Source organism: Edaphobacter dinghuensis, assembly GCF_014640335.1.
Taxonomy (GTDB): Bacteria; Acidobacteriota; Terriglobia; order Terriglobales; family Acidobacteriaceae; genus Edaphobacter; species Edaphobacter dinghuensis.
Genome location: NZ_BMGT01000005.1, coordinates 57,672 through 112,548, shown reverse-complemented (window position 1 = coordinate 112,548; position 54,877 = coordinate 57,672). Strand labels below are relative to the sequence as shown.

Here is a 54,877-nt window from a genome sequence, read left to right as displayed (position 1 = left end):
TCTCCAACCGACCGCTCGTCGCCAAATGGCTCGGAAAAAATCCACGATTGCCTACCACCACGCCCATCGTCATTCGCTTCGACATCACCTTCTCCATCTCTCTCGTTAAACCCTCAAACGGGCGTTGTTAAAGTTATTTATGCCTTGAGTAGAGCTTCCTGCGAGCTTGCATGGCTCAGGTGCGCAATCTCGCGCAGCTCGCGGAAGGTATCGAGCATGGTTACGGATTCGGATGAGCCTTCACCGAAGTTAAAGTAGTGCGCTCGGTAATGGCGGTAAAGCTTGTCATAAATTACCGCTGCTTCGGGATCAGGGTTATAGGTGCGATATTTGAGACAGAGTTTGTCCTGCGCCTCTTCGACCGTAGTGAAGAGGCCGGCTGCGAGCATGGCAAAGATTCCTGAACCGAGACTGGTGGGAATGCCATCGGGAACAACGACAGGCTTGTTGAGCACGTTCGCGTAGATCTGGTTGAGCGTCGCGTTGTTCTGCGGTATGCCGCCCGCGTTCACCACGCGCTCCACCGGAACGCCATGTTCAGCCATGCGCTCAAGGATGATGCGCGTATGGAAGGCCGTACCTTCGATGGCAGCAAAGAGCTCATCCTGCGCGGTGGTCAGCAGGTTCCAGCCGATGGTGATTCCGGCAAGATCAGCGTTGACCAGAACGGTGCGGTCACCGTTGTCCCATGTAAGCCGAAGTAGCCCGGTCTGACCGGGACGGTTCTTCTCGATGCCCTGGGCCAGCGACTTCACCGTAGTTCCGGCGCGGCGGGCGATGGCCTCGAAGATATCGCCAGTGGCCGAAAGGCCCGCCTCGACACCAGCATAGGCAGGATGGACGCTGCCGGGAACGACTCCGCAAACGCCGGGGATGAGGCTGATATCCGGCTGCATCGCAATGATGCACGTAGACGTGCCGATGACGTTGACGACGTCGCCGGTGCGGCAGCCCGCGCCAATCGCGTCCCAGTGCGCGTCAAACGCGCCAACGGGAATAGGAATGCCTGCACGCAGGCCCAGCTCCGCTGCCCAGTGTTCGGAGAGATGTCCCGCGAGATGGTCGGAGGTGAGGTATTCGCCGGAGAGCTTATTGACAACGCCGTCGAGCAGCGGATCCAGCTTCGAGAGAAACGCCTGCGGAGGAAAGCCGCCCCACTTGGGGTTCCAGAGCCACTTGTGGCCCATCGCGCAGACGCTGCGCTTTGCCTTATGCGGATCGGTAATGCCCGCGAGAGTCGCGGCGACCATGTCGCAGTGCTCGAAGGCACTGGCGAAGTTGGCGCGCTTGTCCGGATTATTGCGAAGCCAGTGCAGCAGTTTGGCGAAGCCCCACTCGTGCGAGTAGACGCCACCGCACCACTCGATGGCCTCGATGCCGTCGCGGTGGCAGGCCTCGGTGATCTCGCGGGCCTCGCGTTTGGCGCGGTGATCGCACCATAGGTAGTACTCGTCGAGCGGCTGAAGGTTCTTATCGACCGGGATAACGCTGGAGCCGGTGGTATCCAGTGCGATGGCTTCGACCTTGTCGCCGGCGACATTACATTTTTCCAACACGTCGCGCATGGCCTTGGCCAGGTTGCGCATGTGGTCTGCGTGAGATTGCGTCGCGAAATCGGGATCTTCGCGTTTACGGTGCAGAGGGTACTCCGCTACTGCCGTTCCGAGCGGGCCGCGCTCGCTATCGAGAAGCGTGACGCGCACGCTGAGGGTTCCGAAATCTACTCCTGCAACAATTGCCATGGTGTTATTGTCCCCGTTCGCGGATTGAATCATGCTTGGTGAGAGAGCGTTGTTTTGAAAGGGCGACGGGCCGGACCAGCTTGACGATCATAGTGTGCATAGAAGAACAATCCATCAATTCAGAGTAGAGCGTTTTGGTGAAATATTAAAGAAAACGTTTACCAAAATAACGCTATATTCATTCCTCTACCAGTGTCAATATGGTTTTTCCATGAGATTGTGAAATTTCCCGGGCGCAAAGATCCTATTCCATTTCGGTTCCCATCCACTGCAATCGCGCAATGGATGGAAACCGGAACATTTGGGTTGGAGAAGCGGAGCTTTAGGCGAGCTGAATCGTAATGCTGGAGACGGAGGCTGGCGGGAGCGTGATGATCAGCCGGTCTCCCTGAACATCGACGGCCTGCTTTTTGAGTTGAACGGCGTTGGGCTGCTCGAACGTGTTGTGAGCGTGCATGTCGGCATCGGTCAGTACCGAAGCCTCCGCAGATGTAATCCTTGCGGAACCGCGCAGCACAATCTCGGTCAGTCTCGCATCTTTCAAGTTAGGATTGGTCGCAGTTACCGTGACGGTTTTACCGCGCATAGAGGCAGACCCGAGCAGTCCCGCGAGGGCCGTTGGTTTGCCCTTGCGCTGGTAGTGGACCTGCGGCGAAGAGAAGTTCACGCGCAGCGACTGAGCCCCCTGATGTGCAGCATACATATCGAAGACGTGAAAGACCGGTGTAGTGATGAACTTATCTTCGTGTGAGAAGAAAAGGGCATTCAAGCAGTTGACCAGTTGCGCGCACGCAGCCATGCCCACCTTTTCCGCATGGCGGTTGAAGATGTCGAGCGTCATGGCCGTCAGCAGGGCATCGCGCAGCGTTACCTGCTGGCCCAGCAGGTGTGTAGGATCGAGTTGCGTGCCGGGCTTGTACCATGGGCCATACTCATCGACGACGAGCTTGATATTGCGACCAGGATCGAACTCCCCCAGCAGCCCCCACTGCGCACGCACGATCTCCTCCATATAGAGTCCCTGCAGAAAAAGCTCGTACCATCCGGTCTCGTCGAAGTCGAGCGCATCGCGCTTGCCCGCGACCCAATCGGTGGTCTCCCCCATGCTCAGGTTCCAGGTGTAGTAATGAACGCTCCATCCGTGAAGTTCGCGTGGCATGTAGTTCTTTCTGCGCAGGGCCTCGAAGAAGCCGTTGGTCCACTCAAGGTTATTGTCGTTGGGGCCTGAGCCGATGAAAGAGAGCGGCACGCCGTAGTGCGGCACCCATGTGGTGAAGCGACGAAACTCCTCGGCATACTCTTCGGGCTCGAAGTTGCCGCCACAACCCCAGCTCTCGTTGCCTACGCCCCAATACTTCACATCGTAGGGAGCAGCGGAACCGTTAGCCGCACGCTGCTTTGCGAGCGTAGTGGAACCAGCGGGAGAGTTGCAGTACTCCACCCAGCGCGAAAAAGCCATCGCTGGCAGACTGCGCAGATTACTGGCGAGGTAAGGCTCGGCGCCGCTGAGATGACAGAAGCGCATAAACTCGTCCGTGCCGAAGGCATTGGTCTCATAAGCCTGCACCGCGTTGCCCTTCAGCCGCGCCGCGTCAGGATCGTCAGCCCAGAAGTTGGTGCGGGTTGGTCGGTCCTTGCGCGGACCAATGCCGTCACGCCAGTCGTAGCTGTCGGCGAAGCAGCCGCCCGGCCAGCGCACGACCGGTACGTGAATCTGTTTCATCAGATCGACGATTTGCTTGCGGATTCCGTGGACGTTGGGAACGGGAGAGTCTTCGCCTACCCAGATACCGTCATAGATGACGCCGCCAAGATGTTCGGTGAACTGGCCATAGATCTCGGGAGCGATGATGCCAACGCTCTCATCGAGCAGAACTTCGACGTGCGCATCGGCGGTTGCGCTCCATGCGGTGCGGGCGGTGAATGCGAATGCGGCTCCGGCGAGTGATGATGTCTGCAGGAATCTTCTACGGTCCACGGGGTCTTCTCCTATGCGGTGAATTCAGCGATGATCTCTGCCATCGACACATCCACTGTAGTGGTGAGTTGGATTAACAGCAAACGTTTCCATAAGATGCGCTCCATTCAAGGAGAAACGGTGATACTCGAGACGATCTTCCGCAAGCTGTTTGGAAACGGTTGTACGACTGCAAATTGAGATCGTTGCGCCAGGCAGGATGGCAATATGGTGCTATCAGGTTACATAATCGTTTTAGGCGCGTAGGCTATCCTGTAAACGCATTCCTGATACTCTCTATGGCCAATCTTGGACAGGGCACGAAGAAGAAGCGTACTACGACGAAGAAGACTCCGGAACGTATGGACATTCGCACCATTGCGCGTCTGGCCAACGTTTCGATTGCAACCGTCTCGCGAACGATCAATCGTGTGCCGACGGTAAACCCGAAGATTGCTAAGCGAGTATGGGAAGTCATTGAAGAGCTGGACTACTTTCCCAACACGCAGGCGCGAGCTCTGGTCTCCGGGCGTAGTTGGATTCTGGGCCTGATCGTCTCCGAGATCACCAATCCATTTTTTCCTGAGCTCATTCAGGGCTTCGAGGACATCGCCGTCGAACACGGATACGAGATCCTCGTGAGTTCAACCAATCATGATCCCAAGCGCATGTCGCACTGCATCCGCCGCATGCTGGAACGTAAGGTAGACGGCGTTGCGGTTATGACCTTCGGTATCGAGGCGCCTCTGCTGGACCAGTTGGCCCAGCGCAAAGTGCCATTGGTCTTTATCGATGTGGGGCCGGATGGTCCCGGCATCAATGTGCTGAAGGTGGACTACCATCACGGCATACGCCAGGGCGTGCAACATCTTGCCGCGCTCGGCCATAGAAATATCGCCTTTGTGCGTGGGCCTGAGGGCCTGCACTCGGCAGAATCGCGACTCGATGCATTCCTGGTGTCGCTGCGGGAGTGTGGCATTGCGCCCAACCCGGCGTGGATTCTGTCGGGAGACCATACGCTCGAAGGCGGTATGGCGGCCATGCAGCAACTGCTGGGAGAGAAGAACATGCCGACTGCGGTTATGTGCTCGAACGATATGACCGCCATCGGCGTGCTGCACACCATGTACCGTGCTGGCTTGCGCGTGCCGGACGATCTTTCGGTCATTGGCTTCGACAACATTCACATCGCCGAGGTGACCATCCCTCCGCTGACGACGGTGCAGATGTCGCGCTTCGATCTGGCAAAGGCTGCGGTGACTGCATTGCGAGCCTGTGCGGAGGGAACGGAGAAGTCCGCGCAGAAGCACGAGTACAACATCCAGACCGACCTTGTGGTCAGGGAATCGACCGGCTTCCCGCGCGGAGCGATGAAGGACCTTCCTAAGAAAGTTCGGGCCAAGAAATAACCGGATGCAAGGATTTAGCCCTCTTGAAAGACAATGGCACCGGAGACATCCGGTGCCATTGTTGTTTCGGTTGCGATTTAATCGGACGCGCGACGTTAGTCTGCAATACCCACATCGGGAACATCGATGCCAAGGGCAGTGGCCAGAGAGATTTGGTGGTCCTGCTCCTGCAGAAGGATATCGCGGATATGTTCGGCAGTGGCGAATTCGCCCAGCTCATCACACTGCTTAACGCGGCGGCGGTATTGGCGAATGGTCTCGTTTTCGTTTTCGAGATCGAAGTGAAGCATGTCTACAGCCTTCTCGGAGGTCTTGACCGGCTTCGGCGTAACGCAGGGCATGCCGCCGAGATAGTCGATCTGGTTGGCGATGGTGATGGCATGCGCCAGCTCTTCCCCGGCGTGTACGGCTAGCTCCGCGGCGATGTTCATGTACTGCGCGCCCTTAAGCACCTGGGAGTAATTGACGTACGCAATGATGGCTTGATACTCGCGGGCAAGGTCTTCGTTAAGGGCATCGATAAGCTGTTTGCGGGTGACGGAAGTTTTGGCAGCGCTGGTTTTTTCTGTCGGCATCTCTTCTCCGGTCTTCTGTGACGGTTCTTGTGGAGTGAGATGCAGGAAATTTCGACGGCGTTTTTTACGGTATAGGAAAAGTGCCGGCCGAGAAGATAGATAAGGCCGCGAGAGTCATTCTCGCGGCCTTGTCTGTGGTCAAGTCTCAGCTTTAAAGAGAAGGGTAGTCCGTATAGCCATGTGAACCGGGAGCGTAGAAGGTATTCGGCTCCGGTCGATTCAGCGGCGAGTGTTTAGCGAAGCGAGCAGGCAGATCGGGGTTTGCGATAAATAGTTTGCCAAAGGCAACAGCGTCGGCTTTGCCCTCGTCGAGCAACTGTTGGCCCGTCTTCTGATCGATGGCTTCATTGGCAACAAAGGTGCCGCCGAAGAGCTGCCTGAGCTGCGGGCCAATGCTGTCGGGGCCAACGTGTTCGCGTGCGGCGATGAAGGCGATCTTGCGGCTTCCCAACTCTCGTGCAACGTAACTGAAGGTTGCAGTAAGGTTGGAGTCGAAGATGCCATGCGAGTCGCCGCGCGGCGCCAGGTGCATCCCCACGCGGCCTGCACCGAAGACGGAGATAGCGGCATCGGCGGCTTCGAGCATCAGGCGGGCACGATTTTCGATAGGGCCGCCGTACTCGTCGTCGCGGTGGTTGGAACCGTCCTGAAGAAACTGGTCGAGTAGATAACCATTGGCTCCGTGCAGCTCCACGCCGTCGAACCCGGCAGCTTGGGCGTTTTGCGCGCCGCGGCGAAACGCCTCGACCACACCTCTTACTTCGCTGAGTTCAAGCGCCCGCGGAGTAGGGAAAGGCCGCTGCGGTCGAAGCAGGCTCACCGTTCCCGACGCTGCAATGGCGCTGGGCGCAACAGGAAGCTGTCCGTTGAGGAAGGCAGGATCGGAGATGCGGCCCACGTGCCAGATCTGCGCGAAGATATGGCCTCCAGCATTGTGTACGGCGGCGGTAACAGGCTTCCACGCCTCGACCTGCTCCTTGGACCAGATGCCGGGAACGTTGGCATAACCGACGCCCATCGGATCGACGGGCGTTCCTTCAGAGATGATCAGGCCGGCACTGGCACGCTGGGTGTAGTACTCGATCATGATCGGCGTGGGAATGTGGTCGGGCGTGCCGCGCAGACGTGTAAGCGGCGCCATAAAGATGCGATTGGGCAGATGCAGGTCGCCGAGTTGAATTGGGTCGAAGAGTGACGGCATTGCTACTCCTTGGCGCCCTTCGGATTACTTATCAAAGGCGCGTGGAAGATTGGATGTGCGAGGCGCAATAACGGTGCTGCAAGGGAAGAAGCAGCGAAGACCACACCATCTCGACCAGAGCCCGAAGGGCGTATGGAGAGACCCCTGTATTTCGGCTCGCAGGAATCTCTCCACAGCCTATGAAAACGCTAGATGGGGAAGGATTTGAGCCAGCTACGGAAGGCCGGGCCGAGGTCCTCGCGCTTGAGTGCGAACTCGACGGTGGCTTTGAGGAAGCCCAGCTTGTCGCCTGCATCGTGACGCTTGCCTTCGTAGCTGAAGCCATAGACTTTTTCGTATTGCAGCAAAGCCTTGATGGCATCGGTGAGTTGAAGCTCGCCGCCCGCACCGGGAGTAATGCCTTCGATCATCTCGAAGATGCGTGGCGTAAGAATATAGCGGCCGATAATGGCGTTCTGTGAAGGCGCCTCTTCCGGCTTGGGTTTCTCGACCATGTTTTTCACCGCGAGCAGGCGAGGATTCTTAGGATCGGGCGTGCAATCGAGGCAGCCATAGGCAGAGATCGCCGCGCCTTCCACAACCTCGGAGCCGAGAATGCTGCACTGGGTCTCGTTGAAGGCTTCAACCATCTGCTTCATGCACGGCGTCGAGGCATCGACGATATCGTCCGGCAGCAGAACAGCGAAGGGCTCGTTGCCGACGATCTCCTTGGCCTGAAGCACCGCGTGGCCAAGGCCGAGAGGTTCCGCCTGTCGAGTGTAGGTGATCTTTGCAAGCTTGGAGACGCTGCGTGCCACTTCGAGCAGCGCAGTCTTGTTCTTGGCTTCGAGTGAGGCCTCAAGTTCGGGGCTGCGATCGAAGTGGTCTTCCATAATGCCTTTACCGCGGCTGGTAACAATAATGATCTCGGTGCAGCCTGCGGCCACGGCCTCTTCAATGCCGTACTGGATCAGCGGCTTGTCGACGAGACAGAGCATCTCTTTGGGCAGCGCCTTGGTTGCGGGCAAAAAGCGCGTGCCCATGCCTGCGGCTGGAAAAACAGCTTTGCGAATCTTCTGAGGAGTCTTTTGGGTCATGGATTCCTTGGATGCAGATTGATTGTGGAAAATGCTAGCAGGCAGGAGTTACAAAAAGGACAATCCATTGAAGGACAGCAAAAAAATAAAACTGATTAAGCCAATTGCCTGTATAAAACGAGCAAATCTATCTCGCAGCTTCAGGCAATTGACTTATCCAGTGTAAATGGGCATCCATCTTCTTTGGCTTAAAGCACCGGTGAGTCATCGTGCAGCATGGCTTTGCGAATGATCTTGATGGGTGCGAAGCCCTGGCGCATGAAGTTATTGTGGAAGGTCTCGAGATTGAAGGCCGCGCCCTCTTTCTTCATCATGTCTGCCCGCAGCTTCATGATCTCGAGCTTGCCCAGCGTGTAGTAAAGATACGTCGGGTCCGAGGTGCCACGCTTCGTCTCGACCACAGCCACGGAGCGCGACTGGTAGCCTTCCTTCACGAAGAAGTCTTCGGCCTGCTCTATCGTCCACTTTCCGCCAGGTTCGCCCTCGCCGGTGTGCAGCTTGATGCTATTGACGAAACGGGCATCACGCAGCAGAGCATCTTGCAACTGGCCCAGACGAACAAGATGCGACTCTCGAATCTGTGCAGGCGTAGCATCGGGACCGGGCGCGTCGTAGCCCTCATCGAGCATCATCTGTTCGGTGTAGTGAGCCCAGCCTTCGATGTTGGTGTTGGCTCCCAGCACCTTGCGAATCTTGCTCGAAAACTCAGGCATCCACAAAAATTGGACATAATGGCCGGGGTAAGCCTCATGCACACTGGTGCTGATGATCGTACCCACGTTGAAGCTCGCCATGTGCTCGGCAACATGTTCGGCTGTCCAGTTCTTCTCCGGCAGCGTCACGTTAAAGTAAGCCTTGGTCGAGTGCGTCTCGAACGGCCCCGGAGGGTCCATCGAAGCGAAGGTCGTGGCGCGCATAAACGGCGGCGTCTCTTCAAGCGTCGGCTGCACTGTGCTTGGAATGGTAATGATGTGATGCGCATTGATAAATGCAATTAGCGAATCGAAGGTGTTGTGAAACGCCGGCAAAAGCTGATCGGGCGCCGGATGAATGGTGGCAAGTTCGGCGAGTACCTGCTGCGGTGTCTTGGTCGGATCGACCTCTTTGGCTACGCGCGCAAACTCGGCCTGATTTTTGTGCAGGTCGGCAAAAGCTATCTGTAGCAAGCGGTCCAGCGGAATGTCGACCATCTCGTCATAGGCAAGCTTCTTGCGGAACGTGTCCGCTCCAAGACGAAAATCACCGTTGGAGCGGGGAAGCAGATCGCTCTTCATCCACGCGCCATAGGATTGAAGCGCCGCAATGACCGCTGCATTGGATTTTGCGAAGTCGGCCTTCGTATCGGGATCGGTAACGCTCGCAAACGCGCTGGGCACATCGTTCTGAAAAAAGCTGACTAGCCCGTCGATCTGTTCAAGCGCGATCTCGGTGTAGATGCGCGGCGGATTCTTGAGGTTCTTGCGCGCCTCCTCAAGCACCTGCGGAATCAGTTTTTCGCGCTCCACCACAGCATGCAGCCGCGTATCCGCGGGAGCATAAGGCCGCTCCATAACGACGAAGATCGAGTTGGTAACTCCCGAGGAATAAGTGTCGGGATTCTTCTCCCATGGGCGAATCACTTCGAGCGTCAGCAGCTGCGAACGAATATTGTTCAGCAGAATCTCGCGGTCTCCGGCCACACTCGCATCGAGCGCAGTGGGATCAATGGCCTCTACCTTCTTCTCGTACTCGTGAAGGGCAGCGATCTCTTTCTGTACTCCGGCAGCAGAGTAGTCCTCAAGCTGCGTATCGTACTGGTGCAATCCGGCACTCGTGCCCGCAGTCGGAGAGAAGTGAAAATACACGTCGCTGAAATATTGATCGGAGACGTATTGAAAGGTCTGGGGAGCACCGTCTGCAGAGATGTGTTGGGCTGGCGATGCAGTAGGCATAAGAAGAAAAGTTCCAATTGTGAGACTGAGTGCGATGAGGCGTTTACGCATATTTTCTGGTCCCTTACTTAAGTATGAACTTAAAATTCGCGATCGTATCAATGTGCATCCAGCGCATCCAGCAGCGCCCGCGTCTCCGCAATAACATCTTCGGCCTTAGCGCTGGTCAACGGCCAGCGCAGAATACCTTGCGGCGTAAACTGCGCTCCCTTCTTCGTGTTGCGGCTGACGAGCTTCATCAACACTCCCGGATCGACGCCTCGTTCCCGCGCCGGGGCCACCCCCGGAGCCGTGGCAGGCGCTCCACCGGACAGCCGTTCGGCAAACTTCAAATGCAGCATCTCAACAAAAGTCTTCGTCTTGCCCACTTCGATCTGAGTACGCTTACGGTCGACCTGAGCAATGCCAAGCAGCTCACATTGCAGACGAATCTCTCCCGCTGCCAGCAGGTTGAACACTGACTCCGGCGGCGTGCCGTAGCGGTCCTGCAACTCCGCACGAACATCGGCAAGCGTAGCAAAGTCCTCCGCACCGGCGATGCGCTTATACATGCGCAGGCGCTGGTTCTCTTCGGGAATGTAATCAGAGTCGATGCGCACGCTGATGCCGAGGTTGAGCACCGTGTTGGCATGCGCAGGCTTGTCCTCCTCGCCCTTCATCTTGCGCACCGCCTCTTCGAGCATCGTCGTGTACATCTCAAAGCCGATGGCCTCGATGTGGCCCGACTGTTCGCCGCCCAGCATGTTACCCGCGCCGCGCAGCTCCAGATCAAGCGCAGCGATCTTGAAGCCCGCACCCAGGTCGGAGAACTCTTTCAACGCCGCCAGCCTGCGCCGCGATATCTCGCTCAACTCCTTCTCTGGCGGAATCAAAAGATACGAGTATGCGCGACGATTGCTGCGGCCCACGCGGCCACGCAGTTGATAAAGCTCGCTCAGCCCATGTCGATCTGCACGATTGATAATGATCGTGTTGGCCAGTGGAATATCCAGCCCATTCTCAATGATGCTGGTAGCGAGCAGCACATCGTACTCATGGTTCATGAAGGCGAGCATCACTCGCTCGAGCTCTGCCTCCGGAAGCTGACCATGACCAATCACAACTCGCGCCTGCGGCACCAGCTCGCGAATCTTCGCCGCAAGCTCATAGATAGACTCAACGCGATTGTGCACAAAATAAATCTGTCCACCGCGTTCCAACTCCATCTCGATCGCAGTACGAACTAGCTTCTCATCGAACTTGGCGACGATCGTCTGAATCGCCATGCGGTCTTTGGGCGGCGTCTCAATCACCGACATATCGCGCAAGCCGATCAACGACATATGCAACGTCCGTGGAATCGGTGTGGCCGACATCGCCAGCACATCGATTGCAGTTCGCATCTGCTTCAGCCGCTCCTTATGCCGCACGCCGAAGCGCTGCTCTTCATCGACGATCAGCAGCCCCAGGTCCTGAAACTTCAGATCTTTCGACAGGATGCGATGTGTGCCGATAAGGATATCGATCTTGCCCTGCTCGACTTTTTCAAGAATGATTTTCTGCTCCTTCGCAGTGCGGAAGCGAGAGATCATCTCGATGGTGACAGGGAAGTTGGCGAAGCGGCGCTTGAAGGTCTCGTAGTGCTGAAAGCTCAGCACGGTCGTCGGCGTCAGCACCGCAACCTGCTTCGAGTCCTGCACTGCCTTGAACGCTGCGCGCATGGCAACTTCTGTCTTGCCATAGCCCACATCGCCGCACAGTAGCCGGTCCATCGGCTGCACCGACTCCATATCGCTCTTAATATCGGTAATGGCGTTCAACTGGTCATCAGTCTCGTTGAAGTCGAAGGCGTCCTCGAACTCGCGCTGCATGTTCGTGTCTGGCGAAAAAGGTGTGCCCTGAATCGACTCGCGTTGCGCATACAACTTCAGCAGCTCGGCAGCCATGTCGGCCATTGCCTTTTTGACCCGAGCCTTGGTCTTCTGCCATCCCTGCGTGCCCAGCTTGTTGAGTTGCGGTGCAGGCCCTGTATCGGTACTGCGGTACTTCTGAATCAGGTCGAGTCGCGTCAGCGGAACATACAGCTTCGCCTCGTCGGCAAACTCCAGAATCATCAGCTCCAGTGGCGGCGCATCGTTCTCTTCAATCACGCGCAGCCCGCAATACTGCGCGATGCCATGCTCGACGTGCACAACATAATCGCCAACAGCAAGATCGCGGAAGTCGGAGATAAACGCCGCAGCCTTCGACTTGCCGCGCCGTGCCGTCCGTACCGTCACGTCAGCGTCGTCCGATAAATCCTGCGCGCCAAAGATGACAACCTGCCGCGCAGTAGTCCTGTCGAGATCAAGTATCTGCACACCTGCCGCAATGGTCGTCTTCACGATCACCGGTGTGCGCAGATCTCCTGCCAGATAGCTCGACTCCGAATAAACCGTCGAGCTGCCATGTTGCTCGTTGCGCGAGCCAAGCCGATAGGGAATTTGATACTCCTGCAACAGTCCCGCGAGCCGCTCCACCTCTCCCTGGTTAGGAGCAGTCAGCAGGATGCGCGCATCCTGCTTCATCAACACATTCAGTTGATCGATCAGCGCTGGAATGCTGCCATGAAATCGCTGCGTGGGGCGAGTGGTGAAGTCCACCTCCGACAAATCGCTACGATCGGCATCCAACACATCCACCGCGCCAAGCTGATCTAATTCGCAGCCACAGAACCGGCGCAACCTGTCATCAAGATCCCACGGGGAAAGATAGATATCTTCGGGCCGAACCAGATTGCCGATGCCCGAGCGGTCATGCCGCTGCTCGACTTTGTTCCACCAGCGCTCGCCTTGATTCTTGACCATTGCAGGCTCTTCGATAAAGACACGTGGCGCAGGGCCGCTTGCCGCCAACAAATCCAAAACCGTATGAGTGGCACCCGCAACTGGCGCAAAAAACTCCCAGCCGGGAAAAACGGTAGCCTCACCGGTGCGTGTGGCAATATGCGTCTGCAACTCGACCGGCTCTTCGCCCCCTTCAATCGTCGCACCGGCTATGCCGCTGCGAGTAAGCCGCGCATTGATCGCGGTAAGAATCTTTTCGGTGACAGGAATTTCCGTAAGCGGAAGCAGAAGCGCCTCATCGAGCGAACTGCTGCTGCGCTGTGTCTCCGCGTCGAAGGTGCGGATCGACTCGATCTCATCGCCAAAGAAGTCGATGCGCACCGGGCGTTCCATCTCAGGCGAGAAGGCGTCAATGATGCCGCCGCGCAACGTAACCTGTCCTGGCATCTCCACCACATCGACGCGGGTATAGCCGACCGAAAGTAGATGCTCGATCAGCATGTCCGGCATATACTCTTCGCCAACCTTCAGGTGCAGTGCCAGTGCCTTATAGAAGTCACGCGCAAATAACTTCATGCAGGCGGCTTCAACCGGTGCAATCACCAACCGAATCGTTCCTGTGGCGATCTTCCACAGTGTCGCCGCGCGTGTCTCCTGAATCTCAGGGTGCGGAGAAAGATTTTCAAACGGCAGAACGTCGTGAGCAGGTAGCCGCAAAACCTGTGCCGGGTCCATCGCTCCCGTCAACTCGCAGGCCGAGAGCACTGCGGCATGCAGAGCCTCCGCCGCCTTGTTGTCGGAAACCACAATGACACATGGAGCATTGGCTGCCCGAACGAACAGCGGCAGGTAAAGCGCACGCGCCGTCGAGGTCAACCCGGACACACGTCTGCGCCCCGTGCCCCCGCTCAGATGGCGGCGTACACGCTCAAATGCCTCAGAGTGCTCAAGGTCCGCAAGCAGCTCGCGGACGAAGGGAAGAACCATGCTGTGTTGATTCTAGTGGAAGCAGCTGTTTTCAGGCGTTGGAGGAGTGGAGTAATATCTTGCACCCGCAGGCAAGATAACCTGCAAGGCTGCCCGATCCTGGAAGGGCTGCGGTGCTTCGGACAGCTGAATCTCCGGAGGATGAGCATGAACACTCTACGAAAGCCGGCAATTTGGGTGCTTTTAGCGGTGATGCTTCCCTGGGTTACGGGCTGCACCCGGCACAGCAAAAGTGAGCACTATTACCTGGTCGCGACCAACATCAACCTGCCTTACTGGAAGACGGCTGCTGATGGATTTCAGGCAGCTGCGACTCAATATGGAGTCACCGCCGAGGTCTGGGGACCAACCTCGTTCGATCCACAGGATGAGGTAAAAGAGTTCCACACCGTCGCCGCTCGTAAGCCTGCGGGAATCCTCGTCTCCGTCGCCAACGCCGAATTGATGCAGCCCGAGATCGATGCAGCTGTCGCCGCGGGCATTCCAGTCATTACCATCGACTCCGACGCACCGGCCAGCCATCGGCTCTACTTTATCGGGACAAATAATCTGCAGGCAGGCAGACTAGGCGGCGCGCGCGTGGCGGCGCAACTCAACGGCAAAGGCAATGTCGTCTTCTTTACCATCGCCAACCAGCCGAACCTCGAAGAGCGACTGAAGGGCTACAAAGACGTCTTCGCAAGCTATCCGGGAATCAAGATTGTCGATGTCTTCGACATGAAGGGTGACTCCGGGCTAGCTATGGACAAGGCGCAGGAGTATCTCGGCAAAACCGGAAAAGACAAGATTGACGCTATGATTTGTCTCGAGGCCTCTGCAGGCAAGGACGTAGGCGAGGCCTACAAGCGCGCCAACTCCAAAGACCGCTTGCTGGTCGCGATGGACGTGGATCAAGCGACACTCAATCTGGTGCAGAGCGGTGTGATCGACTCGACCATCTCGCAAAAACCCTACACCATGGCGTTCTTAGGGCTGAAAGGACTCGATGATGTCCATCACTACCCGGTCAAGCCGCTGGCGGGCGACTATGGCCTCGATCCCAATTCGCCATTCCCGGCCTTCATCGACACAGGCGTCGCTCTGATAGACAAGACCAACGTGCAGTCTCTATTGATCAAGTCATCCCGTCAGCAATGAAACCACCCCGAGGCCCCTGCGACCGCAGTTGCAAGGGCCTCAGACGATAGATACAGCAGAACTGAGTTATGTCGTGACGACAATCTTGCCGATCTGCTGGTTCGACTCCATATAGCGATGGGCTTCGACAATCTGCGAGAGCGGAAACACTTTGTCGATGCACGGTTTAAAGTCGCCATTCGCAAGGTGGTCGAAGACATATTGCCGGGCCTTAGCCATCCACTCCGGATTCTCGACAACTTCAAACAGCGTGTATCCCCGAATGGTGAGTTGTTTGGCAAGGGCCGTGAACAGCGGGTACGGTGTGGGATCGGTAGCGAGCGCGCCGTATTCAATGATGATTCCGCTATGTGTCGTGGCCGCTGCAAGCGCCTCCAGGCCTTTGCCGCCAATCGGATCGAAGACAATCCGCGCACCCTTACCGCCCGTAATCTCTTGCACTCGCTTCACCAGGTCCTCTTCGTCGGTGACAATCACGTGGTCGGCCCCAAGCGCCTGTAGCTCCGCCTTTTTGGCTGACGTGCGTGTCGTCGCAATGCTGATGCCTCCCTCGGCCTTCACCATCTCAATGGCAGCAATTCCCACGCTGCTGCTCGCAGCGGTGATCAAAACATAGTCGCCGCGGGTAAGGTTGGCGATGCGAATCAGCGCGCCGTACGCCGTCATGTACTGCATCCAGATCGATGTTCCTTCTTCCGGCGAAAGTTTGGCGGGATATTCAGCAACCGCGTATATGGGTACAACAGCAGCCTCTCCATAGACACCGTATTTACCAATGATGAAGGCAGGAATCGTGCTCACAGTCTTGCCCAGCCACGAGCGATCGACACCTTCCCCAATAGCCTCGACTGTGCCCGAAGCCTCATATCCCAAAACGGATGGAGGTGTGGGATCGACCAAATATTTCCCTTCGCGGAACATGACCTCCGCCCGGTTAAGCCCAATAGCCTTGATTCGCAGGCGAACCTCGCCCGCACCGGGCTCCGGCAACGGAAGCTCCTCGATTTGCAGAACTTCAGGGCCACCGGTCTGGTGGAAACGAACGACCTTTGCAGTTTGTTTGGACATAAGTCAACCTCTCTCGTTTAACGTCATCACAGACGCATGAACATGTGATGCTCTAATCGTTTGACGGGTATCAAACAATCTTGCTGACACCGATACCTCAGAGAAGCGCTTGTTAGAATCAACTTATTAAACTATGTCTACCGCTACAGCGCTCTCGCCCGAGGTTCTCGCCAAGTATCAGCCCGTCATTGGGTTGGAGGTTCATGTCCAGCTTTTGACCGCGTCCAAGGCCTTCTGCGGCTGCGTTAATCAATACGGTGGCGATCCAAACACGCACGTCTGCCCTACCTGTCTCGGCCTTCCCGGCGCTCTGCCCGTGCTTAATCGCAAGGCGGTAGAGTTTGCCGTGCTTGCGGCAAAGGCCATCAACTGCGAGATTCGCGAGACCAGCATCTTCTCCCGCAAAAACTACTTCTATCCCGACTCGCCCAAGGGCTATCAGATCTCTCAGTTCGACAAGCCCATCGCCGAGCATGGCTGGATCGACGTTCCCGACGCAACCGGCGCATCCAAGCGCATCGGCGTCACCCGTCTGCACATGGAAGAGGACGCCGGTAAGAGCGTTCACGACGGCTTCGCCGATTCCGTGTCGAAGACCTACATCGACCTCAATCGCTGCGGCACGCCACTAGTAGAGATCGTCAGCGAGCCCGACCTGCGCACCGCCGACGAGGTCTTCGAGTACCTCACCAAGCTGAAAGAGATCCTTCTCTACACCGGCGTCAGCGACTGCAACATGGAAGAAGGCTCTCTCCGCTGCGATGCCAACGTAAGCGTCATGCTTAAAGGCGCGAAAGAATTCGGCACCAAGGCCGAGGTTAAAAACGTCAACAGCTTCCGCTACATCCGCGCGGCGGTGGAGTACGAGATCGAGCGCCAGATCGGCGTCCTCGAAGACGGCGGCCGCGTCGTGCAGGAGTCGCGCCTCTGGAACAACGCCGAAGGCCGGACCTTCTCCATGCGCTCCAAGGAGCAGGCACACGACTACCGTTACTTTCCTGAGCCCGACCTCCCGCCGCTGGTCGTAGGCGCGGAGTGGCAGGCCGAAATCCTCAAAAATCTTCCCGAGCTGCCAGAGGCCCGTCGCGCCCGCATGATCGCCGAGTACGAGATCTCCGCGCAGGACGCCGCAACGCTGACAGCCACCCGCTCCTTCGCCGACAGCTTCGAGTCCGCAGCAAAGAAGGCAAAGAACCCAAAACGTGTAGCCTCCCTGCTGACCAGCGAACTGACGATGCGCCTGCGCCTCGCAAACCTCGAACTCGATCAGTCTCCCGTATCGATGGCCGGAATCGTCATGGCCGCCGACCTTGCCGAGTCAGGCGAGCTTTCGAGCAAGATGCTCAAGCAGCTTCTCGACACCTGCTTCGAAAAGAACGAAGACTTCCCCACAGTCTACGAACGCGAGAAGCCGCAGCAAATTTCAGACGCGTCTGCCATCGAAAAGATGATTGACGAAGTCATTGCCGCAAATCCAAAACAGGTCGAGCAGTATCGCGGCGGTAAGAAGACGGTCTCCGCCTTCTTCGTAGGCCAGGTCATGCGCCTCTCCAAGGGGCAGGCCAACCCGGCACTACTAAACGAACTGGTAGTAAAAAAACTCGACAGCTAAATCATCGCTTCAAGGCGCCCACTGCGCCGTGAGAATCTCTCTCATCTAGACCATAAGGTGCGCCTCAACCGCACGTCATCTCGACCGGAGCGGCGCACAGTTTCATCGTGCGCCGCGGAGTGGAGAGACCCCTGTATTTTGTCTTTGTTCTCCTGCCCCTGCTTGACACCCGCCCATCAATTGGCTAAACAGGTGTGAGAAAAAGCAGCTATGGCAAACCTGTTGCGATGCAGATGGAGTTCGGTTCGCAAGCTGTTGCTGTTCGCGGCTGGTTGGATGGCGGTTGCTTCGCCGCTCACATTCGCGCAGGCAGGCGCGACCCCAGATGCGGCTCCTGCTGCAACAACTGCAAGCAAGGCATATGTCCCGACGCTGACGTTTGATGTGGCTTCCATCCGGCAGAGCCCGGTGGCAGATTCTTATATGGTCAGTGCGTTCTTTGCACCCCATACCGGCTCTTTCCGTGCGACAAACTTCAACTACATGAATCTCCTTGCCATGGCATACGGCATCCGGTGGGATCAAATATCCGGCGTGCCGGACTCCAGAACAACGTTCAATATTCAGGCAAAGTCAGACGACGTTGCCGATGAACGTCTGGCAGGGTTGAATAAAGATCAGGAAAAGCTTGAACACCAGCATATGCTTCAAGCGTTGCTTGCTGACCGCTTCAAGCTGAAGGTCCACTGGGAGACGCGAGAAGCTCCGGCCTACGATCTGCTGGTGTCGAAGAAAGGGTCGAAGATGCAGGTATCAAAGGGCGAACCGCCAAGTGCCGAGGAGAGGAAAGCATGGGGCGACAAACCCATACCCCGCCTCTACCAGCGAGGCGATAGCCGGGTCGGCTTCGATTTTATTGCTCACGGAGCTTCGATGAGCGATATCACCGATATGCTGGCCGGACAGTTTGGCCATCCCATCGTCGATAAGACCGGGCTTACTGGTAAATACGACTTCATCCTGCGATATCACGGCGCACAGTTAGACGATAGGAAGGCCGATGATATGGACCCCGTCCCGACGCTCGATACCGCAATTCAGGACCAGTTAGGCCTCAAACTGAAGCCCACGAAGGCGCCGGAAAAGATTCTAGTGATCGATCACATCGAAAAACCCTCGGAGAATTAGTGGATGGGATTTTTCTGAGGTTTAATAGGCGGATGCCCATGCCTGTCCTTCAAAAGCCTGGCCGTATCTTCAGCATCATCGTGCTGGCCGCTTTGATCGGCTGCAGAAGCGATGCGCCCTACGTTGTGCCGGAGGAGCCGATGCCTGCCAATACCGTGATGCTCGCCGAGATGATGCGTGAGCTCTCAGCTAACCCCGGATTTACCGAAGCCATCCTCGCGGAACTGGATAAGAGCGGAAAGCAGGGTCCCGCACTAATGACTCCGGCCCTGATGCATCGCTTGCGCGAGTTGATTCTGGGCAAGGACTGGCAGGGGCTTGATCGCTTTCCCGGCTGGACCATGCAAGAGATCAACCCCACCGTGCGCGTCGCCGGACACATCGCCGGAAAGAACGAGGCCCTTGCAGACCTCGCCGCGCGGCATCCCGGCAGCCCGAAGAGCAGCATGTCCACCGCGCAGGCAAAGCAGTTCATCGACCTCGGCACTTACACGCTCGAACACGCGGAGACGATCGATCTCGACAAGCCTTCGTCGTTGCCTGGCTTCCATCGCGAAGGTCTGGTCAGCAGCCTCGGTGCGGGCGTGCTTCGCGGCGACGATGCCAACACAAAGCTCTCTCCGCTTCATGCAGAAAGTCAGCGCATGGCCGACGCGCTCAACCGCCTGAGCCTCAACGCGCTCGACGATACACCCCAGGCCACCGCAGAGCTGGATGGAAAGAAAGCCACAACGCCCGAGGCGCTTGCGCAGGCGCTAATTGACTCCGGCCACACCGTCATCGTGTGGGACGCTCGCTACTTCGCGAACTTCGGCCACTTCCACTACAAGGGCCAGGACGTCATGATGCCTTTCTGGGTGAGCTCGCAGATTAAAATCCCCGGCACGAAACGAACGCTGCTCATCCCGGTCAGCCATGCCGAATATGAGTGGCAGATTCGCGGGCCGAAGATCAACGCCGACGTAAGCTGGTACTTCGGCGTCGACGGCAAGGCCGAGTTCCGCACCATGGACACGCTCGATCAACCGTGGGTTCTCGGCCGTCACGCGCACGAGTATCGCGACGCCGACGCTGTCGAAATTACTCGCCTCACAGGCAGGATGTCGGTCGCCTACATGCATCAGCACCAGGCGCGGCCAACGCTCTCCTTTGGTGGCTACTACGCGCTCGGCGTCTGCCAGGACAGCGTCGCCGCCATCGAAAAGAAGATGACCGGCAACGCGACGCTGTTTCCCAACACCGCGGATGGCGCACTCTTCGACGATCCTCGCGACGCCGAGATCAATGCACTCCTCGAAGCCATCCCAAAGGACCGCAACGGAAAACCACCAGAGCCCGAGCGAATCTTCGGCTCTCTGCCGACGACCAATCTGAATGCAATCACGATCCCCGGTCTCACTGCCGATCTCATAGCCGTGCAGACCGCATGGCACGACGGCACGCTCGAGCGCACGCAATCGTGGACGAGAAAGATGCTCGGAAGACTGGCCGGTATATCTGCGGCTGTCTTACTGCTCGGAGTCGTGATCGTGAGACGCAGGCGATCACGATAGTGCTGCGTGCAAACTCACACTGCACGATGCAACGTAGGAAAGCAATTTCAGAGTCCTAAAGTCAGGGAGGATTCTTATGGCAACCAAAAAGGCAGCAAAGAAGTCATCGAAGAAAACAACCCACAAGAAGACAGCCGGCAAAAAGAGCGCAACGAAAAAAGCTGCAACGAAAAAAAGCGCAAGCAAGAAGACCTCTGCAAAGAAGAGCACTTCAGCCCGCAAGTACGGAAAGGCCGCAGGCAAGAGCGTCGAGCGCGAGATGAAAGCGATGAAGCAGGGCAAGCTCAAGAGCGGCCGCAGCGGCAAGAAGGTCACTAGCCGCAAGCAGGCCATCGCCATCGGCCTATCGGAGGCACGCAGAGCCGGTGCAAAGGTCCCGAAGAAGAAGAGTTAAAACACGCAAGAGTTGAATCCGCAACCCGAGCACCGCAATCCAAACGGCATGCCAGATTCAATCCTAAGAAAGCCGCTGCTGAGCGCGGTGCTCGGAACCGCCACCGTCACGCGCGTCGAAGTTCGCGAGATAGTCTTTCAACCGGGACAACAGACCGGCCGTCATCTCCATCCATGTCCCGTCGTGGGATACATCGCCGAAGGCGAAGCCTTATTTCAAAAAGAAGGTGACACCGATATCCAAAGACTGCCAGCCGGTTCGGCATTCTATGAACCGGCGAACGCTGTCGTCTCACGCTTCGACAACGCTTCCACGACCCAGCCCATGAAGTTCATTGCCTACTACCTGCTGAACGGAGAGCAGGAGCTCATCCACATATTGCCGCAGGCGTAGCGTCCCGCGCTATTTCTTGTCGGAGCTCGCTGTCGATGCCGGTGCAGAAGCCGCGGGCGCAGCCGTCGCCGCAGGTGCGGCCGTCTTCGTCTCCGAGCTGCTCGTCGAAGAGCTGCTCTTGCTCTCGGCGGCCTTTGGCTTGGCATTGCCATAGCCATCGGCATACCATCCGCCACCCTTGAAGCTGACGGCAGGCGCGGAGAGAACTCGCTCAAGATGTCCGTTGCAGTACGGGCATACCGTGATCTCGGGGTCGGAGAACTTCTGTATCTTCTCGGTGCGGCGATGGCAGGCAGTGCATTCGTATTCGTAGAGCGGCATTGCGGAGTCGTTTCCTATCTGTCCAGATACAACTCTATTTTACAGTGTTGGCCGCGCCCTTCTTCCGTTCGGGTGGTCTATCGCGTAGCGTCGGCAGAGACTCTGCTCCGCTTGCGCCAAACTGCCTTTACTTTCGTACGCCAGCGCTCATCCAGCCCCACCAGCATCCACTCCACGCGTGGCGACAGATAGTGCAGCACCGTCTCCGTCGCCGGATGCACTCGCAGCGCCGGTGCCACCAGGTAAAGCTTCGGTGCGAGCGGCGATAGCTGCACTCCGCCAAAGTATCCATGGCGCTGAAATTCTCCCAGCCCGGTGATCTGATCAGGGTTCTGCAGATGATGCCAGCGCACCCGCACCCAGTAGTCCAGTCCCTGCAAGGCAAGGTGCAGGTCCTCATCGGCCTTCAGCTCAATCACGGCCAGTCTGCCATCGTCTGTCACGCCCAACAGATCGAGCATGCCGCGATCGGCCGCAGCGAACGCCGGGACCTGCGTATAAACATGTGCGGCGTTCAGGTGTGCATCGAGCGGCTCGACATCGCGCCGCAAAATACTCTCCAGCCAACGCTCCGGCTGCATCCTGTACAGCGGATCGCGAATGTCGCCGCCTGCGTCGCGTCGCGCGAACAAGCGTTCTACCAGCCTCTGCAACTCCGCCTCATTCTCGTCGGTCAGCGGAGTTTCATTCGCGCCCGCACCAAAGGAGATCTCCTGCGCTCTATTGAAGGAACTGCCCGCATACCCTGCGCGAACCCGTGCAAACTCCAAGCCATGCAGTAGAAATGCCATCTCGGTTCCGCTGCGAATCTTCTGCTCCACCGTCTCGCGCATCACCTCCGGCACCAGCATCATCACGCGTTCTGCCGCACTCGCAAACCGCTCTCGTGCAGCGGCGATATCGGGAGCATGCACCAGTCGCGTCGTCAGGTTGCCTTGATCGGTCGCATCGCGAAGCTCTAACGACTCTGTCTCCTGCTCCAGCTCCCACAACTCCCACTGAGCAGCCTCAGGGTTGAGCCACGCCAGTCGCGACAGCGTCAGCATTGTCATTCCGCGCGGAACAATCAGCCGCAATCCCTGATAGAGCCGACGCCCGCTCCCCGATTCCCGGCAATGATGCAGCCACAAAATTCCCAGCGTAAGAATCCCGTCAACAGTTGCCTGCGTCTCTTCTTGATTGACCGCAATCACGGCCCACGCCTTCTGTCCCTGCACCAGCGATCCCCGCGCATACGCTGGTCCAAAGCTCTTTTCGAGATCCATCGCTGTGCGAAAGCCCTCCGGCTTCCAACCCTCGAAGCTTTGTTCGAGCACACGCTCCAGCACACGCAGATACTTCACCCGCGTAGCCTCGCGTGTCGAAGGCGTTCTCCGGTCCTTGTCCGCTGCGAGCTCCAGCGTCTGCGGCTTCGTCTGCCCAAAGCGATGCGTGCTCAGGCGCAGCACGCCATTTCGCAGCACCGTTCCACCCACTCGCCGAACCAGGTTGCGGTCCTCGCTCCAAAGATGCAGGGTGCATCGCCCATGCTCTGTCGTCAGCGAATACTTTGCCGCGCGCATATCGAAGAGCACTTTTCCGTCTTCGCGCACGACTGCCTGGGGATGTTCGGCAAGAAAGCCCTCCAGCGCTGTGGCGATCTGCTCTACGGTTTGCTCTGGCTCTGCCGCAGTCGTGCGCGACGATCTCATGCCGCCATCTACCACTCTTCCTTTGCGCGCAGATGGGTAATATGCGCGACGTGATGCATCGAGTGCCACGCATACGTCAGCACCACCACATCCAGCGTGACCGGCCCATTCTCGGGATGATTGAAGCCGCGCGCCCACTGCTCCTCGCTCAACGACTGCAACAGCATCACCCAGCGCGCATGCAGGCTCTCCACCAGCTCCAGCGACCACTCCACCGGAGCCGCCGCATCGCGCAGCCTCGCCCACGCCTTTTCGTCATAGGGTTTGATCGTCGGCCAATCCTCGGTCAGCGCCATCCGCATGCGGATAAACGCATTCATGTGGCTGTCGGCAACATGATGCACCACCTGCCGCACCGTCCATCCGCCCTCGCGATACGGTGTGCTCAGTTGCGCGGTATCCAGGCCATCAACGGCGTTGCGCAACATCTCAGGCAGCTCTGCCAGCGTCGCAATCGCGCGAAGCCGATCATCGGCAGTGATGATCGCAGGCTTGTTGAATCTCCCAATCGGATATCGCGGATCATGTTCAGACATGGCTCGCTCCTTAAAATTCATTGAATTGCAAGGTAGCATATGCCTTCGTATCTTCAGTTAAGGCATTTTCAACGTCTTACTTTTACATGCGTCTTCTGATCACGAGTCTCGTCCTCTCCACCCTCGCTGCCGTTGCCGGTGCACAGCAGCCCTCGGGCCCTCATCATCAGCCGCTGCATGCTAAGCACTCTTATCTCGGCTTCGATCTCAACGACTATCCAGGCGACTCCTCTCTCCCCGCTCTGCGGCAGCAATTTTCCTTCGCTGGATACTGGCTCAACAATCCACCCGGTGACCGGCAGAATACTTGGCAGGGCAAGCGCGATGCGCTGCTGCACAATGGCTTCGGATTTCTTGTGCTCTTCAACGGCAGGCTCGACGACGAGCTTACAAAGGCGCAGAAGTCCGGCACCGCGCCCGCTGCTCTCGGAAAAAGTGATGCCGCTGCCGCCATCGCCGCAGCGCATCGCGAACACTTTTCGCCCAACACAATCATCTTTCTCGATCAGGAAGAAGGCGGCCGTCTCCTGCCGGAACAGGCGGGCTATCTCTTCGTGTGGACCGAGGCCGTGGCTCGCTCTGGCTATCGTCCCGGCGTCTACGCTAGCGGCCAGCCTGTCAACGAGGGGCACGGACACACGATTACAACAGCCGAGGACATTCGTAGCCACGTTGCCGCACAGCACCTGCACCCGATCGCTCTCTGGGTTGCGCAGGACGCATGTCCGCCGTCGAACGGCTGCGTCGTGCAGGCCCCCTCGCTTGCTGCCAGCGGAACTCCGGATGCGATGGTTTGGCAGTATGCCCAGTCTCCGCGGCGCAAATCCATCACTACGGTCTGCGCCCAGACTTATGCCAAGGATGGCAACTGTCACGTTCCCGGCATCGAAACTCTCCCCCTGGACCTGAATGCGGCAGACTCGTCAGATCCCTCTCGAGGGCGATGAAACCACTTAAAGGCTGTTTTACCGGTTACACAATCTTCGATGTAACCGTTATAGTAGGGCTTTAGTGGTTACATAGGGTTTCGCCGCCGTTTGCGACCCCTTCCGGCGAAGCCTACAATCGGAACAAGATGACTATCTCCTCCGTAGATCACAAGCGCTATTTCGTTGAAAAGCTGGGTATCTCCGAACGTCTGATGGAACGCTGTCTGGGCGAGGCGCTTTCCGCCGGAGGAGAGTACGCAGACCTTTATTTTGAGTCAGTTACGTCGACCTCGCTCGGCATCGACGAGTCGTTGGTCAAGTCCGCCAGCCAGGGCATCAGCGTAGGCTGCGGCATCCGCGTTTTAAGCGGCGAGCGCACCGGCTTCGCCTACACCGACGACCTCTCAAGCGACCGCCTCCTCAAAGCCGCCCGCACCGCTGCTTTGATCGCCAGCGGCCCGGCAAAGGAACTGGCGCATGGCTTTACCCATACGCAGACTCCGACGCTTTATCCCGTCGCCGGAGCTACCTCCGACGCCGAAATCTCGGAGAAGCTCAAGCTGATTGAGCGGGCTGATAAGGCTGCTCGTGCGTATGACTCGCGCATCGTGCAGGTTCGTGCCGGTTTCAATGATGAGTTGCGCCGCATCCTCGTCGCTGCCTCCGACGGCACGTTTGCCAGCGATACGCAGCCTCTGGCTCGCTTGAATGTCTTTGTCATTGCGAAGGACGGCCCGAATACTGCTCGTGGCACCAGCGGCGGCGGCGGGCGCGTTGCGCTCGATTTCTTTGAGGGCAAGAAGAGCCCGGAACACTTTGCTCGTGAAGCTGCTCGGACGGCGATGTTGCAACTGGGAGCGGTCGATGCTCCGGCTGGCGAGATGGAAGTAGTGCTTGGCCCCGGCTGGCCCGGCGTTCTGCTGCACGAGGCTGTTGGGCATGGACTTGAAGCAGACTTCAATCGCAAGAAGACCTCGGCGTTTGCCGGGCTTATTGGTCAGCAGGTTGCTTCGAGCAAGGTCACGGTGGTCGATAACGGGACGATGCCCAACCGTCGCGGATCTTTGAATGTCGATGATGAAGGCACGCCGACGCAGGAGAACGTGCTGATCGAGAATGGCATTCTGAAGGGCTATCTGACTGACAAGCTCAGTGCTCGGCTGATGGGCACGGCGAGCACCGGCAGCGGACGGCGCGAGAGCTATCAGGCGATTACCATGCCGCGCATGACGAACACCTACATGCTCAACGGTGACGATATGCCTGAGGACATTATCAAGAGCGTGAAGCGTGGGCTGTATGCCGTGAACTTTGGTGGCGGGCAGGTGGATATTACTAACGGCAAGTTTGTCTTCTCGGCCAGCGAGGCTTACCTGATCGAAGACGGCAAGGTGACGCAGCCGGTGAAGGGCGCGACGCTGATCGGCAATGGTCCCGAGGCACTGAAGTACGTGTCGATGGTGGGGAATGATCTTGCGCTCGATGAAGGCATCGGAACCTGCGGCAAGAATGGCCAAAGCGTTCCTGTTGGCGTTGGCATGCCTACCGTGAAGCTTGATCGCATGACGGTCGGCGGTACCGGGCAGTAGTTATTCAGTAATTTTGCTTATTTTTTATATCTCATGGAATCGAACCCATGCGCACCGCACCAGGCAACAGATCGAGGTGAACCATGGCAGTCGAACGTGAAAAGTTTTATGAGTGTGAAGTAAAGCGCAGGCGCGTAAAAGCCACGGGCGGTTACGAGCCGTTCTGGAAGGTCAAGCTGATTGCCGATGCTTTGAACGATAACGATACGGAGTTTCGCTGCAAGAGCTGCGGTGGTCCGCTGAAGGTGTTTCATCGCAATACGGAGAATGCACCGCCACCGCACGTCGAGCATAAGCTGAAGAGCGACTCGGAGTACTGCGCTGTGGGAATGTATTTTCTGAAAGCTACGGATGGCCGCGAGCCGCGACCGTCACAATCTCCTGTTCAATGAGGTATTGAATCTTGCCACAGCTTGAGTCACACGTCTCCGGTTCCGAATTGAAACAATTAGCCTCTGATGTTCTCGCCAAGGCTCTCAAGGCTGGCGCGACTGATGCCGAAGCCGTCGTCTATGAGGGCGATGAGTTTTCGGCGCTGGTGCGGCTGGGGCAGGTGGAGACACTGAAGGAGTCCGGCTCGCGGGCTATTGGGTTGCGCGTGTTTGTCGGGCAGCGGACGGCGAGCACGTCTTCGTCAGATTTTTCGGCGGAGTCGATTGCGCGACTGGTGGATGGTGCGATTGCGCTGGCGAAGATTACCAGCGAGGATCCGTTTGCCGGTCTGCCCGAGGCGCATGAGTTCGGCAAGATCGAAGAGGATCAGCATCTCTACTTTGAGGACGTCAACGAGATGCCTCCGGCGGAACGAATCGAGACGGCGCGGCGCGTGGAAGCTGCGGCGATGGGCTATGACACCCGCATCCAGAACTCGGGCGGCGGTGACTTCGATACGGCGACCTCGCACAAGATCATGGTTAACTCGCGTGGGTTTGTGGGCGAGTATCGCCGCTCGTACTGCGGCTTTTCTGCGATGCCGATTGCGGTGGATGAGAAGGGCGGGATGCAGCGCAACTACTGGTACTCGGCTGCGCGGACGACGCGTAAGCTCGAGTCGCCGGAGGAGATTGGCCACGAGGCGGCGCGGCGGACGCTGGCGCGGCTTGGAGCGCGGCAGGTGAAGACGCAGAAGGCTCCTGTAGTGTTTTCGCCGGAGATTGCGCGGTTGATCATTGGCAATATCTTTGAAGCGGCGAATGGCGATTCGATCTATCGCAACGCCAGCTTCTTTTGCGATCAGCTTGGGCAGCAGGTGGCGGGAGAGAACATTACTGTCGTCGATGACGGCACGATGATCTTTGATGGTATCGGCGGCTTTGGCACGTCTCCGTTTGATGGCGAAGGTTTGCCTACGCGGCGAACGGTGCTGGTGGCGAATGGCATTCTGAAGAACTATGTGCTGAACACCTATACCGCGAAGAAGCTGGGGATGAAGTCGACCGGCAATGCATCGCGTGGGCTGGCGGGGAATCCGGGGATTGGCGCGGGAAACTTTTATCTTGAGCCGGGTACGCTTACTCCGCAGGAGTTGATTGGCGATGTGAAGAGTGGGCTTTATGTCACAGAGACGATGGGCTTCGGCGTGAACCTTGTGACGGGAGATTATTCGCAGGGCGCCAGCGGCATGTGGATCGAGAATGGCGAGCTGGCTTATCCGGTGGAAGAGATCACCATCGCGGGCAATCTGAAGGACATGTACAAGAACATTGTCGCGATTGGGAATGATCTGGTGTTTCGCGGATCGAGTGCGGCGCCTACTATTCGCGTTGAAGGGATGATGATCGCCGGGGCTTGATTCCGCTAGGACTCTTCTTCTGGCTCGAGCTCCCTCCGCACCCACGGATATCCTGGCCTTTCGCGTTCAGCACACCAACCTAAGGGCAGGTCTGCCAGTTCTTTTAGGCTCGCATCCTTGTCAATTTGATGATGCAAGCAGGAGAGCACCGGGCCGCCACCGTCAGACATGCTATCGGCGAGGAATTGCCATGCCCCATCCGAGAGATCATGCGAAACATAGATAACCGCTTCTGTCCCGGCGTGAACCGTATTTGACAAGAAGACTTGCGTATGCGGCGGATCGGGAAACTTCCAATCGAAGAAGCTGCTTTTCGGATCCGCCGAAGACCAGAAGTCTTCCTCGGTTTTGGTCATCGGTGCGTCAACCTGCATAAGTGGCTGTAGAAAATATGTCTCAAAACTCGGCTCTCCCGGAAAGACATTTTTACGGTCCGGATAGACAGCTTGTAGAACAGGGAAATATTCGCCATCGTAATACCATGTTGCCCAACCCATCAGGTGCTTTACCCACTTAGGATCAACAGGACGGAACTCGCACTCGACCTCGCCAATCATCTCGCGATGACGTCCCTGAGTGAGATCGATACCGTTTCTGAGTGCCTTTGCGGCCTCGTTGAGAAGAACGTGTGCTGTCTTATTGAGAAGTCCTACTACGATAATCTCGGGTCTTCTGCATGTATCGTAAACGCCAATCGTGTACGACCATCCCGGACCTGCTCCGCTTTTTTCCACTTGAATAACTTCGCAGCCATACTTTTCGATATTCGAAATAGTCTTCTCATCTTGCGTGCTTAGGTTGCTTGCTCGCAATCGACGGCTACGATCCGTCTCAAAGTTACGAATTGATGTGCTCATATATGGGCCTTATTAAGAACATACTAACTATGCACGAGGCTACAATCCGGGTGTGGGATTGCGTTTTCATTTCGATACGGTTGTTGACTTTGCGCCGGAGCGGGCAGAGGAGATTTTGCGGGCGGTGCCTGCGCTGCCGGGTGTGTTTGCGCTGTGCGGCGCGCGCGAGGGCGATGAGCCTTATCTGACGCGCACGGCCGATCTGCGGCGGAGGATGAGGCGGCTGCTCGATCCGCCGGAGTCGCAGTCGAAGCGGCTGAACCTACGGGACAAGGTGGCGCGGATTGAGTACTGCGTCACGGGCTCTGACTTCGAGTCGTCGCTGGTGCTGTATGACGCGGCGGTGGCGTTGTTTGGGTATGCCGAGGCGCGGCGCAGGTTGAAGCTGCATACTCCTTATTTTTTGCGGTTGACGATGGAGAATGCGCATCCGCGGGTGTATGCGACGAACCGGTTGTCGAAGCGCGGGCTCGGGGAGATGTATGGGCCGTTTCCTTCGCGGTCGGTTGCGGAGCGGTACTGCGATGCGGTGCTCGATTTGTTCAAGCTGCGGCGGTGCTGGGAGGATCTGGAGCCTTATCCGGAGCATCCGGGGTGCGTGTATGGGGAGATGAAGAAGTGCATGGAGCCGTGCAAGCAGGCCTGCACGCCTGAGGAGTATGCGGCGGAGGCGGTGGCGGTGAAGGCATTCTTCGACACGCGCGGTGAGAGCAGGCTGGCGGCGATCGAGCAGGAACGTGAACAGGCTTCGGCGGAGATGGAGTTTGAGAGGGCGGCAGCGCTGCATGCTCAGTGGCAGAAGGTGAAGGCTGCTGCGGCGCAGGCGGATGAGATCGTGCAGCCGGTTCCGAAGCTGCGGGCGGTGATTGTGCAGACGGCGGTGGTGGAGAAGGAGTTGCCGGATCAGGCGGCTTTGTTTTTGTTGCAGGGCGGATGTCTAGCAGGGCCGGAGCGGCTTTCTACGCTGGGGGTAAGGGCGGTGAAGGAGCAGACGAGCGTGGGCAGCTCGCTGTTTGCGCAGCCGCTGATGTTGCAGGCGGTTCCTCTGGAGGGCGAGGTGGGTTTGCCTGTGGATTCGCCTGAGGTGAGGGCTGCGGCAGTGTTGGGGGTGCTTGAGGCTAAGGTGGGGAAGGCCAGTGATCTGGCTCTGCTGAGCGATCATCTTTCGCTGTTCAAACGCTGGTATTACAGGCCGGAGAAGCAGCGGACGGGCGAAGTCTTTCTGCCGAATGCGGATGGAGGATGGCCGGTGCGACGGATTTTGCGGGGAGCGGCGAGAGCGGCGCTGGGCGAGCCGAAGAAGATGGCCGAGACGCAGCGCGAGGCGGCGAAGGGGGCGAAGACGAAGATTCTGCATGAGGGCAGGGAAGGTGTGGAGCGGGTGGTTGTGATGGCGGAGAAGAGGGAGAAGGTCGAATAGCGGAGGCTGGAGAGTTGAGTGGAAACCCATGTCCCAGAATCGGGACATGGGGCGCGCGCACCCGGCTTCATTGCAAATACAAAATACAGGGATCTCTCCACTTCGCTTTGCTCCGGTCGAGATGACGTATGTTTGAGGTTCGGTCGAGATGACTTGCATTTGTGGGCGATAGCGTAGGGCGCTGGTAAACTGGCGGCAGGAGCGATTTCCTTTTGATTGAACTGGCATTTTCGATACTTGCGTCTGACTTTGCGCATCTGGCCGACGAAGTGGCGGCGGCGGAGCGGGGTGGCGGGACCATCGTCCATGTGGATGTGATGGATGGGCATTTTGTGCCGAATATTACATTTGGGCCGCCCATGGTGCAGTCGCTGCGGCCAGTGACCAAGCTGCCGCTCGATTGCCATCTGATGGTGGAGAATCCGGATGCGTTCATTCCGGCCTTTGCCGAGGCGGGCGCGGACATGGTGAGCGTGCAGCAGGAGGTCTGCCGGCATCTGCACCGGACGCTGCAACTGATTGAGCAGAATGGCATGAAGCCGGGAGTGGTGATCAATCCGGCGACGCCGGTGGATACGCTGATCGAAGTGCTGCCGATGGTGCACTATGTACTGGTGATGAGCGTGAACCCGGGGTTTGGCGGGCAGAAGTTTCTGCCGCTGGCGCTCGAGAAGATTGCCTATCTGGCGGCGTTACGCAAGGAGATGGGGCTTGGGTTCCGCATCGAGGTCGATGGCGGCGTTGCTCACGATACGGTGGGTGCTGTGGTCGAAGCAGGAGCAGACATGCTGGTGGCTGGATCGGCTATCTTTAGTCCCGGAAAGACGGAGCAGAATGCGCGGGAGTTTTTGAAGGTTGCGCGTGCGGGTGTGCCGAAAAGTACGCCCAAAAAGAAGAAGTAAGGGCTGACTGGCTGTGATTGAAATCGGCAGCAGGTAAAAAAGCGAAATACAGGGGTCTCTCCACTGTGCTTCGCTACGGTCGAGATGACGTGCTTTATTGCTGCTACGGTCGAGATGGCGTAGTTTTGAGAGTCTGGCCGGGATGCAGTTTGTGGACAGCTTCGGCCGCACAAGGCTGACGGGAAAGACTAGAATAGGATGCAGCCTGTGCGCTGATGCGCGAGGCTTATGGGGTACACCGCAGGATGAGTGAGCGTTCCTTTTTTCCAAGTTTGAAAGCCAGCGCGCTGGCCGGGGTGGCGGTAGCGGTATTGCTGACGTCTTCAATGGTTGCAGGAGCACAGGTGACGGGCTCGTCGCAGACGACGACCGACGCCAATGGGCAGCAGCAGGAGAGCGTAACCCTGTCAGCTTCCGGCAAGAAGCACAAGAAGGAAGACAAGGTCGTCGAGTCGAAGGACACCAAGAAGCAGATGCGCAAAGATAAGGCGCTGACCCCGATTGCGGAGCAGGACGCGAAGCTTCCGGATAAGGAGTTGTACGACAAGGCGGTTCTTGCCACCAAGAAGGGACACTTCGACGTCGCGCGACTCGACCTGCAGACGCTCCTCAATACCTATCCCGACTCGCAGTTTCAGATGCGCGCCAAGCTGGCGATTGCCGACAGCTGGTACAAAGAAGGCGGCACGGCTGCGCTGATGCAGGCCGAGAGCGAGTACAAGGACTTCATTACCTTCTTCCCCAACGCACCTGAGGCCGCCGAGGCGCAGATGCGCGTAGGTGACATCTACTTCCGCCAGATGGACAAGCCCGACCGCGACTATACCAAGGCCACCCATGCCGAGGAAGAGTACCGGCTGATGCTGCAGCAGTTCCCGGAGTCGTCGCTGGTGCCGCAGGCCAAGCAGCGCCTGCGCGAGGTGCAGGAGGTGCTGGCAGAGCGTGAGGCAGAGATTGGCGACTTTTATGCGTCGCGTGCCGCGTGGCCTGCGACGATTGCTCGCTATCAGACTGTGGTGGACACCTATCCCGAGTACAGCCACATGGACGATGTGCTGGTGGGACTGGGCGATGCCTACGAGGCAGAGGCGAAGTATGTCCGCTCGATCCGGCTGCCCGAGGCTGCGAAGGCCCGGCTGGAGCATATCTATGACGATGCCGCGGCGAATGCATATCGCAGGGTGGTGCTCGAGCACTCGGCTTCGCCGCACGTAGAGGATGCGCGCGACCGGCTGGCAGCGATGGACCTGCCGATTCCGAAGCCTACGCCGGAGCAGGTGGCGGCGAGCGAAGCGCTGGAGAACAGCCGCTCGGGCTACAACCTGAAGGAGCGCGCCAAGCTGCTGGTGATGCATACGCCGGACACGGTGATGGCGGCCCATATCGGCGACCCGTCGCTGACCGATCCCAAGCCGACCCTGGCTCCGGATGTTACGCGCAAGATTATTTCGGACTTCAATACCTCGATGCATCCAGAGACTGCGGCGAAGGAGCCGGCCAAGACCGAGCCTGCGGCGACGGCGGATGCTGCGCCGGCAGATGAGGCTGCTGCTCCTGCTACGCCGACGACGCCGGCTGCACCACTGGCGTTCCACGATGTTCCTACGGCTGCTCCGGGTTCGGACAACGGCTCTGCGGTGCAGACGAGCGTTCCGGGCGCGACCAGCAATACTTCGTCGGGAACAGCATCGGATTCGATGGGCGTCGAGATCGTCTCGCCGTCGTCGGCTCCGAAGGCGAGCGACGCGAATGGAGGTTTGAAGGCGGTCGGCCCGACGAACAATACGCCTCTGCCTGCTGTTGAGAAGGCCGGAGACGCTCCCGATGCGGTCAATGAGATCAAACCGGGAAGCCAGCCAGCGGCCCAGGCGCCGAACCCGAAGGGCAAGAAGACCAAGCCCGCGTTCGACAAGTCGGATGAGTCGTCGAGCAAGCACAAGAAGAAGAAGGGCTTGGATAAGCTCAATCCGTTCTAAACTTTAGTGAGAATCAATTGCGAAAAGCCCTGGAGAACTCCGGGGCTTTTTTGCGGAACTGGACCGTTCCGCATGATTATTTGACAGGCTTTTATATCGGCATATACGGTTGGGCTGCAACGTAACCGCTTACTATGGATGAGATTGACGGAAAGTAGAGTGTTTCTGCGATGAGTTTTCTTCGTGACGTAAAAACGGTTGTGACCGATAGTCATTTTCTGGTGCCATTTTTTGTGCTGATCGCCGGGATCGCCCTGTTGGTCGTGCTGCATTAGTTAAAATCTGAGCTCGTTTTAAAACCTGTATCGAAGACGTTGGATGGAATGGGGATACGTTTGTGGGAAGTGCGGTAACGAAGAGCCCAAAAAAAGGTACGGGGATGTCGCTGCATGGCTTAGGTGTGGTCTGCGGGCTGACGGCCGGGGTTTGGCTGGGCGCGGCGGAGGCTCCGACGAAGCTGGTGAATGCGGGATTCTCCCCGTTTGCGATCTCGCTGTGCATGGTGGCGGGGGTGTTTACGGCGCGGTGGACGTTTCCGACGCTGTTGAAGGGGACGAGTTACGTCTTTGCCGATTTGTTTGAGAAGAAGCACCTGATCGTGTGGGCGCTGCTGGCCGGGGCGCTGTGGGCGGTGGCGAATACGCTGACGGTGTTTGCGATTCGCGATGTGGGCCTGGCGGTGGCGTTTCCGCTGTGGAATACGAACTCGCTGATTGGGCTGCTGTGGGGGCGGTTGCTGTTTCGTGAGCTGGAGGGAGCGAGTGGAAAGAATATCGGCAAGGTAGTGTTGGGGACGGTGGCCATTGTGGCTGCGGCGGTGATGCTGGGCTTCAGTACGCTGCATGGCGGGACGGCCACGGGACACAATGCGGTGGGCGGGATATTGGCCGCTGCTGGCGCGAGTTTGATGTGGGGGACGATGTATGTTCCTTATCGCAAGGCGTATTTGAGCGGGATGAATCCGCTGTCGTTTGTGACGGCGTTTACGGTGGGGGAGTTGAGCACGGTGTTTGCACTGACGGTGGCGCTGGATGGAGGGCTGCATTCGCCTTCGTTCCAGTTGTTCCATCTGCGGGGAATGGTGTTCTGGCTGTTTCTGGGCGGGTTTGTTTGGGTCATCGGCGACCTGTTTCAGCAGTTTGCGACGAAGTATGTCGGGATTGGGCGCGGGATTCCGCTGTCGAATACGAACCAGCTTTGGGGGCTGGCATGGGGTGCGCTGGTGTTTGGGGAGCTGGCAGCAGCGGACCATCAGCATAAGCTGCTGGTGGTGACGGGGTCGGTGGTGATGATTCTGGGGGCGCTGGCGATCAGTACGGCGGTGGCGTCGTCGAAGGAGCAGACGTCGACGAACGAGGCGGTGCTGCGGGAGTGCGAGCGCTATGGGCTGGACTATAACCAGACGATGATGGCGATGGCCGGTGACGAGTTCAACACGCGCAACGAGAGGCGGCGCTGGTGGGACTATGCAATTATTGCTGCGGCGACGGGCGTGTTTATCTGGCTGGGAGTGCGGGCGGTGGTGCCTCCGCTGGCGATGGATGTTCGCTGGATTGCAGTTTTGGGCGGCGTGCTGCTGCTAAGCCTGATTGCGGGGACGTGGAGCTTGTGGAGGAGGACGCGGTTTTCGTAGGTTGGTGTACGCAGAGTTTGGGTATGCTTCAGGTGTGGAGAAGTTTCAGGAGCGAACATGGCTGTAAGACTGAAAGATATTGCGCGTGATTTGGGTGTGTCGGTTGTTACCGTGTCGAAGGTGTTGCGGGGCAACGCCGATATCGGAGAAGAGACGCGGCGGCGCGTGCTGAAGCGCATGAAAGAACTGAACTATCAGCCCAACATGATGGCGCGGGGGCTGGCCAGCGGGCGCACCTATACCGTGGGGCTGGTGGTGCCGGACCTGGTGCATCCGTTCTTTGCAGAGTTTGCCAAATCGCTGAGCGGAGTTCTGCGGACGAGCAAGCGAGCCCTGATTCTGGCTTCGTCGGAGGAAGACCCTGAGGTGGAGCAGCAGGAGATTCGCACGCTGTTGAGCCGGGGGATCGATGTGCTGCTGATTGCTTCGTGCCAGGCTAGCCTGCGTAATTTTTATGAGCTGGGGGATGTGAGGACGCCTTACCTGTTGTTCGACCGGAACTTTCCTCATCTGGCGGCGCACTTTGTCGGGACGGACGATGTGAAGGTGGGCGAGATGGCTACGCGCCACCTGATCGATATTGGACGGAAGCGTATCGCGCATATTGGCGGAAAGAACACCAGCCCTTCGTTTGATCGCTTGCGGGGTTATCGGAGTGCGATGGCGGAGCATCGGCTGATTGTGCCGGAGAGTTATGTGCTGGTGCGGGAGCGGGTGGAGGAGGCTGGCGATACCGCCGGTTTTCAGGCGATGCAGGAGCTGCTGCGGCTCGATCCTCGTCCGGATGCGGTGTTCTGCTACAACGATCTGACCGCCATTGGAGCGATAGAAGCGACATTGCAGGCCGGTCTGCGCGTGCCCGAGGACATTGCATTTATCGGCTGCGGAAATCTGCGCTATGCGGATTACCTGCGCGTTCCGTTAAGCTCTATCGACCATGGGACGGCGGAGCTGGGACGGGTTGCGGGAGAGTTTGCGCTGGATCTGTCGGCCAAGCCGGAACAGTCGCCCAGGAGCGTTCTGCTGGAGTCGACGCTGGTGGTGCGGGAGTCTTCGGTGAAGGGCTCGTCCCGACGGTGATCTTTTTGCCTCGGCGCTGATCTTTTCTTTGAGATCGGTGTGTGATGCCGGTCGATTATCTGACGCCGTTCGCCGGGTTCCACGAGCCTTGCTCTTTGCGGACATAGATGATCTGACCGATGTGATAGGCGTTGTGCGTGCTGATGTTAGCGATGGTCGGCGCCCAGGCTTCGAGCTTCTTCTCGTCAGCGGATTCGACGGCCTTCTCCCATGCGGTGAGCACCTCGTCTAATTGCCGAACCGTGGTTGCCCATTGTTTTGCGTCGAAGGCGTTGAAGGTCTCGTCATTATTGCTGCTGAACTTTGCCAGCGGCTTGCCCTCGAACTTCTCCAGGTTGCGCGTGTCCCAGAAGACGAGATGGGTTGCTAATTGTCCGACGGAGTGATTGCCTTTGCCGTCGGTCCATTTGGCCTGCTCTGCCGTTAAGCCAGCTACAGCGACGTTTGCAGGGACAAACCACTCTTCCTGGTTATGCGTGGTTTGAAGCTGATGGAGAAGAATGCTTCGCAGGGTGGGCGCGGTCTTTGTGGGGGTCTGCGCGGACGCCTGAAACGGTAACGAGAAGAGAAGGAGAAAGAGAAGCGGCTTCATGGGATGAGCCTCCGCGTTCCTGTGGAAATAATCCGAAGAACGCCTCAAAGTTTACTAAACAGGCGGGTTCTCGGGAGCGAAAAATAAATCTGATATTCCTACTTGCCAGTGCATGGGTTCGGCGCTACTATAGTTAGCGGTAACGCGAACCACGGATTTTTCGCGCCGAAGGGAAGATCTCCTATGGCAGCAACGACAGCAGTTTCTACCGACGCCCCGCTGAAGGACATGGATGAGTGGGATGACTTTTTAACCGGGCGCTATAAAGAAGGCAAGAGCGAAGACGATTTTCGCCAGTATGACGAGCATGCGACTCCCGGTGTCGCTGAGTTCTATCGTCTGAACCATCAGCACCAGAGCTTCGACTATGTGATGGCGAAGGAGAAGGAGTACTTCGGCCTGAACAAGGGCGAGAAGAGCATCTGGGAGGCTGCGGAGTTTCTGAATACGCTGGTCGATGATAGCGATCCCGATACGGACCTGACCCAGATTGAGCATCTGCTGCAGACGTCAGAGGCGATTCGCAAGGACGGGCATCCGCGCTGGTTTGTGCTGACCGGATTTATTCATGATCTGGGCAAGGTGCTGTGCCTGTGGGGCGAGCCGCAGTGGGGCGTGGTGGGCGATACGTTCCCGGTAGGCTGCGCTTACTCCGACCAGATTGTGTTTCCGCAGTACTTCAAGGCGAACCCGGATTTCAACAACCCTCTGTATCAGACGAAGTACGGCATCTACGAGCCGAACTGCGGGCTGAGCAACGTGCATATGTCGTTTGGGCACGACGGCTATATCGGCGAGGTGATGAAGAATTACATGCCGGAGGAGTCGCTGTACATGCTGCGGTATCACTCGTTTTACGCGGCGCACCGGCATGGCGCGTATCGCCACCTGATGAGCGACCACGACGTGAAGATGTTCGAGTGGGTGAACAAGTTCAACGTGTATGACCTGTATTCGAAGGGGCACACGAAGCCGAATCTGAAGGAGCTGAAGCCGTACTACGACGATCTGTTCGCCGAGTTTTTCCCGGCCAAGATTGCCTGGTAGCGGACGGCCCTCCACGAATTTCACTGAGCAGCCCCGAGATTGCGAGAGCTTTTTCGGGGCTATTTTTTTTGATCTTTGCAAGGCGCAAGCCGGATTGGAAGAGGCGATGTCGAAGCGTTTGATTGGCGGTACGGCTGGTTTGAAGGGGCGGAACATCTTCATCTCTCCGAGCAACAGCTCGATGCGGGAGATGAGCTACGGGCGGATTCGTCTGGATGCGAGCAATAGCCGCGTGAGCTTTACCAACGATGGTCAGGAGACGGGGCTGGTCTGCCTGAGCGGTGCGGCGACGGTCACGGTTGGGGAGGAGCGCTTTGAGTTGCAGGCTAAGGACGCTCTTTATGTTTCCAAGGGATTGCCGATGACGGTCGAGACTGCTTCTGAGGTTGACCTGGTGGAGTGCTCTGCGGTGGTGGAGGATGAGTACCCGGTGCAGTTTGTCCCTTATGCCAGCGTGAAGGCGAACGAGAAGCTGCATTTTGTCGCGGGCAATGAGAGCTCGAAGCGCGAGATCAACATTATGCTCGGCACCAATGTGCAGGCGGGGCGGCTGGTGGTGGGGGTGACGAGCTCGCTGCCGGGCAACTGGACGAGCTGGCCTCCGCATGAGCATGCGGCGATGCTGGAGGAGATCTATGTCTTCTTCGACATGCCGGAGCCTGCGTTCGGGCTGCAACTCGTGTACACGGACGAGATCTCTGCCGCCGAGGTGGAGGTGGTGCGCGACGGGGATGCGGTGTTGTTGCCGGAGGGATATCACCCGAATGTAGCCATTCCCGGTAGCGAGCTGAACTTTGTGTGGATGATGGCAGCGCATCGCGAGGTGGTGGATCGTCAGTGGGGCGTGGTGACGGTGGATGCTCGATTTGCCTAATTTAAGATAGGCATCTGGTGAGCCGTGGCCGGGGGCAACGCATGTTTATAGCGGCGTCATTGGCTGTTTACCTCATATTCACGAAAAAACAGCATGATGGGAGCTATGCGCTTCTGCGCCGATTTTTCGGTCGGTTCAGTTTTCGCTAAATAAGTTCATTTTTCTGTTTAAGTTATTTGTTTTTAGCGTTTTATATCCATTTACCAGAAATTTACGTTATCGGTTCCGTTAGCGAATTTTTATTGACAGCCGTTTCTTCGCTTGCGTAATGTCCGTTGCGGTTGAACAAGGCAGCACGTTGTGAAGCGTAAACGCGGAAATGATGCCGCGGCGCCGGTAGCACTTTTTATTGAAGTTCATTTTTTTCCGAGAAGGCAGGACAGATGATGCAACACATAGGAATGGCAGGACCGAGTGGTTCGGGAAGAGGATCGGCTGGAAGATGGTCGGCGACGCAAACATGGGGATGGCTGAGGTTGGCGCTGGCCATCCTGCTGCTATTGCCCGCGCTTCAGTGCTATGGGCAGTTTGAGTCGGCTTCAGTGCTCGGTTACGTCAGGGACACCACGAGCGCAGCGATACCGAACAGTAAGGTGACGCTGACGAACGTTGCGACCGGCATTCAGCAGACGGCGACGACGGATGCTGAGGGGCGTTATGAGTTTTCGAGCGTGCAGATCGGATCGTACAAGGTTGTTGCCGAGGCGCAGGGCTTTGAGGGAGCGCAGACGCAGGCCTTTACCGTGACGACGAATGCTCGTCAGCGCGTGGACATGACGCTGAAGGCGGGATCGGTTGCCGAGACGGTGACGGTATCGGCGGCGCCGACGGCGCTTGAGACGGAGACCAGCTCTCGCGGCCAGGTGATTGGGACGCGCGAGGTGGAGAACTTGCCGCTCAATGGCCGGTCGTATGCCGACCTTGTTCTGCTGGCTCCGGGCGTGCGTAAGTCCGCCCTTGAGAATCAGACGGCATCGAGCCGCGAGGGTTCGTTCAATGTGAACGGCCAGCGTTCTGCCTTCAACAACTTTCTTCTTGATGGTTTGGACAACAATAACTACGGCACATCGAACCAGGGCTTCGCGAACGAGAATATTCCGCCGTCGCCGGATGCGGTGAGCGAGTTTCGCGTGGAGACGAACAACTACTCGGCAGAGTATGGCCGCGCTTCGGGCGCTGTCATCAATGTGTCGACACGGCGCGGTAGCAACCAGTTTCATGGCAAGGGCTATGACTATCTTCGCAACACGGACCTGAACGCCATTGGGCCGTTTCAGCCAGCGGGTGGGGTGAAGCAGACCTTCATTCGCAATCAGTTTGGCGGAACGTTCGGCGGTCCGATCAAAAAGGACCACACTTTCTTCTTTGTGGATTACGAAGGTTTGCGGCAGATCTTCCGTAACCAGGTGACGACGGTTACGCTGCCGAATGCGGAGCAGCGCCAGGGTATCTTCCTGTTCCACTATAAAGATCCGTCGATTGCGCCGACGCCGATTGTGCTGCAGAACCCGATTACGGGAACGGTCTTTACCAATGGCAATGTTTCTGCGGAGGCGACTCCTTTTGCTAAGGCGGTGCTTGCTGCGCTGCCGGCGAACAATGCTACTTCTGTAACCGGCGGCGGCCCCGGCGCTGTTGCCTATGACACGATTGCCAACAACTACATTGCTTCTCCGCGTGGCACCATTCAGGATGACAAGGGAGATGCACGTGTCGACGAGACGTTCAATCAGAAGTGGAGCATGTTTGCCCGCTACAGCGAGCATCGCGGCACGATCTTCGATCCGCCGACGGTGCTGGGCCGCGCTGGTGGAAATGGCAACTCGAACGTTCACCTGCTCAATCGCCAGATCGCAGGTGGCACGACATGGGTGATTTCGCCTACGAAGCTGCTCGATATTCGTTTTGCCTACACCAAGAACGAGGGCGCAAAGACGCCTTATGGACAAGGCGATCCGTCGCTGCTGGCGGAAAACGGCATCACCAATGGCGTGCCGACCGATAAGAGCATTGTGCGTGATCTGAATGCGCAGTCGGTATCGGGCTTTACGCAGTTTGGTGCGCAGTCTTCGAGCCCTCAGTTCCAGAACCCGACGATCTACAACCCGAAGGGCAACTTTACCTGGGTTCGTGGACGGCACTCGATGAAGTTCGGCTATGAGTACCAGGCGGTCAATACTCAGGTCAATGACTTCAACCCGAGCTATGGACAGGACAACTATGCGGCGGGATATGCGGCTGTGCCGGTTTGCAACCCTGCAAAGCCGGTGACTCCTTGTGTAGCATCGAATCCGTCTGATCCGGCGCAAGGCAGCAATGCGACGGCGCAGCTCTCGCAGGCCGCGGACCTTGCTGACTTTCTCTTCGGCAATCAGTCTTCATATTCGCTGACGAACTACACCGTGGTGAACCTGCGGCAGCGGTTCAACTTTATGTATGTGCAGGACGACATCAAGGTTTCGCCAACGCTGACGGTCAATGCTGGTCTGCGGTATGAGATTGCGACTCCGCAGTGGGAGCGCGATAACAAGCTGGCGAACTTCGACCCGACGACGAACACGCTGATCCAGGCGAAGAATGGCAGCATCTATGACCGTGCGCTGGTACATGTTCCGATGAAGAACTGGGGACCGCGCTTCGGCTTTGCCTGGAGCGAGTCACCAAAGACGGTTGTTCGCGGCGGCTATGGCATCAGCTACACGCAGTACAACCGCGCCGGCGGCGAAAATAACCTGACCTATAACGGGCCGAACGTCGTCAACGCTTCGATCAATAATCCAACTCCGACTACCGCCGACCGTTGCGTCAACGACACGCAGGACCAGACGGCCTGCTTCCGTCAGATGCAACAGGGCTATGCGGTTGGACTGACGAGCCCCTCGAACTTCGATCCAAAGAAGGTGACGTCACGCTATATTCCGAAGAACTTTGAGACTGGTTATGTGCAGAGCTACTTCTTCGGATTCCAGCGCGAGCTGCCGTGGGGCATGGTGATGGACATCGCCTATGTCGGTAATAAGGGCACGCACCTTCAGGTGCTCGCCGACTACAACCAAGCGGCGCCCTGCCTCAATGCAGGAGGAGCAAACTGCGCGACGTATCAGTCGCGTCGCCCGGTACCGACGTTTGGCGATATCGAGATCGCGTACGGTGGCAACTCTTCAACCTATAACTCTTTGCAGGCCAAGCTTGAGAAGCGCGTCGGTGCGCTCTATCTGTTGAACTCGTTTACGTGGGGCCGTGCTTTTGACCTCGCTTCGGGACATCTGGAGACCAGCAACGGCGATAACTCTCGTGTGAACTTCGCCAATCCGCGCAACGACTACGGTCCGTCGGGCTATGACCAGCCGATCAACAATACGCTTTCGATTGTGTATGACCTGCCGTATGGACATGGCCGTAAGTTTGGAGCTAACTCGAACTTCCTGGTCAATGCGGTTCTTGGTGGGTGGCAGACTACTGTCATCAACACGTCGACCAGCGGCCTGCCGTTCAATCTGAACTACAACAGCTCTGCCAATAATCCGCTGTACACGTCGGACCTGGTGACTCTGCGCCCACAGTTGACTCTGCCGGGTGCGAAGATCAAGAACCCAGGTTCGAAGCAGACCAAGACGGCTACAGCATTGAAGGGTTATCTGGACGGAACGTATTTGGCAGTTCCATCTGTGGCACTGGGAAACACCAATGCGTATGGCAATATCTCGCGTAATAAGTTTCGCTCCTTTGCTTACTTCGATACAGACCTCGGTCTTCACAAGGCGTTCAACCTCTGGAGCGAAACCTCCAAGCTGGACTTCCGCGCCGAGGCCTTCAACGTACTCAACCAAGTGGACTACCAGGCTCCCGACAGCACAATCACCGATGGAGCTTTCGGCAGCATCACCAGCGCTTACCCTGCACGACAGCTACAGCTTGCGGCGAAGATCACCTTCTAGCAGGCCGGTTGTCTATGGCTGAAAATAATTCGGCACCGCTCTGGAGAGGGCGGTGCCGAACCTAACTGAAGGCATTTGTGCCTAAAGAATGGAGTAAGACTTGAAGATAGATCGCCGCGCATTTGGGATGATGGGAGCATCGGCGCTGGGTACACTTTGGACGCAGCGAGGGTGGAGTGAAGTCGCGCAGGCAGCATCTCCTTCGAGGTTTCACTTTGCGGTAGTTGCGGACCCGCACATCATCGACGAGTTTTATGTGAAGGGATCAGAGAATGGCGTGGAGGATAATGAAAGCATTCTTCACACGTCGGAGCGTCTTATCTCGGCGCGGGATCTGATCAATTCGCTTCATCCCAAGATTGAACAGGTTTTTGTGGCAGGGGATTGCTTTCATAACTATCCATCGGCAGACTACGATTTTTATTTTAAGAACAAGACGCGCATCGACAATGCGAAAGAGATCTTTGACGGCTTTCAGATGCCCGTGCACCTGGGCTTCGGCAACCATGACTATGACGTTCCGCGAGTCTCGCGCGAGATGTCGCATCGGTTGTTTGCGGAGAAGCTGAAGGCGAAGCCGTATTCTTCGGTCGACTACAAAGGTTTCCGGTTTGTGCATCTGAATAATTTTTTAGGAGCCAGATGGGACCGGAACTCGCCTCAGTTCGACAAGCGACTTGGCTCGCTTGGGGAAGAGCAGTTGAATTGGTTTGAAGCGCTTCTGAATGATCGCAGGCCTACGGTTGTTTTTATTCACTATCCGTTATGGCTAGTTGATGCAACGGAGGTCCGCGACTACGGCCTACATCCGCTGCTTCGAAAACATAGCGACACCATACAGATGGTGATTGCAGGACATTGGCATAAGTGGGTGGACTTCGCTCATACCTATGGGCCGCAGCATTATGTTACGGCGGCTACTCGCTATGATCCCAACGCTTACATGTTGTTTGAGGCGGACAGCCGCAGCCAGAAGCTGCGATGGATGAATGCGGATCTTGTGGAGTGGTCAACACACTATAGCAAGCCTTACCGGGTTGGATAGCTAATGCAGTTCGGGACAAACATGATCTTTAAAAAGACAATTCGAATCTCCTGCGCCATCGCGATATTTGTTATGGGTGGGGCGGTGCTGGCGCAACAGACAACTACTGCTCAACAAGACCAGCGCGTTCATCTGAATCAGATTCAGGTAATTGGTTCGCACAATAGCTACCATGCGGGGTTTCCGCCAAGCGCGAGGAATCTGATGGAGATGAAGAGTCCCGAGGGATTGCATGGGCTCGACTATCATCATGCTCCGCTGGCCAATCAGTTATCGGGCGGTGTGCGGCAGATAGAGATTGATGTGTACGCCGACACGAAGGGCGGTCGATATGCGCATCCTGCCATTCTGGGCATGGTAGCGAAGGCTGGATTGCCGGCGGACCCGGAGTTCGATCCACATCATGTGATGGACAAGCCGGGATTTAAGGTGCTGCACATGCAGGACATCGATGTGCGCAGCACGTGCATGACGCTGACTGCCTGTCTCACCGATGTTCGTGGCTGGTCGAAGCAGCATCCGCAGCATTTGCCGATTTTTATTTTGATTGAGACGAAGGAAGGCAGGGACCGGAATCTTCCAAATGCTGTGACGCCTGAGCCGTTTACTGCTCCTGTGTTCGATGCGTTAGATAAGGAGATTCGATCTGTCTTCGCGGCCAATGAGATGATTACACCGGATGATGTGCGCGGTAGCGCAGCGACGCTGGTGGAGGCTATTCATGCTGGGAGATGGCCTACGCTGGCGCAGGCTCGCGGTAGAGTGATCTTTTTGCTCGACCAGAGGCATGTGGAGCCGATCTACACGAAGGGGCATCCTTCGCTGCGTGGGCGGGTGCTCTTTACCAATGCAGAGCCGGGTGCTCCCGATGCGGCGTTCACGGAAGAGAATGACGGGTCGCGTGAAGAGATCGATGCGCTGGTGAAGCAGGGGTATCTGGTACGGACACGCTCTGATGAGAACACCGATCAGGCGCGCACGAACGATACGACGCGACGTGATCTCGCACTTTCGAGCGGTGCGCAGATGATCAGCACTGACTATCCCGCGTCGGAGCCTTCGCAGTGGACCAGTTATGTCGTTAAATTTCCGGATGGCCTTGTCGCGAGATGTAATCCGGTGACGAAGCCTGTTGGTTGTGTCGATAAACTTTTGGCGCCTCCCGCCAGTGTTCGCTGACAGGAGGCTTTGCCTTATCGTTTAGAGAAGTTCAGGTAGACAGGGTTTCCGACGATGAGCAGCGCACCGCTTTGGGAGCGAATGTTGACTCGGAGCCAATGTCTTTTGCCATCGCTTTGATAGTCGAAGGTCCTTGTCTCCTCGTTCTGCTTTGCCACGGATGGATCGAGTAATGTGGTTGACTCGCCATCGAGAATGATCTCTGGGTGATCGTCTGCGAGGGCGGTCATCTTGAGTGTGAAGTGTATCTGCTCTCCTGCAGGAGATTGAATCTCGTCTCCCATGGATGCAGTGCTTGTAGCCGTTTTTGCTGTGAACTCGATGGCCCTGTCTTTTGAACCCTGGGCATCGACGAAGACGTGTCCTGCACGGATTGCATCGAGGATAGCGTTTTCGGATAAGTTTGCGGCGTAGATGACGGTTGTGGGATGACCGATGGCGGAATAGGTTCGCGCTTTGAGATCGGAGTCGTGATTATCGCTTCCGCCTAGCGCGGTCAGGCGGAAGCCGTTGTTGAGTTGCTGCTGCCAGAACGGGATTCCGGAGTGTGGGCCGTCAGCATCGCCGCCGTTGATTACTTCGATGGCTGTGACTCGGCTGAAGTCGGTATCGGGAACGGTCCAACCGCAGCCCATGCAGGACTCGCCGGATGGTATGCCGGGGTGATTGATGGAGAGGATGCCGTGCAGGCTTTGAACTTCATTGAGCAGGCGGTTGAAGTTTGGCACGTGCGGGCTTGTGAGCCGGAAGTCGATGAAATCGGTGGGGCCGTAGACGTTGGCGTGTCCTTGAAAGGTGGTGATCTCGCGAGCGGGGATCAGGAGCAGATGATCGAAGTATGGCTGCAACTCGCGCATGTCGTTGTACTGCGAGATGGTGTTGTGATCGCTGATGGCGATGAAGTCGAGGCCTCTTTCGGCTGCGGTCTCGACGGTCTTATAGAGAGGGCAGGGAACCTTCTTTCCGGATTGGCTGAGGCATGAGCCATCGCTGTGAGCGTCGTGCATGTGCAGATCGCCGCGAAACCACGCGGGGCCGCTACGCAGGGGAACCGAGCTGAAGGTGGAGACCTCCGGCCTGTCGCCAGCATGTGAGAAATGAATTTTGGCTTCGTACTCGGAGCGAACACCTTCCCTGATATTAGGAACTCCGAGTATCAGCTTCCATCTTCCGGGGACGATGGGGCCGGGGAGATAGGAGGGAGTAGCATCGGTTGCCGATACGGTGAAGATCGACTTGTTGCCTCCGCTCCATCCGCGAAAGCGCTCGCTGTCGAAGAGGCCGAGGTCAATGGCAGTGTGTTGTTCGCGCTCTGTATAGGAGAACTCGACGGTTACGCGAGTGACGCCCTTAGGCACTTCAAAGGGAATCTCGACGTAGCTCTGGCGGTTCGCATAGGTGATCGTTCCGTGTAGATCGAGATCGCTGGTAGATTTTTGTGCGCGGCACGTTACCGTACCGAAACTAGTAAGCAGGCACAAGAACAGGGCTATGAAGGTAGTTCGCGTTATGGGATGAGTGGAGTGCTTTAGAAGATGGGAGAGCGGTGAAGAGGAATGTTGATGCTTACACTGGTTGTCAGCATCGATGAAGGAGAACAATGTCATGGGAGCTATTATGGCAGGCATAACAGCTCAAATCCCATGAAAATAGGGGCTATTTCTTAGCTTCGAAAGATCAAGTTACATGGAGACGGGGGAATAAAATCTGCTGGCGATGATTTGAGCCTGCGGGGAGTTGGAGCCGAAGCTTCTGGTTTCGATCAGAATTTCGAAGGGCTTCAAGGTACCGTTGCCGGCGTTGGCCTTTTCGAGGATGGGCCGCATCGCTTCGTGATCGAAGAGGGTATCTTCGGCGGCCTGGGTTCCTGCCATTGTCAGACCTTCCACGATCAAGACCCAGCCGGAGTTGTTGAGGTTAGGAAGCAGTGCGATGACTGCGTAGGTCTGATGCGATGGAGCCAGCGCGTCGTTGGTATAGACCGGAAGTTCTCCCGAGGCAGGATGCTGATTGATGATGGTGGAGTCGTTCGGGTGAGGGCGATACTCAAACTCGAAGTTCATGCTCTTCTGAAAGAGCTCGACCCAGGGATTGGAGAAGCTCGATCCGAGAAGGATGGCGTTGCCGTTCTTCAGGTCGTCCATCTGAAGCTCGCGCGCGTAGCGGACAATAAAGCGGTCGGGCTTGGCTTCGGGAAGGCGGGAAAATCGGAGGACAGCATTGAGGTCGGTGACGCTGGTGTAGCGCTGCTTGTCGAGATCCGCCATATTGGCGGCGTCGGTCTGGCGGGGAAGATTGAGCGTGAGGTAATCGCGGTTAATGTATTCCGAAAGATGAACCGAGTGGCCGGTCAGGTTCTGGAACATGACGATTCCATCGTCGGAGGGGACCAGAAATGTCTGATGGGTCTTATTGAAGAGCTGTGCCCAGAGAGGATGGAGCGGATCGGGTGGAGTCTTGGGGATGCGTTGAATGAACCACCATGCGATTGCTCCAGAGACAAGCAGAACTAAGAGCGCGGCGAGAATCAGCAGCAGGCGGTAGCTGCGCTTTTCAACGATGGGAGCTGCAACCGGAGCGGCGGCAGGTGGTTGCAGCGTTGCAGAAAACTGAGGCTCGACGATCGTCGTTTCTTTGGGGATTGTTCCAGTAGCCTGTGCCGGGTTAAAGGCGGGAACGTACTTGCCAAGAGGAATGCTGAGACGCAGCTCCTCCGATCTTCCTTCTGTTTCAAAGTAATGATCGAGGCGCTGGCGAAGCTGGCGAGCGTAGTTACGGACGATGTTATCTTCGCTGGGGTTGTAGCTGGATCTTCTTCCAAAGACGTGGACGCCTATCTTATGCTCGGAGATCTCGTCCATGCGCCCGGTAAGAGCGCGTTCGCAGATATAGAGAAGGAAGCCGGAGAGGAGTGAGGATTTTGTGAAGGTCCCGCTTGCTGCAATACGTTGAGTAAGCTGCCATCGCGGATCATCTTCGAGCTGCAGATGCTGCGAGCCTGACTCCTTTGCAATGCCAGAATCAATGACTGAATCTTTGGAAGGCATCTCCGATGAGTGCGTTCGGGACGCCTGCTGATCCATTATCTTCACACGCGAAGGGTAACAAATTTCTCTTAATAAATCATTAACTCCTCAGTAATCTTTACTCTCGTTAAGAGAAAGGCATCATCTGTCGTTGTAGTTGTTCCAAGTCATTGAAAAAGAAGAACAACTCACAGGTGGTGGAAGGTGTAAACACCGGGTAAAACCCCTTACGATTCCTCCCTAAAGGTGAGAAAAAAGACCAAACGTTTGAAACGTTTTTTATTTGGCCGAAGACTCGGCTTAGAAGCGATATGTCCTTGGTCAGATCTGGTAAAACTTTCGCCATTTTGGGTTGTAAGGTCTCAGTGAGAAAAAGCGCAAAAGTCATTCAAAAGAATGATCCGTGCACGCTGCTTCGCAGCGTCTCTGCAATGTGATGATGTTCAACCCAGCAGGTAATGCTGCTGCTCGAATTGGAATAAATGCAAGATTTTTTAGGGGGTTTGTGATGTTACGCAAATATTTCAGCAAAGGTGCAATCCTGGCGCTGTGTGCTTTGTGGATTGCGATGTTCACCTCGAGCTCGCTGATGGCGCAGGTGGATACAGGTGGAGTTACAGGAACGGTAACCGATTCGACTGGCGCAGCCGTTCCTGATGCTCAGGTCACACTAACGAATCCGTCGACCGGTATCGTGCAGAGCACACGCTCTACGTCGACCGGCACTTATTCCTTTTCAGCCGTAAGGGCGGGCAACTATAACCTGAAGGGTGAGGCGCCGGGTTTTCAGATCTTCACGGCGAATGGGGTCGAGGTTCACATCCAGAACATTTTGACCATCGACCTGCACCTGTCGACGGGCGCTGTTGCCCAGCAGGTGACCGTCACTGCCGCAGCTCCTCTGCTGCAGGCGGAAAATGGAGCGGTAGGGCAGACGATTACGTCGCAGACCGTCAATGACCTTCCGCTACAGTCCAGAAACTGGGCATCGCTCTCGCAGCTTTCGGCTGGTGTTACCACGGCACCGCCGGGCAATCCCAGCGCCGATTCGGGAAGCACCTCGAGCGCTTACTTTGTTGTAGACGGTGCCAACGTCTGGCAGAACGACTTCCGTCTGAACGGTATCAATGACAACATCGAGATGTACGGAGGCTCGTACACCAACAGCAATGCGACGATTACGCCTCCACCTGATGCTATTCAGGAGTTCAAGCTGCAGAGCGTCAACTACAGCGCTGAGTTTGGACACTCCACCGGCGGCGTGGTGAATGCCACGACCAAGTCGGGCACTAACCAGTTTCATGGGGATGTGTGGGAGTATGTTCGCAACGACGTCTTCAATGCGAACCTCTTCTTTAATAAGCTCAATCATGTAGCCAGGCCGGAGTATCGCCAGAACATCTTTGGCGCCACCATTGGCGGCCCGATCGTTCGCGACAAGACCTTCTTCTTCTTTGCATACCAGGGACAGCGATATGTTACCCCCACGCCGGCCACAAGCACTGTGCCGACGACGTCGATGGTCAACAGCGGCTTCACTAACCTTCAGGACCTGATCACTTACAACACTGGTACGGGAACGGATGCTCTGGGCCGAATTATTCCGCATGGCACGGTTCTCGATCCGGCAACGACGCGTACGATCCCAGCTTCGGGTGTCGATCCGGTGACCGGTCTGCATGGAACGCCGGGCAGCTATGTGCGCGACCCGTTCTATACGGGAAGCCTTGCCGGGATGACGAACTTTACGGGCGCGACCTCGCAGCTCAACATCCTTCCGGCCAGTCGTCTTGATCCCAATGCGGTCAAGCTGCTTGGAGTCTATCCGGCGCAGAACCAGAGCGGCCTTAACAATAACTTCTTCTATGATCCGAAGACCACGCTCAATATCAGCACATACGATGTGCGCATCGACGAGAACATCAACCAGAAGAACATCGTGAACGGCACTTTTGACAGGAGCTTGTATGCCGCGGCGGTTCCTTCATCGCTGCCTGGGTTGGCGGTAGGTCAGACCGGAGGCCGTAACGACAGCCTTCCGGCCTATGCCTTTGCTGTCGGGTATACGCATATCTTTACCGAGACGCTGTCGAACGATATGCACGTCGGCATGATGCACGCGGATAAGCTGCAGCAGTCGGTCTATGGAAATACCTTTGGGATCCCCGCGCAGTATGGCATTCAGGGGATTCCCCAGGTTGCCAACAACGGCGGTCTTCCTCCGACCAGCATCAACGGACTGACCCACATCGGCGTTGGAAACTACACCCCGACGATTCAGTATGTGTACAGCATTGAAGGTGCGGACAGCGTGACTAAGGTCTATCGCAACCATGTCTTCAAGGCAGGCATACAGGTCGACGACATTGAAGGAAATATCTCTCAGCCGCCGCAAGGCAGAGGAAATATGACCTTCAGCGGCCAATACACCGATATTCCGAACAAGAACAGCAGCTTCACCGGACTTGGCGATCTTCTGCTGACTCCGATGATCTCTTCGGTTGGCGGTGTCAATAATGTTGGTGGACTGAGCACCTTCGGCGGATCGAATGTTGCCGCTACTAACGATCATCGCTGGTACACCGGTGCTTACTTCCAGGACGACTGGAAGATAACTCCGACCCTTACCCTGAACCTTGGAGTTCGTTGGGATTACTTCACGCCTTATGCAGAGGTCTCCGGAAGGCAGGCTAATTTTGTTGCGGCCGGCGGCAACGGCAACACGGGAACGTACTATATCCCGAAGCAAGGATGCAATGTGGCGCGCTCTTCCTCCTTTGATGCCCTGCTGGCAAGCAGCAACATCAAGCTGGATTGCGTCTCCGGCCTCTCACTGGGGCAGGCACAGAAGACCAACTTCGCTCCCAGAGTTGGATTTGCTTACCGCATGACGCCGACGCAGGTTCTGCGCGGCGGATACGGCATTGCCTATGGTGCGTTGGGTAACCTCGGCTACGGCGGAACGCTCGGCACGAACTATCCCTTCGTCTATACGTCCACCTTCAACAGCCCCGATAGCCAGCATCCACTCATCCCAGTTACAAATGGTTCAACAGCGACGATGGAGAACGCGTTCACGCAGATCAACATTGGCGATCCTACGGTCAACACCGGCCAGGGCTTGAATCTGTATGGGCGGCAGTACAACTTCCAGACTCCATATATTCAGTCTGTCAACCTGGCGTTCCAGAACCAGCTTACGAACCACGACTCTCTCGAGATCGGATACGTAGGCTCGATGGGACGGCACCTGGATAACCTTGGATACTTCAACTCTCCAAGCCAGTTGCTTCCTCCCAGCGCCAACGCTCAGAACTATGTGCCGTTCCCGAGCTTTGCCCGCAATGCAACGTATGAGACGACGAATGCGGCCAGCAGCTATAACGCTCTGCAGACGACCTATGAGCATCAGATGAACTCCGGTCTGAGCATTCTTGCCAATTACAGCTGGAGCAAGTGCATGACCGATCAACATACGCAGGCCTCACAGAACCAGCAGTATAGGGCTGAGTGGCTGCCGGGGTTTGGCATCAAGGGAGACTACGGTCTCTGCGATACCGATGCCACCAATGTGGTTCATGCCTCCGGGTCGTACAAACTGCCCTTCGGTCATGGCCGTGCATTCCTGGGCAACTCCAACAAGGCAACCGACCTGGCGATTGGCGGATGGGTCGTCAACATGATCTATACCTACCAGACGGGCCAGCCATTTACCGTAACGTGCCCCACGGCGACCTCTGAGTTTGGCTGCTTTGCCAACGTTGTCAAGGGAACGAACATCTATGCCGGGCCGCATAACTTCAGGCAGTGGCTGAATCCAGCGGCGTTTGCTCAACCGCCTTCAGTCACGGCGATTGGACAAGCGGATTACTCTCCTCTGGGCGGAGGCCCGCAGCAGGCTCGTGGACCTAATTACAAGAACCTCGATGCCTCGTTGTTGAAGAACTTCGCCTTTACGGAGAGAGTTGGACTGCAATTCCGTGCGGAGGCCTTCAACCTGACGAACACGACACCGTTCGGGCAGCCGGGCAGCCTTAACTTCACTGGCAGCAACTTCAGCTCGATCACAGGCGCACGCAACGGCGGCAATGCATCTCGCCGCCTGCAGCTTGCGATGAAGTTGTCGTTCTAACCTGAACTCAACTGACGTATTAATTCCAAAGGCCCATCCATTGTGGATGGGCCTTTGCTTTTACTTCCAGGCGCGAGACCACTTTGGCCCGGCGGTATCGTCGGTGCGAAGGCGAGCGTCGATGCCCGCGGTCAGCTCGATCAGTCTGCCGAAGAGCCAGATGAGATCGGAGAGCCGGTTGAGGTAAGCAATGATCGTGGGATTTACCTCGACCCCATTTTCTGCGAGGCGAACGGCGTTGCGTTCGGCGCGGCGGCAGACCGTGCGAGCGATCTCGTAGGCGGCGGACTCAGTGTGCGCTCCGGGCAAAGACCAGTCGGAGAGAATGCCTTCGGTCGCTTCGATCTGGTGGACGAGGTTGGTGAGAGCGTCGACATCCTCGAGCGAGATGACAGGAGCATTTTTCTGATTTTCTGGAGGAGTGGCCAGAGCGCCGCCGACACGGAAGAGCGTGCGTTGAATCTCTTCGGTCCAGGTGCAGATCTCTTTGTGATGGCAGATACTGCGGGCAAAGCCGAGCGTCGCATTCAACTCATCGACCGAGCCGTATGCTTCGACGCGCAGGTCTGCCTTTGAGACGCGTACACCGCCGGCTAGTCCTGTCTGTCCGCTGTCTCCGTGGGTCGTTGCTATGCTCATGGGTTGCCTCCATCGTGCTTTGCTGCAAGATTTATACGAGTTGCTGCGCTGCGGCACGTGCATCTCGTATCAGGTCGGGTAAACCGACGCCGCGATATCCGTTTCCCAAGAGATATAGTCCGTTGAGATTTCGTATGTGCTCGTCGAGTTCTTTCATCCGTTCAAGATGACCGACGGCATATTGGGGAAGGCTCTTGGGCCAGCGTCGTACTACGGTTACCTGAGGCTCGGGTAAGGGGCCGAGGATGTGTGCAAGTTCGAGCCGTGCCACGGAGGATACCTCGTCGTTGCCGCAGCGGATCAACCGTTCTGCGGCGTCGGCGCCAAAGAAGGCGCGTATCAGCTTTCCATTTGGTGGTACGCGGTTAGCGAACTTCTGGTCGACAAAGGTGCAGGCCAGCAGGCGGCTTCCTGACCCTTCGGGGACGAGAAAGCCAAAGCCGGGAGGAGTGGAGAAGCCAGTTGCATCGGGGAACCCGAAGGCGACAACCACGGCGGAGCTTGCGTCCATCGCTATGAGCTGCGCGGCGCGCGTGTCGATTGATTGCATCAGCTCTCGCGCGATGTGAACGGGCGCAGCCATGAGGATGACATCGAAGTGCTCCTGAGTTGAAGACGTCTCTACCTTCCAGCCATCGTGCTCGTGTGAGAGCGCGCGGATGGTTGTTCCCAGGCGGAGCCAGTCTTTGGGAATCGTTGCGACCATTCTGTCTACAAGCGTTCCCAATCCACTTTGCAGTGTGGTGAATATCGCAGCCTGTCGGCTTTTGCTGGCGGTGCTGTTGGCCTGCATAGCTGCGATCAGACTGCCGTGTTCGCGCTCCATGGCAACGAAAGGAGCCATGACGGCGCGCACGCTCAATTGCGTTACGTCTCCGCCGAAGACACCGCGTAGCAGCGGAGCGCCGATGGTGTCGAGCACTTCGTCGCCGAAGTGCCGCCGGACAAACGCTGCGACGCTCTCATCGTGCTGCGGCGCGCTGGCCTTGAGTTCGGTTGCTCGGCTGATTTCGGCGTGAAAATCTTGTTTGGCCTCTGGGCTGAATAACTCCGACTGGTCAAGGGCGTGGAGGTTGGCGGGAACCATCATCCGCATTCCATCCGGCATCGCCTGAAGGAGGCCGTCCATCAGAACGTATGTCTTGCGCGTGGCATCGTTGGAAGAGATGATCTCATCGCCCAAGCCAAGCTGTTCTGCAAGCTCGCGAGCCCACGGCTTTTCCGTCACCCAGGCGTCGGGGCCGCATTCGATGACAAAGCCGCCTTCGCGCACTGTCTCAACAATGCCGCCAAGTCGGGGAGAGGCTTCGAAGAGCACGGCTTCTACCGCGGCTCCTTTGCTTGCCAGACACGATAGCTCGTAGGCTGCTGTTAATCCTGCTATGCCGCCACCGATGATTGCTATCCGCTTCATCCACTCTCTCCCAAATGCTCTGACTTTTATTAGCCTAGAGCATTTTCATCGAGAATTTTTGTGGGTGGGCGAAAAGCGAAATACAGGGGGCTCTCCACTTTGCCCTTCGGCTTCGGTCGAGATGACGTGATTTGGTTGAAGCAATGCTTAAACCTGCGCTGGAACGATCGCCTCATCGACCACGGCTTTATATTGACCTGTTGCGATCTGGGTTAGGGCGTTGATCAGAACATCGGAGTCGTTCAGGCTCTCGGCCCGCCACAGCTTCAGGCCAAGCTCGCGTGCCTTCTCTGTGAAGGCGATGTCGATGTCGTACAGAATTTCGACGTGGTCGCAGAGGAAGCCTATCGGTTGCATGACGACTCCGACATGCCCCTCGTCCTTGATGGACTTGAGCGTCTCTTCTACGGTTGGCCCGATCCATGGCCCGCCACTTACGCCCTGGCTCTGAAAGGCGAAGTACCAGTCTTTCTCTCCGAATCCCACAGGGGCCATGTGTTGCGCTACGAGCTCGGCGGTGCGTTTTGCCTCGACTGCGTAGGTATCCGGCGGCTCTTGCTGAGAGGCTCCATTATCCGAGGCTTCCTTAGTCATTACAGTTCGGCAGGGAACACTGTGCGCTGTAAACAGGACGGGGACGCGGCGTTTCGATTGCGCGCAGGCCAGCGCCCATACCGGCCACAGGCGTTCTGCAAATGCCTGTGCGAGAAGCGGATGTTCGGCCCAGCCAGCGACGAAATCTACCTCGAGACCATCGGCGGCGGCCAGAACTGCTTTTCGATAGAGGCCGACGCTGGTGCGGGAGTTCTGTGGAGCGAGGCAGATCGCCTTGATGTGGGTGACTCCATCGAGCCGCATCTGCGCGATCGCATCGGCGATATAGGGATGCCAATTCCGCATTCCGACGTAAACTCGAGTATTGGAATCGCCATTGCGATCGAGGGAACGCTCCAGCAGATGCGCTTGAATGAGCGTCCATTTTGTCAGTGGAGGGGCTTCGGCTCCCGGCGTTTCGCCCAGACCAATCTGGCGATAACGATGCTGCAGCTCTTCGACAACTTCCTGCGGGAGCGGTCTGCCACCGGTCACCTTGCTGAGATAGGCGGCCATCTCGCCGAGCACGTCGGGAGTGCCGTGCGCGAGCAGCAGAACGGCGCTGCGCCCTGCCTCTCCGCTCATAGCGCGCCGTACTCCTTTACCCACTCGACGACTTTGATGACATTTTCGACGGGGGTTCCGGGGACGATGCCGTGGCCGAGGTTGAAGATATGACCGGGACGTCCGGCTGCTGCGGCCAA

At 57.2% G+C, this 54,877-nt stretch carries 41 protein-coding genes (1 of these 41 running past the window's edge); 22 read left to right on the top strand and 19 right to left on the bottom strand.

Annotation, left to right across the window (positions count from 1 at the left end; translation table 11 throughout):
* Window positions 1–137 precede the first annotated feature (137 nt).
* A complete protein-coding gene (locus IEW09_RS18600; protein ID WP_188555762.1) occupies window positions 138–1,742 on the bottom strand; it encodes a ribulokinase in 1,605 nt (534 codons plus the stop codon).
* Window positions 1,743–2,064: 322 nt separating this feature from the next.
* Window positions 2,065–3,720, bottom strand: a complete 1,656-nt coding sequence (locus tag IEW09_RS18595; RefSeq protein WP_188555761.1) for an alpha-N-arabinofuranosidase — start codon at window positions 3,718–3,720, stop codon at window positions 2,065–2,067.
* A gap of 278 nt (window positions 3,721–3,998) precedes the next feature.
* Here IEW09_RS18595 and IEW09_RS18590 point away from each other — a divergent pair, with 278 nt between their 5' ends.
* The gene (locus tag IEW09_RS18590) at window positions 3,999–5,108 is read left to right on the top strand and encodes a LacI family DNA-binding transcriptional regulator (protein ID WP_373282837.1); all 1,110 of its coding nucleotides are present in this window, start codon (window positions 3,999–4,001) and stop codon (window positions 5,106–5,108) included.
* Window positions 5,109–5,203: 95 nt separating this feature from the next.
* Here IEW09_RS18590 and IEW09_RS18585 read toward each other — a convergent pair whose 3' ends face one another.
* From IEW09_RS18585 to mfd, 5 genes are all read right to left on the bottom strand, one after another.
* Entirely contained in the window at window positions 5,204–5,683 is a 480-nt protein-coding gene (locus IEW09_RS18585; protein ID WP_188555760.1) for a ferritin-like domain-containing protein, read from the bottom strand.
* Window positions 5,684–5,834: 151 nt separating this feature from the next.
* Window positions 5,835–6,884: an alkene reductase gene (locus IEW09_RS18580; RefSeq protein WP_188555759.1), complete on the bottom strand. Its 1,050-nt coding sequence runs from the start codon at window positions 6,882–6,884 to the stop codon at window positions 5,835–5,837.
* A 188-nt stretch (window positions 6,885–7,072) separates the two neighbouring features.
* Complete coding sequence (gene galU, locus IEW09_RS18575; protein ID WP_188555758.1) at window positions 7,073–7,960, bottom strand: UTP--glucose-1-phosphate uridylyltransferase GalU; 888 nt, start codon at window positions 7,958–7,960, stop codon at window positions 7,073–7,075.
* Window positions 7,961–8,148: 188 nt separating this feature from the next.
* Window positions 8,149–9,942 carry a DUF885 domain-containing protein gene (locus tag IEW09_RS18570; protein ID WP_188555757.1) on the bottom strand — a complete coding sequence of 598 codons (1,794 nt, stop codon included), beginning with the start codon at window positions 9,940–9,942 and terminating at the stop codon, window positions 8,149–8,151.
* A gap of 47 nt (window positions 9,943–9,989) precedes the next feature.
* Window positions 9,990–13,682 (bottom strand): transcription-repair coupling factor, encoded by a 3,693-nt coding sequence (gene mfd, locus IEW09_RS18565; RefSeq protein ID WP_188555756.1) that lies wholly within the window; start codon window positions 13,680–13,682, stop codon window positions 9,990–9,992.
* A 147-nt stretch (window positions 13,683–13,829) separates the two neighbouring features.
* Between mfd and IEW09_RS18560 the strand changes: the two genes are divergently transcribed.
* Window positions 13,830–14,819 carry a substrate-binding domain-containing protein gene (locus IEW09_RS18560; RefSeq protein WP_188555755.1) on the top strand — a complete coding sequence of 330 codons (990 nt, stop codon included), beginning with the start codon at window positions 13,830–13,832 and terminating at the stop codon, window positions 14,817–14,819.
* A gap of 66 nt (window positions 14,820–14,885) precedes the next feature.
* Here IEW09_RS18560 and IEW09_RS18555 read toward each other — a convergent pair whose 3' ends face one another.
* Window positions 14,886–15,887 carry a zinc-dependent alcohol dehydrogenase family protein gene (locus tag IEW09_RS18555; protein ID WP_188555754.1) on the bottom strand — a complete coding sequence of 334 codons (1,002 nt, stop codon included), beginning with the start codon at window positions 15,885–15,887 and terminating at the stop codon, window positions 14,886–14,888.
* A gap of 133 nt (window positions 15,888–16,020) precedes the next feature.
* On the opposite strand from IEW09_RS18555, the gene gatB reads away from it, so the two are divergent.
* The 5 genes from gatB (at window position 16,021) to IEW09_RS18530 (ending at window position 20,967) form a co-directional block, all read left to right on the top strand.
* On the top strand, window positions 16,021–17,499 hold the full coding sequence (gene gatB, locus IEW09_RS18550; RefSeq protein WP_188555753.1) for an Asp-tRNA(Asn)/Glu-tRNA(Gln) amidotransferase subunit GatB: 1,479 nt from the start codon (window positions 16,021–16,023) through the stop codon (window positions 17,497–17,499).
* Between the two features lie 210 nt (window positions 17,500–17,709).
* On the top strand, window positions 17,710–18,627 hold the full coding sequence (locus IEW09_RS18545; protein ID WP_188555752.1) for a TIGR03435 family protein: 918 nt from the start codon (window positions 17,710–17,712) through the stop codon (window positions 18,625–18,627).
* 38 nt (window positions 18,628–18,665) lie between these two features.
* Window positions 18,666–20,180: a hypothetical protein gene (locus tag IEW09_RS18540; protein WP_229739443.1), complete on the top strand. Its 1,515-nt coding sequence runs from the start codon at window positions 18,666–18,668 to the stop codon at window positions 20,178–20,180.
* A gap of 76 nt (window positions 20,181–20,256) precedes the next feature.
* Window positions 20,257–20,574: a DUF6496 domain-containing protein gene (locus IEW09_RS18535; protein WP_188555751.1), complete on the top strand. Its 318-nt coding sequence runs from the start codon at window positions 20,257–20,259 to the stop codon at window positions 20,572–20,574.
* A gap of 48 nt (window positions 20,575–20,622) precedes the next feature.
* Window positions 20,623–20,967, top strand: coding sequence for a cupin domain-containing protein (locus tag IEW09_RS18530; RefSeq protein WP_188555750.1), 345 nt, complete (start codon window positions 20,623–20,625; stop codon window positions 20,965–20,967).
* 9 nt (window positions 20,968–20,976) lie between these two features.
* Here IEW09_RS18530 and IEW09_RS18525 read toward each other — a convergent pair whose 3' ends face one another.
* From IEW09_RS18525 to IEW09_RS18515, 3 genes are all read right to left on the bottom strand, one after another.
* Window positions 20,977–21,288 carry an FmdB family zinc ribbon protein gene (locus IEW09_RS18525; RefSeq protein WP_188555749.1) on the bottom strand — a complete coding sequence of 104 codons (312 nt, stop codon included), beginning with the start codon at window positions 21,286–21,288 and terminating at the stop codon, window positions 20,977–20,979.
* A 77-nt stretch (window positions 21,289–21,365) separates the two neighbouring features.
* Window positions 21,366–22,979, bottom strand: coding sequence for a hypothetical protein (locus IEW09_RS18520; protein WP_188555748.1), 1,614 nt, complete (start codon window positions 22,977–22,979; stop codon window positions 21,366–21,368).
* A gap of 8 nt (window positions 22,980–22,987) precedes the next feature.
* The gene (locus tag IEW09_RS18515; protein ID WP_188555747.1) at window positions 22,988–23,515 is read right to left on the bottom strand and encodes a YfiT family bacillithiol transferase; all 528 of its coding nucleotides are present in this window, start codon (window positions 23,513–23,515) and stop codon (window positions 22,988–22,990) included.
* A gap of 86 nt (window positions 23,516–23,601) precedes the next feature.
* On the opposite strand from IEW09_RS18515, the gene IEW09_RS18510 reads away from it, so the two are divergent.
* The 4 genes from IEW09_RS18510 to IEW09_RS18495 all read left to right on the top strand — a co-directional run bounded on the left by IEW09_RS18510 (window position 23,602) and on the right by IEW09_RS18495 (window position 27,825).
* Window positions 23,602–24,462, top strand: a complete 861-nt coding sequence (locus IEW09_RS18510; RefSeq protein ID WP_188555746.1) for a glycoside hydrolase domain-containing protein — start codon at window positions 23,602–23,604, stop codon at window positions 24,460–24,462.
* Between the two features lie 128 nt (window positions 24,463–24,590).
* Window positions 24,591–26,033, top strand: a complete 1,443-nt coding sequence (gene tldD, locus IEW09_RS18505; RefSeq protein WP_188555745.1) for a metalloprotease TldD — start codon at window positions 24,591–24,593, stop codon at window positions 26,031–26,033.
* Between the two features lie 83 nt (window positions 26,034–26,116).
* A complete protein-coding gene (locus tag IEW09_RS18500; protein ID WP_188555744.1) occupies window positions 26,117–26,425 on the top strand; it encodes a hypothetical protein in 309 nt (102 codons plus the stop codon).
* Window positions 26,426–26,436: 11 nt separating this feature from the next.
* The gene (locus IEW09_RS18495; RefSeq protein WP_188555743.1) at window positions 26,437–27,825 is read left to right on the top strand and encodes a TldD/PmbA family protein; all 1,389 of its coding nucleotides are present in this window, start codon (window positions 26,437–26,439) and stop codon (window positions 27,823–27,825) included.
* 5 nt (window positions 27,826–27,830) lie between these two features.
* Here the strand turns inward: IEW09_RS18495 and IEW09_RS18490 are convergent, their stop codons facing one another.
* Window positions 27,831–28,682 carry a DUF4262 domain-containing protein gene (locus IEW09_RS18490; protein WP_188555742.1) on the bottom strand — a complete coding sequence of 284 codons (852 nt, stop codon included), beginning with the start codon at window positions 28,680–28,682 and terminating at the stop codon, window positions 27,831–27,833.
* Window positions 28,683–28,734: 52 nt separating this feature from the next.
* On the opposite strand from IEW09_RS18490, the gene IEW09_RS18485 reads away from it, so the two are divergent.
* The 5 genes from IEW09_RS18485 to IEW09_RS18460 all read left to right on the top strand — a co-directional run bounded on the left by IEW09_RS18485 (window position 28,735) and on the right by IEW09_RS18460 (window position 35,693).
* The gene (locus tag IEW09_RS18485) at window positions 28,735–30,102 is read left to right on the top strand and encodes an excinuclease ABC subunit UvrC (RefSeq protein WP_188555741.1); all 1,368 of its coding nucleotides are present in this window, start codon (window positions 28,735–28,737) and stop codon (window positions 30,100–30,102) included.
* 212 nt (window positions 30,103–30,314) lie between these two features.
* Entirely contained in the window at window positions 30,315–31,004 is a 690-nt protein-coding gene (rpe, locus tag IEW09_RS18480) for a ribulose-phosphate 3-epimerase (RefSeq protein WP_188555740.1), read from the top strand.
* 245 nt (window positions 31,005–31,249) lie between these two features.
* Complete coding sequence (gene bamD / locus IEW09_RS18475) at window positions 31,250–32,980, top strand: outer membrane protein assembly factor BamD (RefSeq protein WP_188555739.1); 1,731 nt, start codon at window positions 31,250–31,252, stop codon at window positions 32,978–32,980.
* A gap of 379 nt (window positions 32,981–33,359) precedes the next feature.
* Window positions 33,360–34,613, top strand: coding sequence for a GRP family sugar transporter (locus IEW09_RS18465; RefSeq protein WP_188555737.1), 1,254 nt, complete (start codon window positions 33,360–33,362; stop codon window positions 34,611–34,613).
* Window positions 34,614–34,670: 57 nt separating this feature from the next.
* Window positions 34,671–35,693, top strand: a complete 1,023-nt coding sequence (locus tag IEW09_RS18460; RefSeq protein ID WP_188555736.1) for a LacI family DNA-binding transcriptional regulator — start codon at window positions 34,671–34,673, stop codon at window positions 35,691–35,693.
* 55 nt (window positions 35,694–35,748) lie between these two features.
* On the opposite strand, the gene IEW09_RS18455 is transcribed toward IEW09_RS18460, so the two are convergent.
* Window positions 35,749–36,285 (bottom strand): DinB family protein, encoded by a 537-nt coding sequence (locus tag IEW09_RS18455; RefSeq protein ID WP_188555735.1) that lies wholly within the window; start codon window positions 36,283–36,285, stop codon window positions 35,749–35,751.
* A 183-nt stretch (window positions 36,286–36,468) separates the two neighbouring features.
* On the opposite strand from IEW09_RS18455, the gene IEW09_RS18450 reads away from it, so the two are divergent.
* From IEW09_RS18450 to IEW09_RS18430, 5 genes are all read left to right on the top strand, one after another.
* Window positions 36,469–37,332 (top strand): inositol oxygenase family protein, encoded by an 864-nt coding sequence (locus tag IEW09_RS18450; RefSeq protein ID WP_188555734.1) that lies wholly within the window; start codon window positions 36,469–36,471, stop codon window positions 37,330–37,332.
* Between the two features lie 106 nt (window positions 37,333–37,438).
* Window positions 37,439–38,206: a 5-deoxy-glucuronate isomerase gene (locus tag IEW09_RS18445; protein WP_188555733.1), complete on the top strand. Its 768-nt coding sequence runs from the start codon at window positions 37,439–37,441 to the stop codon at window positions 38,204–38,206.
* Between the two features lie 383 nt (window positions 38,207–38,589).
* Complete coding sequence (locus IEW09_RS18440) at window positions 38,590–42,144, top strand: TonB-dependent receptor (protein WP_229739442.1); 3,555 nt, start codon at window positions 38,590–38,592, stop codon at window positions 42,142–42,144.
* A 100-nt stretch (window positions 42,145–42,244) separates the two neighbouring features.
* Window positions 42,245–43,189: a metallophosphoesterase family protein gene (locus IEW09_RS18435; protein ID WP_229739441.1), complete on the top strand. Its 945-nt coding sequence runs from the start codon at window positions 42,245–42,247 to the stop codon at window positions 43,187–43,189.
* Window positions 43,190–43,210: 21 nt separating this feature from the next.
* On the top strand, window positions 43,211–44,368 hold the full coding sequence (locus IEW09_RS18430; protein ID WP_229739440.1) for a phosphatidylinositol-specific phospholipase C1-like protein: 1,158 nt from the start codon (window positions 43,211–43,213) through the stop codon (window positions 44,366–44,368).
* A 14-nt stretch (window positions 44,369–44,382) separates the two neighbouring features.
* Here IEW09_RS18430 and IEW09_RS18425 read toward each other — a convergent pair whose 3' ends face one another.
* Together IEW09_RS18425 and IEW09_RS18420 are read right to left on the bottom strand one after the other, a co-directional pair.
* On the bottom strand, window positions 44,383–45,975 hold the full coding sequence (locus IEW09_RS18425) for a CehA/McbA family metallohydrolase (RefSeq protein WP_188555732.1): 1,593 nt from the start codon (window positions 45,973–45,975) through the stop codon (window positions 44,383–44,385).
* Window positions 45,976–46,050: 75 nt separating this feature from the next.
* Window positions 46,051–47,460: a hypothetical protein gene (locus IEW09_RS18420; protein WP_188555731.1), complete on the bottom strand. Its 1,410-nt coding sequence runs from the start codon at window positions 47,458–47,460 to the stop codon at window positions 46,051–46,053.
* A gap of 442 nt (window positions 47,461–47,902) precedes the next feature.
* On the opposite strand from IEW09_RS18420, the gene IEW09_RS18415 reads away from it, so the two are divergent.
* On the top strand, window positions 47,903–51,526 hold the full coding sequence (locus tag IEW09_RS18415; protein WP_188555730.1) for a TonB-dependent receptor: 3,624 nt from the start codon (window positions 47,903–47,905) through the stop codon (window positions 51,524–51,526).
* 60 nt (window positions 51,527–51,586) lie between these two features.
* On the opposite strand, the gene IEW09_RS18410 is transcribed toward IEW09_RS18415, so the two are convergent.
* The 4 genes from IEW09_RS18410 to hemE form a co-directional block, all read right to left on the bottom strand.
* Window positions 51,587–52,165, bottom strand: a complete 579-nt coding sequence (locus IEW09_RS18410; protein ID WP_188555729.1) for a cob(I)yrinic acid a,c-diamide adenosyltransferase — start codon at window positions 52,163–52,165, stop codon at window positions 51,587–51,589.
* 31 nt (window positions 52,166–52,196) lie between these two features.
* Complete coding sequence (gene hemG, locus IEW09_RS18405) at window positions 52,197–53,579, bottom strand: protoporphyrinogen oxidase (protein ID WP_188555728.1); 1,383 nt, start codon at window positions 53,577–53,579, stop codon at window positions 52,197–52,199.
* Window positions 53,580–53,726: 147 nt separating this feature from the next.
* Window positions 53,727–54,758: a ferrochelatase gene (hemH, locus tag IEW09_RS18400; RefSeq protein WP_188555727.1), complete on the bottom strand. Its 1,032-nt coding sequence runs from the start codon at window positions 54,756–54,758 to the stop codon at window positions 53,727–53,729.
* Window positions 54,755–54,877: the final stretch of a uroporphyrinogen decarboxylase gene (hemE, locus tag IEW09_RS18395; protein WP_188555726.1), read on the bottom strand. The gene runs 987 nt beyond the window's last position; the window shows 123 of its 1,110 coding nt (coding positions 988–1,110); its start codon lies off the right edge, out of view; its stop codon occupies window positions 54,755–54,757. The genes hemH and hemE overlap by 4 nt, the downstream gene beginning before the upstream one ends.

Bases quoted from the DNA above. Each gene is read 5' to 3' on its own strand.
- IEW09_RS18600 (WP_188555762.1), bottom strand. From the start codon at position 1,742: ATGGCAATTGTTGCAGGAGTAGATTTCGGAACCCTCAGCGTGCGCGTC.
- IEW09_RS18590 (WP_373282837.1), top strand. From the start codon at position 3,999: ATGGCCAATCTTGGACAGGGCACGAAGAAGAAGCGTACTACGACGAAG.
- IEW09_RS18585 (WP_188555760.1), bottom strand. From the start codon at position 5,683: ATGCCGACAGAAAAAACCAGCGCTGCCAAAACTTCCGTCACCCGCAAA.
- IEW09_RS18580 (WP_188555759.1), bottom strand. From the start codon at position 6,884: ATGCCGTCACTCTTCGACCCAATTCAACTCGGCGACCTGCATCTGCCC.
- galU (WP_188555758.1), bottom strand. From the start codon at position 7,960: ATGACCCAAAAGACTCCTCAGAAGATTCGCAAAGCTGTTTTTCCAGCC.
- IEW09_RS18570 (WP_188555757.1), bottom strand. From the start codon at position 9,942: ATGCGTAAACGCCTCATCGCACTCAGTCTCACAATTGGAACTTTTCTT.
- mfd (WP_188555756.1), bottom strand. From the start codon at position 13,682: ATGGTTCTTCCCTTCGTCCGCGAGCTGCTTGCGGACCTTGAGCACTCT.
- IEW09_RS18560 (WP_188555755.1), top strand. From the start codon at position 13,830: ATGAACACTCTACGAAAGCCGGCAATTTGGGTGCTTTTAGCGGTGATG.
- IEW09_RS18555 (WP_188555754.1), bottom strand. From the start codon at position 15,887: ATGTCCAAACAAACTGCAAAGGTCGTTCGTTTCCACCAGACCGGTGGC.
- gatB (WP_188555753.1), top strand. From the start codon at position 16,021: ATGTCTACCGCTACAGCGCTCTCGCCCGAGGTTCTCGCCAAGTATCAG.
- IEW09_RS18545 (WP_188555752.1), top strand. From the start codon at position 17,710: ATGGCAAACCTGTTGCGATGCAGATGGAGTTCGGTTCGCAAGCTGTTG.
- IEW09_RS18540 (WP_229739443.1), top strand. From the start codon at position 18,666: ATGCCTGTCCTTCAAAAGCCTGGCCGTATCTTCAGCATCATCGTGCTG.
- IEW09_RS18535 (WP_188555751.1), top strand. From the start codon at position 20,257: ATGGCAACCAAAAAGGCAGCAAAGAAGTCATCGAAGAAAACAACCCAC.
- IEW09_RS18530 (WP_188555750.1), top strand. From the start codon at position 20,623: ATGCCAGATTCAATCCTAAGAAAGCCGCTGCTGAGCGCGGTGCTCGGA.
- IEW09_RS18525 (WP_188555749.1), bottom strand. From the start codon at position 21,288: ATGCCGCTCTACGAATACGAATGCACTGCCTGCCATCGCCGCACCGAG.
- IEW09_RS18520 (WP_188555748.1), bottom strand. From the start codon at position 22,979: ATGAGATCGTCGCGCACGACTGCGGCAGAGCCAGAGCAAACCGTAGAG.
- IEW09_RS18515 (WP_188555747.1), bottom strand. From the start codon at position 23,515: ATGTCTGAACATGATCCGCGATATCCGATTGGGAGATTCAACAAGCCT.
- IEW09_RS18510 (WP_188555746.1), top strand. From the start codon at position 23,602: ATGCGTCTTCTGATCACGAGTCTCGTCCTCTCCACCCTCGCTGCCGTT.
- tldD (WP_188555745.1), top strand. From the start codon at position 24,591: ATGACTATCTCCTCCGTAGATCACAAGCGCTATTTCGTTGAAAAGCTG.
- IEW09_RS18500 (WP_188555744.1), top strand. From the start codon at position 26,117: ATGGCAGTCGAACGTGAAAAGTTTTATGAGTGTGAAGTAAAGCGCAGG.
- IEW09_RS18490 (WP_188555742.1), bottom strand. From the start codon at position 28,682: ATGAGCACATCAATTCGTAACTTTGAGACGGATCGTAGCCGTCGATTG.
- bamD (WP_188555739.1), top strand. From the start codon at position 31,250: ATGAGTGAGCGTTCCTTTTTTCCAAGTTTGAAAGCCAGCGCGCTGGCC.
- IEW09_RS18465 (WP_188555737.1), top strand. From the start codon at position 33,360: ATGTCGCTGCATGGCTTAGGTGTGGTCTGCGGGCTGACGGCCGGGGTT.
- IEW09_RS18460 (WP_188555736.1), top strand. From the start codon at position 34,671: ATGGCTGTAAGACTGAAAGATATTGCGCGTGATTTGGGTGTGTCGGTT.
- IEW09_RS18455 (WP_188555735.1), bottom strand. From the start codon at position 36,285: ATGAAGCCGCTTCTCTTTCTCCTTCTCTTCTCGTTACCGTTTCAGGCG.
- IEW09_RS18450 (WP_188555734.1), top strand. From the start codon at position 36,469: ATGGCAGCAACGACAGCAGTTTCTACCGACGCCCCGCTGAAGGACATG.
- IEW09_RS18445 (WP_188555733.1), top strand. From the start codon at position 37,439: ATGTCGAAGCGTTTGATTGGCGGTACGGCTGGTTTGAAGGGGCGGAAC.
- IEW09_RS18440 (WP_229739442.1), top strand. From the start codon at position 38,590: ATGATGCAACACATAGGAATGGCAGGACCGAGTGGTTCGGGAAGAGGA.
- IEW09_RS18430 (WP_229739440.1), top strand. From the start codon at position 43,211: ATGATCTTTAAAAAGACAATTCGAATCTCCTGCGCCATCGCGATATTT.
- IEW09_RS18425 (WP_188555732.1), bottom strand. From the start codon at position 45,975: ATGACATTGTTCTCCTTCATCGATGCTGACAACCAGTGTAAGCATCAA.
- IEW09_RS18415 (WP_188555730.1), top strand. From the start codon at position 47,903: ATGTTACGCAAATATTTCAGCAAAGGTGCAATCCTGGCGCTGTGTGCT.
- IEW09_RS18410 (WP_188555729.1), bottom strand. From the start codon at position 52,165: ATGAGCATAGCAACGACCCACGGAGACAGCGGACAGACAGGACTAGCC.
- hemG (WP_188555728.1), bottom strand. From the start codon at position 53,579: ATGAAGCGGATAGCAATCATCGGTGGCGGCATAGCAGGATTAACAGCA.
- hemH (WP_188555727.1), bottom strand. From the start codon at position 54,758: ATGAGCGGAGAGGCAGGGCGCAGCGCCGTTCTGCTGCTCGCGCACGGC.